Raw genomic sequence first — 57,671 nt, forward strand, 5'->3', positions numbered from 1 at the left:
TTCCGCGAGATACCGTGGAAGGTCCACTCCGCCGGCGATGGCGGCACAGCTCCCAAGGGTATATCCAACAGGCGGGCGGCAGATTCCTCCGAGATAGTCATCCGGTGCATTCATCAGAATGTCTATATCTGTTATATTAGTGCGCTAGATCACAAAAAGCCTTAAAGGAAGATACCACACGATGATTAACCGTTTCACCCTTACCGCCATTGCGGCTGCTTTTGCGCTGACGGGATGCGTAAAACACGTTACTTCTTCAAATGAACCCGTGGCCGCAGATTTTACCAATGGCCCGACGCTGGTCACCGTGACGCATGTTCCTGCTCCCACCGCAGATGGTGCGACCGTCTTTGTTACCGTTGACGGCAACGATGCGGGCGCCCTGGCCACTGGCGAAAGCGTAGCGCTTCATGTGCCCGCAGGCTCGCATCAGATTGGGGGTTATGCCCGGTCGCTGATCGGCCGCGTCACCATTCCGCCGGTCAACGTCACCACAACCGCCGATACGCCAAAGCATATTGCTTATACGGTGACGAAAAGCAAACCGACCTTTGCGGAATTGAGCGCCGGCCCGAACCCACAGCCGCAGGAACCACAGGCCGCGCCGCAGGGATAAAGATTGACGACGAAAACCCGCTGGACCCTCGCGGCTTATTACCATTCACCCTGTATCCCAGCTTACTTCATCGGCCGGCCAGTACGGATAAACACTGTCCATGGGGCAGGGTGTGCGGTAAGGAATGCAGCGCCATAACTCCTCCACGTAGTTATCTTCTAAAACTATCTTCTAAAACCGTATAATTCCTTTTAATTGTGGATTACGCCGTTTATCCCCCTCTTAAATCCATAATTTAGCGTTTTATATAGCTCATGCTGTATATCTCGTTAAATGTGTTATATTGTGTATTAAACCCTTTTATTTGGGATTGGACACAATATGATGGATTTAAGTCTTACCAAGCCAAGCGAAATTGTTAAACTGCTTTGTGACCGGGTGCGCAAGGAACGCCTGTTACAGCAGATGACTCAGGCTGAAGTTGCCGCCCGGGCTGGTATCGGTGTGAATACGGTGTCCAATCTTGAATCCGGACGGAACGTGGGATTCGAGAGCGTTGTCAGAGTGGCTATGGTACTTGGCAGGGCCAAGGAGCTTGAAGAGCTATTCAGACCGAAGGTAGACACCCTGGACGACATTCTTCGTTATGAACAAAGCGTCAAGCGCCAACGTGTAAAAAAGAAGGCCCATGATGCTTAATAAAGTCGATGTATATTACCAAGGTTGGGGAGAACGATGGAAGTGGGGGACATTGGTGTCCTCAACCGCGCTTACCGGCCGTCCGATAATCATATTTGAATACAGTGATGAAGCAATACGGAAAGGGATCGAATTGTCCTCATTCAATTTACCTTTGCGTGGCCCCAAGCTGCGAAAAGACTTTCCTGCGCATCAGTTAGGGCTGCCAGGGCCGGTTTATGATTCGCTTCCTGATGGGTGGGGCATGCTTCTGATGGATCGATTATTTAAGCGGCGGGGTCTCAATGCCGCACGAATTGGTCCACTGGAACGGCTGACCTATGTCGGAGCCAATGCGATGGGAGCGATGTCATTCCAGCCAGCGAAACCGGAAGCGTCGTCTCCGCCGGAAGAAGATATTCCTCTCTTCCAGTTAGCCTCGGAAGTCCAGGAGGTGCTCGGCGGTGATGGGGGAGAATTTTTGCAAAGACTGCTACAGATGGGCGGTTCTCCTCAGGGCGCCAGACCCAAAGCTCTGCTCTGTCGAGATCCAAAATCAGGCAAGTTCACGACAAAATCCGCTGCAGATTTCGAAAACTGGTTAATCAAGTTTCCGGCGCGACAAGAGCATCCGGAAGTGTGTGCGATCGAGGCTGTATATGCGCAATGCTTGCGAGAGTGCAATATCCAAACCCCAGACACCCAATATTTTAGCCTGCCTAACGGGCAGGCGGCATTTGCCACAAAACGTTTCGATCGACAAAAGCATATAAGGGTACCAATGCAAAGTCTCGCGGCTTTTACCGGCGCTAATTACCAATCGGCCGGGGCACTCGATTACACCAATTTTTTGCGCGCGACGCAGATGTGTACCAACGACGTGCGTGAGAAGTCACTGGCATTTGAGCGGATCGTCTTTAACATTGTGTTCAACAACCGCGACGATCATCCCAAAAATTTTTCATACCTTATGTCGCCCGCAGGCCAATGGAAATTGGCACCAGCTTACGACGTTACTTACTGTGAAGGCCCTGGTGGCTATCATCAAATGGATGTGATGGGAGAGGCGCTGGAAATCAGACGAGAGCACATTGTGTCTCTTGGAGAAGAAGAGGCGGAACTTACAGTTCAACAAATCGACTCTCTCATTGAGAGAACCTGCGATGCAGCCGCCGGCTTTTCATTAAAGGCGGAGAGCATGTTCCAAAAGCAGATCACCGGCGAAACACGGCGTACTATTCAGGGAAGAATCAATAGCAACATCAAACTTCTTTTGGCCCGTTGAATATGGAGTTTGGGATGAGCAGGATACCCAATGAGGTAACCTTATAGTCAATTTAACATAATATACATTATACGCACCTAGATGAAGATACGTGGAATCTGATGTTTTGGCCTATGATAGTCCATGTATCTGTAAAACCCTCCATCCATTGGCATCCGGTCCACCTTATGGATTTTTACCATCAAACCAAACCGACGCTAACATATCTACAATGTTCTGCGGATAAACAACGTCATTTGTTGTTGCTAGTTCTTCGGCATTCCACCAGTGGTGCTCGCTGATAACGTTCTTTTCATTACTGCTCCAATTCTCTTTACCGATCTCATGATTAGTCACTCGCACTACGTAAAATTTTTCCTGTGCTTCCACCATCTCGCCGTTCGGCAATTTCATCTCGAAATTTCTCCGTGCTACGCACTGGCCAGCTTTACTGCGTATAATTCCTGTTTCTTCCCGCAGTTCCCTGATGGCCGCTTGTTCGAATGATTCACCTCGCTCGACACCGCCGCCTGGTGTTGCCCAGTACGATTTGCCCGCCAGCGCGTCCGAGCGATGCGTAAACTTAAACAGCAAAACGTGTCTTGCAAGATCGATAACCAAAAGTCTGGCTGCTGGGCGCGATTTCATACTATCTCCTGCTTGGATGATATAGGGTTGCGCATAATGGCGCTTATGCGCACCTGTATGATGCCATATCTCCGCGCTGTTGTGATCGCGCTACGTGAAATCTGACAAATCCTGGCTACTGGGCCCGTGCAGATTGGGTTTAACAACGCCTTCATCTTTACAATTGTCGGCGCGCTGCCAGGGTTATGCGAGCAACTTATCCAGTTCGCGCCGATTGTACAAAGAGTTCCCTGGGAAGGCTTCACGGACGTTGGCGTTCTTTGGGTATAAAGCGATAATATTTTCTGCAGTGTGATGGTCGATATTGCAATTTCCCACGATAATACGGTAAGTTTTAGCAGTAACATGAGTTTTTTACTGAGACGCGGCCCACTTTCCTTTACAATGGTAGTCCTTTCCATTTTCAGGCCGACATTTATGCTCATTCCCAAGCTGACGCAGCAAGACATGACGGAAAGCGAACAACGCCAACTCAAGACGCTTCTCGACCAGGCAAGAAAAGCGCAAGGACGTCCTCTCACCAACTCTGAAAATAACCACATCAAAGATGATTACATAGCCAAACTGATGGAAGAACGCGAAATCATCGCTAAACAGGTAAGAACCCAAAAGAGACAGAAGAAACTTAAACCTGATATTTCAGCGACTTATGAATGGTCTGCTCATATGCATTCCCGCGGTAAACGCTAAATAAAGGTTAATCAATCAGAGCGAGGATTACCCCGCTCCTGATTGGATCGTTACTCGTCCTGCAAACCGCGGTTGACCAACATGGGTTCAATGCTGGGGTCTTTCCCGCGCCAGTCACGATACAATTGCTCCAGGTCCTGGCTGTTCCCCTTTGATAGGATCATATCCCGAAAGCGTTGGCCGTTTTCAGCGGTTAACCCGCCCTGCTCCCTGAACGCCTCATATGCATCATCGGCCAGCATTTCCGTCCATAGATAGGCGTAATAGCCGGCTGCGTAACCGCCGCCCCAAATATGCTGAAAATAACTGGAACGATAACGCGGGGGAACGACTGCCAAATCCACCTTATCTCGCGCCAGCGCCGCGGCCTCGAACTCGGCCACCGGCTGTTCTGGTTGTCCCGCGTCCAGCGTATGCCAGCGCATATCCAATAATGCCGCCGCCAGCAGTTCAGTCATGTCGTAGCCTTTATTAAACCGTGAGGCTTTCTCTATTTTACTGATGAGTTCCGGCGGCATGGGCTCGTCGGTTTTATAATGCCGGGCATAATTGGCGAATATGCGCGGTTCGTCCGCCCAATGTTCGTTGAATTGAGAGGGAAATTCCACAAAATCCCGCGGGGTCGCGGTACCCGACAGGCTCGGGTAGCGCTGGTTGGCGAACAAGCCATGCAGGGTATGGCCGAATTCATGGAATAACGTAATGACATCATCCCACGCTAGCAATGCCGGCTGCCCTGCCGCGGGCTTGGCGAAATTAGCGACATTATAAATGATCGGCCTGATGCCAAGCAGCGTGGATTGTTCGACGAAGTTGCCCATCCATGCGCCGCCGCCTTTATTATCCCGCTGGAAAAAATCGGCATAAAATAATGCCAGGGAAATTCCGTTTTGATCGAATATTTCATATACGCTGACATCGGGATGATAAACCGGGATATCGGATCGTGGCGTAAAGGTAATGCCATATAACAGCCCGGCCGCGTAAAAAACCCCCTGTTCCAAAACCCGGTTCAGGGCAAAATAGGGCCGGACTTGCGCATCGTTAAGGTCGTATTTTATTTTCCGTACCCGATCCGCATAAAACTGCCAATCCCACGCCGCCAGGGTAAATCCACCCGGTTGCTGGTCTATCAGGGCCTGGATCTCGGCGGCCTCCCGCTGGGCGCGGGCGGTGGCGGCAGGGACGATATTGGTCATAAACGCCAGCGCCGCCGCGGGCGCTTTTGCCATCTGGTTTTGCAGCGCCCAGGTGGCATAATCGGCAAATCCCAGCAAACCGGCCTGTTCGGCGCGAATTTTGGCCAGACGTGCGATGATCCCGCGGGTATCGTTGGCATCCGCCCGCTCCGCCCGTCCGATTGCTGCGTTAAACAGCGCCTGCCGGGTTGCGCGCTGCGTCAGTGATTGTAACTGCGGTTGTTGGGTGGTGTTTTGCAATACCAATAGCCACCCTTCCCGCAGCTCGCGATCCGCGGCCGCCTGACGGGCCGCGGTTATTTCCGGTTCGGATAATCCAGCCAGCTGTGCCGGATCGGTTATCAGCAGCGCCCCTTGCCGGGTGGCCTCAAGCAATAAGCGGGAAAAACGCGTGCTTAACGTGGCCGCCTCCTGATTGAGCAGGGAAAGCCGCCGCTTTTCTTCATCGGATAGTTTCGCGCCGGCCAGCACAAACTCCTGGTAAGTCACTTCAATCAGGCGCCTTGATTCAGCATCAAGCGCCGCGGACATGCGCCGATCGTAGACCTGCTGCAAGCGGGCAAACAGGGTACCGTTAAGTTTAATGGCATCATTCATCTGCGCCAGCTTCGGCGATTGCTGTTCATCTATCCGTTGCAGCGTATCGCTGGTATTGGCCGACGTCATGGCGCCAAATACGCTCATGACCCGCTTTAACAGTACGCCGGATTTCTCCAGCGCGAGATAGGTATTTTCAAAGGTGGGCGCATCATTTCGCCTGGCGATGGCATCAACTTCCGCCAGATATGCCCGTACACCGCGTTCAATTGCCGGCGCGTAGTCGCTTTCTTGGATCGCGTCGAAAGGCGGCGCCTGGAACGGCAGCGGACTGGCATGATAAAATGGATTTTGATGCGTGCTCATAAGCCGACTCCTGTCCGTAAACGAAGCTGCGTAAATATTGATGCTAGCACGCGTTGAGGTAAAACTCAGCTTTTGCCGGCGCGGTATTTAGCGTTGTTCAGGATAGATGACGCTCATGGCGATGACGGAATAAACCCCAACACACCATAAGCATATTGGGGTTTTAGAGGGTTTATCGTTGATTAGAGCTGTTCCAGGGAGGCCATATCAATTACGAAGCGGTAGCGTACGTCGCTTTTAACCACCCGTTCGTAGGCGTCGTTAATCTGCCCGATATTAATCATCTCTATATCGGAGACAATATTATGCTGGCCGCAGAAATCCAACATCTCCTGGGTCTCTTTGATAGATCCGATACCTGAACCCGCCAGGCTGCGGCGTCCGCCGATCAGCGCCGCGGCATGCAAGGGAACCTTGTTTTCCGGAATACCGACCAATACCATGGAGCCGTCTATCTTCAACAAGGAAAGATAAGCGCCCCAATCGATTTCCGCACCGACGGTACAAATAATCAGATCGAAGTTATTTTTCAACTGCTCGAATGTGGCCGGGTCCCGGGTGGCGTAATAGTGTTCAGCCCCCAGGCGCAGCCCATCGTCTTTCTTGGATAAACTTTGGCTGAGTACGGTAATCTCGGCGCCCATGGCGCGGCCCAGCTTGACGCCCATATGGCCAAGGCCGCCCAGGCCGATGATGGCGACTTTTTTCCCCGGACCCGCCTGCCAATGACGCAGGGGTGAATAAAGGGTGATGCCGGCACACAGCAAGGGGGCAGCGGCATCGAGGGGCAAGTTGTCGGGAATCGATAACACGTAGCCCTCTTTTACGACGATGTGGTCGGAGTACCCGCCCATGGTCGGGGTTTTTCCGTCACGTTCGGTGCTGTTATAGGTCAATACCAGGCCGTCGAGGTACTGTTCCAAATCAACATCGCGTTCGGCGCAATGTGCGCAGGAATCGACAAAACAACCTACGCCGACCCGATCGCCAATGTTGAATTTAGTGACGCCGTCGCCCTTGGCGGTCACTTCACCGACGATTTCATGTCCCGGCACCATGGGATAGATTGCGCCGCCCCACTCGTCCCTGGCCTGATGGATATCGGAATGGCAAACGCCGCAGTAGGCTATTTTTATGACGACATCGTCATGATTGGGGGCGCGGCGTTCAAATGAGTATGGCGTTAATGGGGCTTTCGCGCTTAGCGCGGCGTAACCTTTGGCTTTAGACATACGACAAGCTCCGGATTAAATTTTTAATGTAAAAACAGGATATTTTCGGCCCTGTTTTCTGGATAAGGCTTTCCACTATGACCGTAAATCATGATTAAACGGTAGACAATTTTTGTCTGATTATTGCCTAATTCTGCAATCGAGATCTCATTTCTAATCTGTTCAATCATTAATCCCACTCGCATCTTGTCCGATAATTAGCGGTTCGGTGTCAAGAAACCTTTTATGCTTAGGATTATAACCCTTTATCGTTACTAAAATAACTAATATCTAAAGGTGTTTTAATTACTTTGTTGTTTAAGGTTTAGTATTTTATTTTGAATGAGTCGAGGTGTTCAATTAATAATAATCAGCTGAATACTACAATGCCGACTAAACAAGCCAGGGGTTTAAGCTGTTTTTTATTTTTGACTGGCTAGAATACCCAACGCTAATGCATCCTGTGACTAATGGATGATTAAACAATGCACGATTTTTATTTATAATCAAAATTGAGTAAACGTAGATAACCATGAAAAAATTAAGTAAAACATTTGCCGGTGTTATTACTCTGGTTGGAGGAATAGCGCAGGCTTATGCGGGTGATACCGCGGAAATCAGGGATGCCAAGCACAAGCCTGACACATTCCAGCCCTCCGCGAGTGCTGTTGCTTCGTCCTCCGCCAGTCGTTATTCAGACCCTGTACGCACGCCCTACCTCAATAAAAAAACAGCTAAAACCGATTGGAATTGGCAATCAGCCGACCCCACGCGCAGCGATCGTTTCGTTCATGAAATACCCTGTGAAACAGAGGGGACATCGCGTGAATTTGATTTAAAAACATTCTTCAAAGATACTAAAAATAAAGACGTCAGGGTAATAATTAAATCCGGCCCCGGTGATTTAATTATAAAAAACGAGGCATCTAATAAGCGTGAACTGGATAGCATAATAATTGAAGAAGGATATGCGAAACTGGATAAATCGGCCAGGCTGCATGCGAAAAAATTTATTATTCACCAAGGCGCCGCCATTGGGGGTTCGGGGGTAATTAACGCTAACGTCGATAATGCAGGCCAGATATATGTTGGGGAAAGCGCCGATTATACCTCTATTAGCCAATCCGGCGGCGTGGAAGCCTTGGCGCTATTGGATAGCAAGACGAACAAGACCCGGCATGTATTGAGTATTAATGGCGATTTTAAGGGTCATGAGCATTCCGCTGTTTATTTAAATACGAAAGTAAATGATGATAAATCAAAAACCGATACATTAATCATCAATGGAAAAACGCAGGGGACCAGTGCGCTTATCGTTAACAATATTAAGGGTAAGGGCGGCCTGACCAAGCATGGCATCCCCTTGGTCCAGGTCAAAAACATCGATCAATCCGATATCGATTTTTTTAAATTCGACAGCAAATTTGATTTAGCCGATTATGACTATTCTTTACAGCAGCAAAAGAATGAGTGGTTATTGGTAAGCCAGCATCAAAATCAAAGCCCGGTGCCGGGTGAATGGCAGCGGCCCGTTGTCGCGGCGCTAGCGCAGGCAACTCCTCCTGAACTACCCGGGGGAGAACCGCTTGCCGCGGCAAATGATGCCCCTGAGAGCACCGCTCTTATCGCCAAACCCGAGCACTTTTCTCCCTCGATGCAAAAAAACGCAGAACAGCGCAGCGATGTTGCATCAGAGAAGTTAGACGCCGATTATTTCGCGAGCGGCGAAAGTTTCCCGTCCTCGATAGGGGCGGATGGTCGCGAATTAGACAGTCTCGTGTTAGATAGTCTTGCATCAAATAGTCTTGCATCAGATAGTCCCCGATTATCACCCGCGATATCAGGGCCGCATTCCGCAAAATGCTTCCCCGCGTTAACCTTAGTTGACGGCGAGGATGATTCAGATCTGGATAATCATGCAGGCGAGCCCCGGGCTGCCAGCACGCCGATAGATATTATCCAGGATCCTTTTTTCAGCAAATTGCATAATGAAACCAACGAGGTTATTGCAGAAATCAATTCATTGGATATGAATGATGCTGCGCAGGCCGACGCGGCGCAATCTGCGCAGCAGCCAGCGGCGGATAGTGAAGTCAACGCGGCGATCGGGAATCTGCCGCCGGCAAAACCCCCTCGCGTTATGGCGAGGGACAGCAAGAATATCAATGCCGTGCAGACGCCGGAGATACCTGGTGCCCGTTCGCGGCTAGCTGATGCCGCCGCCGTATTTGCCGAACCCAGCGCCCCCGCTGAGACGGAATTCGATGGGAATGGTGAGCACCTGGCCTCTGCGGCTATTATCCAGCCCTACAGCGTGCTGGGTGATGATAAAGATAATAACCTAGACTTGGAAGCAATCCCCCTCCCATTGCCCCCCTCTGCTGAAACCGAACCGGATAATCTAGTGCAAGGGCTGGAGCTATTGGTCGCGGACGCGGCTCCTGTCCTCATCAATACCGATCAGTCAGAGCTGATACAGGAACCTGAGCCGCAGCCGGAACCGCAGCCGGAACCACAGCCGGAACCGCAGCCGGAACCACAGCCCGAACCGCAGCCGGAACCACAGCCCGAACCGCAGCCCGAACCGCAGCCCGAGCCGCAGCCGGAACCACAGCCGGAACCACAGCCGGAACCACAGCCCGAGCCGCAGCCGGAACCACAGCCCGAACCGCAGCCCGAGCCGCAGCCGGAACCACAGCCGGAACCGCAGCCCGAGCCGCAGCCGGAACCACAGCCGGAACCACAGCCCGAACCGCAGCCCGAGCCGCAGCCGGAACCACAGCCCGAGCCGCAGCCCGAGCCGGAGCCCGAGCCGGAACCTGAGCCGCAACCTGAGACGGAACCACAGCCAGAGCCAGAGCCCGAGCCAGAGCCGCAGCCGGAACCTGCTTTATTCTCTGCCGATGCCGCAAAGCCGGCGCCCGGCATTGAAATGCGTCCTGAAACGGGGGTGTATATCGCCAATCTGGCCACGGCCAATACCCTGTTTGCTACCCGCATGCGCGATCGTATCGGCGAACCGGTCTTCCCTTCGTCGCTCTCCGGCACCTATGACGAAACGTATCCGTCCATGTGGCTACGCGTCGTTGGCGGCCACAATAAAGCGCGCGTGGGTGATGGCCGCATCGCCACCCGCACCAACACTCAGTTGGTACAGGGCGGCGGCGAGATTATCGGCTGGAGCAGCAATGGCACCGATGGCCTGCATTTTGGCGTCATGTTCGGCACCGGGAAAAGCCAGAGCCAAAGCCGGATCGGTGCTTCGGGGCTGGAAGCCAAAGGGGGGATCGACGGTTATTCGACCGGTATTTATGGTACCTGGCACAGTAATGACAGCAAGCACGAAGGGCTCTATCTTGACGGATCGCTGAGTTATAACTGGTTCGGCAACCGGGTCGCCGCCAAACGCCACGGCAAAAGAACCGACGTATCGCGGACGCATACGTATCGTTCCGAAGGGTTCGTGGGGTCCCTGGAAAGCGGCTATACCTGGAAACTGTATACTGGCGCAGGCGCCAATGCCTATCTACAACCTCAAGTACAGCTAACCTGGCAGGGAGTGCACGATCACAACCGAACGGCGCAAGATGGCGGAAAATTGGGGATGATGGGCGACAATAATCTCCAAACACGTCTCGGTGCCCGGCTGTTTCTGCAGGGTTGCGCCAGCATTGACCAAGGCAAACAGCGGATGTTCCAGCCTTATATGGAAACGAACTGGATTCATAATACCCAAGTCTACGGGGTTCGTATGGATAATATGCAGTTCAGCCAGGACGGCACCCGTAATATCGGTGAAATCAAAATCGGTCATGAGGGGCAGTTGAATGAACATCTGTCCCTGTGGGGTAATGTCGGGCAGCAAGTCGGCGGCAGCGGCTTCCATCAAACCATCGGCACCTTGGGCGTGAAGGTCAACTTCTAATCCTGTAAGGCCAGAACGGCAATTTATAAGCAGATTGCTGACAAATATGCGCATAAGCTCGAAGTGGGCATGATGCGTAAGAAGAGTAAAGCGTAGCGCGCCAGGGATGGCGCGCCCGAGCCTACAGGGAGGTATTTACGGCGTCTTTACGATCTTGCCCATCATGCCCGCCAATATGGCTTTGTCATCAAGCTCAAGGGCCGGCTTAGCCGGCCCTTTTTTCCACCGCCGCCGGTAAATAATCCACCCCGCGCGCCGTTTCAATTCCTTGCTCCGCGCTATGGTAAACGCTGATGATTTCCCCCGCTATCGCCACGGCGATTTCCACCGGCAGTTTGCCTTTTACCATTTCCAGGCCAATGGGGCAGCGTAACCGTGCCAACGCATCGGCACCCAGCCCCCTTTCCGTCAGCCGATAATTAAAACGCCGCCGTTTGGTTTGTGACCCGATCAGCCCGCAATAACGGTAATCCCCCCGTTTTAATATTCGTTCTATCAGCGCAAAATCGAGCTGATGGTCATGGGTCATCACGATAAAATAACTGTCGGTAGCCAGGGCATCCAAGGCGTCCATAGGATCATCCATAATCACGTTAACCCGTGGATCGATATGCTGCGGAAATTGATCGGCCCGGCCGTCCACCCAACTGATATCCACGGGTAAATGCGCCAGGATCTCAATAAGCGCCTTGCCGACGTGTCCGGCGCCGAACAAGGCAATATGCGGCTGCGCCAGATTTATCGGTTCAAATAGCACCGTAGTCATGCCCCCGCAGCACTGCCCTAACCGCGCGCCCAGCGAAAATCGCTCGGTGCGGCATTGGGCGCCGCGGTCGTCCAGCATCTCCCGGGCGACCCGCGTGCAGACCAACTCCAAGTGTCCGCCGCCGATGGTGCAAAATTGCCGATCGCGGGTCACCACCATTTTGGTGCCGCGGTCGCGCGGTGTGGAACCTTGCTCATCTATCACCGTCACTAATATTGACGGCGTGCGGGCGGCCTGTAATTGTGCGAGGGAACTAATCCAGTTATCGGTCATAAGCCGGCCTCACTAAATATGTATCACTTCACCGTAACGGAGCGATGCGCGCCGGTGGAATGGCACTGGTCATTTTTCGTGACAATGTCACAATTACCCGCATTCCACAGCAACATATCATCCACCGCCGCCAAGACCCGCTCCGGCGTTGCCGGCGCATCCAGTAACGGCTGATGCCGCTCATTCCCGACGCTGGCCACCGCGTCTTTGATGGCGCACCATACTGAAATCGCCAGCATAAACGGCGGCTCGCCCACCGCTTTGGAATGAAACACCGTTTGTTGCGGGTTAGCCCGGTTTTCCAGCAGGCGAACGTTAAATATCGGCGGCACATCGCCGATAGCGGGGATTTTATAACTGGCGGGCCCGTCGGTGAGCAGCCGCCCATCGGGGCCCCAAACCAGCTCTTCGCTGGTCAGCCACCCCATGCCCTGGATAAAACCGCCCTCCACCTGGCCGATATCAATCGCCGGATTCAGGGAATTACCGACGTCATGCAGGATATCGGTACGCACTACCCGGTATTCGCCGGTCAGGGTGTCCACCACCACCTCGGCGCAGGCCGCGCCATAGGCAAAATAGTAGAATGGCTGACCGGACGCCTGCCGGCGATCGTAATGGATGGTCGGCGTGGCGTAATAGCCCTGGCTTGCCAGCGAAACCTGCTGAAAATGGGCCAGTTCCGCGACTTCGGCCAATGTAAACAGCCGCCCGGCCACGCTGACTAAACCGTTGCGAAATACAATCTGTTCGGCGCCGGCGTCATAGACCCGGCATAGCATTGCCACCAAGCGTTCTTTAAGCGTCTCGGCGGCGTGCTGCGCGGCTTTGCCATTCAGATCGGCTCCGGACGAGGCGGCGGTTGGCGACGTATTGGGGATTTTGCCGGTATCGGTGGCGGTAATGCGGATATGGCTGGTATCGACGCCCAGAACCTGTGCCACCACTTGCAGCACTTTGGTATGCAATCCCTGCCCCATTTCCGTGCCGCCATGGTTGAGTTGCAGCGTACCGTCCGTATACATCAGCAGCATGGCCCCGGCCTGGTTAAGAAAGCTGGCGGTAAAGGAAATACCAAACTTCACCGGCGTCAGCGCCAGGCCGCGTTTCAGGATTGGACTGGCGGCGTTAAACGCGATAATTTCCCGGCGCCGCGCTTCATAGTGCGCGGATTGTTCCAGCCCGGCGGTAAGTTCATCCAGCAGGTTGTCTTCCACCGTTTGGTAGTAATGGGTGATATTGCGCTGGGTTTTACCGTAGTAATTGAGCTTACGCACCGCCAGCGCGTCGCGGCCCACCTCGCGCGCGATATGATCGATGATGTGCTCGATGGCCATCATGCCCTGGGGGCCGCCAAAGCCGCGAAACGCCGTATTCGAAGCGGTATTGGTCCGGCAGCGGTAGCCGGTAATCAACACATTGGCCAGGTAATAGGCGTTATCCGCGTGGAACATGGCGCGGTCGACGATGGAGGCGGAAAGATCCGCCGAATAGCCGCAGTCGGCCGCCAGATCCAGTTTCAGGGCGAGCATCAGTCCTTGCGCGTCAAAGCCCACGTCGTAGCGTACCAGGAAGGGATGGCGCTTACCGGTCATCAACATATCATCGCGGCGGTTAAGGCGCATTTTGGCCGGTTTACCGGTGAGCGCCGCGGCCAGGGCGCATAAACAGGCGGGGCCGGCGGCCTGAGTCTCCTTGCCGCCGAATCCCCCACCCATTCTGCGCATATCCACCGTAACGTCTTTCATGGCGATGCCCAGCACCGATGCCACCAGTTTTTGTACTTCGGTGGGGTGCTGGGTCGATGAGAAAACCATCATGGCGCCGTCCTCGCCGGGGATAACCGAGGCTACCTGGGATTCCAGGTAAAAATGCTCTTGCCCGCCGATGCGCAATTGCCCCTGAAGTCGACGCGGCGCATCCGCCAGGGTCCCGTCGGGATCGCCGCGCCGGTGGCAATGGGGGGCATCCACATAGTGCCGTTGTTCAAGCGCGTCTTCGATGGTTAATACCGCCGGCAACGGCTGATAGTCAATAATGGCCGCCGCCGCCGCCCTATGGGCGGTAAGCGGGTCCCTGGCCGCCACCACCAGGATGACCTGCCCGACAAATTCCACCGCCTCCCGCGCCAGCAGCGGGTCCCCGGCTACCAGCGGGCCGATATCCAGCTCGCCGGGCACATCCTCCCAGGTTATGACCCGCTCCACACCCGCGAACAAATAGCACGGCGAAACGTCGATATGGGTGATACGGGCATGGGCGTAATCGCTTAGCCGGGGCGCCAGATGTAATTGATTAGGCAACTCGGGGCGATCGTCAATATAAAGCGCCGCGCCGCTGACATGTTTAGCCGCGCTTTCATGGGGCAGCCGCTGGCCGACGGCGTCCGCCGTCCGGTCAAAACGCTGCTGGCGCTGCGCCTCCGATAGGGTTTTCGCATGTTCAGGCATAATGGCCGACCTCCAAACGTTCGCTCGGCAATGCGGACGCCAAATAAAAGCGGCGCAAAAGATTTTGGGCCACTCGCAGCCGGTAATGCGCGCTGGCGCGCAGATCGCTCAGAGGGCTGAAATCCGCCGCCAGCGCCAGGCAGGCATGCTCGAAAGCCTCTGCGCCCCAAGGCCGTCCGGTTAACGCCGCTTCGGCGCCCGCGGCCCGCAGGGGGATCGCCGCCATGCCGCCGTAAGCCAGGCGGGCGGATTGGATAATCCCCTGGCGCACCTCGCAATTAAACGCGCCAAATACCGCGGAGATATCGTCTTCGCGCCGTTTAGAGACTTTATAGGCGTGATAAATATGTGACGCTGTCACTCTTGGTATAATAATCTGCTCGATAAATTCACCCGGACGCAGCGCGGTGGCCCGGTAGGCATGGAAGAACAAATCCAGCGGCAACTCCCGCACTTCTTCGCCCTGCCGCAGCCGCAGGCGGGCGTCGAGCGCCAACAACATCGGCGCCCCGTCGCCTACCGGCGAGGCGTTGGCCAGATTGCCGCCCAGCGTGGCCTGATTGCGAATTTGACGCGAGGCAAAACGCGGCAATACGTCGGCGAATCCCGGCAGGTATTGCGCCAGGAAGGGTTCGCAGGCGCTTAGCGAGGCGCCCGCGCCTATCGTTAGCTGCCGTTCATCCGCCGCTAACGTCTTTAATTCGGGCAAATGGCTAATATCAATCAGTAAAGGCAGCGATTCCCGGCGCAGGGTGATAGCCAGCGCCAGATCGGTGCCGCCGGCCAACAGCCGTGCCGCGGGGTGTCGCCGGTAGGCGTCGCTGAGTTGTGTAAGGGTTCGGGGAATCAGGCAGGCGGGCCCCTTCCCGTCAAACTTGCCGGGGTCGGCGAATGGCGGCGGGTCCAGCCGCGCAAGCTGCGTCAACGTCTCGGTTTCCCGCGCCGCAAAGCAATCGCCGCTGCGATCCTGGCAACTCTGTCTAGCGGCGGCAACGATCGACCGGTAGCCGGTACAACGGCACAGATTGCCGCCGAGGGCTTGTGTTATCGCTTCGTCATTATTGCTAGCATCAGCGCGGGTATCCGCGGCGGATTTTTGCAGGGCGAACAGCGACATGATGATGCCCGGCGTGCAAAACCCGCACTGCGAGGCGTGGCAATCCACCATGGCCCGCTGTATGCCATGCAGCTGGCCCTGCTGCTGCAAGTCCTCAACGGTAAGCAGCTGCTTGCCGTGCAGGGCGCTGACCAAGGTGATGCAGGCGTTGACGCTGCGATATTGCAGCTTGCCCGCCGCGGCCTGGGCCAGCACCACGGTACAGGCGCCGCAGTCTCCCGAGGCGCAGCCTTCCTTGGTGCCGTGCCGGCCCCTGATACGGCGCAGATAGGTTAATAGCGTGGTATTGGGGTCCAGATCGGCCTCGGCGACCGGCGTCTGGTTAAGTAAAAATCGGATCATTCGGCCTCCCGGTTATTTTCGCGTGCGTAGGCGCGCTCGCCCTGAATCCAGGTTTGATAAATAGTGCGATCGTCGCCCAACATCATCAGGGCGAATAGCCGTTCATGAATATCTTTACTGTTTTGGTCGCGCAACTGCTGTAACGGAGTCGCCGCCGGGTCGAGCACCACGAAATCCGCTTCTTTGCCGGGCAGGAAATTACCCAGCACATCGTCAAGGCACAAGGCTTTCGCCGCCCCCAGGGTGGCATGGTAAAATGCTTCGTAGACCGACAGGCGGTAGCCCTGCAATTGGCCGACTTTATAAGCCTCCGCCAGGGTTTGCAGCAGATTAAAAGTGGTGCCGGCGCCCACGTCGGTTCCTATGCCGATGGGCACCTGCAACTGCCAGCTTTTGTGTAAATTAAACAATCCGCTGCCGAGAAAAAGGTTCGAAGTGGGACAAAACGCGATAGCTGAATGGGAATGCGCCACCTCCCGCCATTCGCTATCCTCCAGATGCAGGCCGTGGGCGAACATGCATTTGCGTCCCGTCAGTCCGTAATGGCGATACACATCAAAATATCCGGCGCGCTCGGGGAACAGTTGTTTAACCCAGGCCACCTCGTCTTTATTTTCACTCAGGTGGGTTTGTAAATAGATATCGGGAAACTCCCGGCGCAATCGCCCCGCCATGCCCAGCAACTCCGGGGAAGATGTCGGGGCGAAACGCGGCGTCAGGGCATAACGCAGCCGGCCTTTATTATGCCAGCGCTCAATCAGCGCCCGCGTCCCGGCTTCGCTCTCTTGCGCCGTTTCCAGCAATTCGTCCGGGGCGTTGCGATCCATCATTACTTTGCCGGCGATAATGCGCATTTTGCGCGCCAACGCCGCGGCGAACAGCGAATCGACGGACTGGGTGTGCACCGTCCCGTAAATCATTGCCGTGGTGGTGCCGTTGCGCAGCAATTGATCCAAAAAGAAATCCGACATGCGGGCGGCGCGATCGGGACAGTGGTATTGGCTTTCGGTAGGAAAAGTGTAGTGGTTTAACCATTCAAGCAATTGCGTACCGTAAGCGCCGATCATTTCGGTTTGCGGATAGTGCACGTGGCTATCGATAAATCCCGGCACGATGATTTTATCCGGCAAATGGATCGTGCGTACGCGCCGATCGAGGGAGGATTGCGCCTCTTGCCAAGGCCGCAGCGAGATAATTTTTCCCGCTTCGATAAGCAACACGCCGTCCGGGATAAAACGCGCGGTTTGCTCCAGCGCCGCCGGATCGTCAACGGCCGCGGTTAAATCAAAGAAACTGCCGCGAACGGCGGTAATAGTATGCATGGTGCTGGCCTTTTTCATTCAATCCCCGGCGCCGGGGAACGACGTTTCGCCCGGCGTCAAAACGCATATATAAGATATGGCAAGATATGTGCCATATTTCAAATCTCGCCGTTACGGGAAAAGTAGTTTAAAATCAATATATTAAACACCATTTTGATAAGTTTTCAGGCTACAGGGTTTTATTGGGCCCGCAGGCAAACGGTTGCTTATTTCAGCGGTTTATAGGCAACCGTTTGCGCACAGAATAAACCGGCATTAAATGGCGCTTTTTTTTATGACCAATCATTGCCGGCCTCAAAACAAGAGTGGCGGAAGACACAAAATGTTAACATTTCGCACGGGGCCGGTACCTTTGCACCGAAATGAGGCATTTTACGCTTAAAAACAGGCTGTTGATGAGGAGCACAATGGTCTATGCTCAAGCATTGTGGTTAACAGCCATCGCGTTGCCGTCCGGTTTGGGTTCGGCCGGCATGCACCTTTTATCTATCCATCCCGAGGAAAATATATATGGAATATCGTCAACTTGGCCGTTCAGGCCTGAAAGTATCGGTATTAAGTCTCGGCACCATGACCTTCGGCGGCAAAGGAAAATTCGCCAAAGTGGGCGATACCGGCGTGGCGGAAGCCCGGCGGCAGCTAGCGATTTGTATTGAGGCGGGAATTAACCTGTTTGATACCGCCGATGTGTATTCACAGGGGGTTTCGGAAGAGATTCTAGGCGAAGTGCTTAAAGATAAGCGCGACAGCGTTCTTATAGCTTCCAAAGCCCGTTTTCCCATGGGAAATGGGCCAAACGATCGCGGTTCCTCGCGCCATCATTTGATTCGCGCCTGCGAAGCGAGCCTGAAAAGGCTCAATACCGACCATATCGATTTATACCAATTACATGAATGGGATGGACAGACGCCGCTGGAAGAAACGCTTTATGCCCTGGAGCACCTGGTAACCAGCGGCAAGGTGCGCTATGTAGGCATCTCGAATTTCTCCGGCTGGCATATCATGAAGACGCTGGGCGTTTCGGAACGCCTGAACCTGATTCGTCCCGTCAGCCAGCAAATCCATTACTCCCTGCAAAGCCGGGAAGCGGAATATGAATTGCTGCCGATCACCCAGGATCAAGGGTTGGGAGTATTGGTATGGAGTCCTTTGGCCGGCGGATTATTGTCCGGTAAATACCGCCGCGATCGCCAACCCGAAGGCAGCACCCGCCATATTGAAGAATGGAACGAGCCGCCGATTTATAACCAGGATGCCTTATACGATATCATCGACGTGCTGGTGGCCATCGCCGAAGAACGCAATGTTTCCGCCGCCCAGGTTGCTCTGGCCTGGCTGATTAGCCGGCCGGCGGTAACGTCGGTGATTATCGGCGCCAGAACCGAGGAGCAGTTAAAAGACAATTTGCGTTCGGCGGATCTGGTGCTCAATGCCCAGGAAATTTCCCGCCTGTCGGATGTAAGCCGTCCGCCGCTGATTTATCCTTATTGGCATCAGGCGCAGACGGCAGCCGATCGCCTGTCGCCGGCGGATTTATCTTTGATTGCGCCCTATCTGCGAAAACCTTAGTCTATAAATAACATTGGACTTGACCATTCGACATCACGCCCTGATTATTTAAGTACATGATTATTTAAGAGTATAAGGAATCGCTAGATGATTATTTTTGTTACCGGCGCCACCGCGGGTTTTGGCGAAACGATAACCCGCAGATTTATCCGGGAAGGCCATAAGGTCATTGCCACCGGCCGCCGCCAGGAGCGGCTGGATGAACTCAAAGCCGAGCTGGGCGCTGCGCTATATCCCGTTAAACTCGATGTGCGCGACCGCGACGGTATCGCCGCCGCCGTGGCCGCCCTGCCCCCCGAATGGCGGGAAGTGGATGTGCTGGTTAACAATGCCGGTTTGGCGTTGGGCATGGAACCGGCGCAGAAAGCTAATCTCGATGACTGGGAAACCATGATCGATACCAACAACAAGGGGTTGGTTTATATGACCCGCGCCCTGTTGCCCGGCATGGTGGAGCGCAAGCGTGGACATGTGGTTAACCTGGGTTCCACCGCGGGTCGCTGGCCTTATGCCGGCGGCAATGTGTATGGGGCCACCAAGGCGTTTACCCGCCAATTCAGCCTTAATCTGCGCACCGATCTGGTCGGCACCAAGGTCCGCGTCACGGATATCGAACCCGGCCTGGTGGGCGGCACCGAATTTTCAGCGGTGCGCTTCAAAGGCGATGGCGATAAAGTGTCGAATACGTATAAAAATGCCGATCCGTTAATGCCCGAAGACATTGCCGAGGCAATTTATTGGGTCGCTACCCTGCCGGCCCATGTGAATATCAATGTGCTGGAAATGATGCCCGTCAATCAATCCTTTGCCGGATTAAGCGTCCATCGGGACGAGTAAATCTCGCCCCGGCCGGGAGGCCGGGGCCGTTTCGCCCTCCCATCCTTTTGTGCCGCCGCCGATACCGGTTTCAAGCTCTCGACCAGCCGGCAACCATTATCATCACCCCCACGAACACCACCGCCGCGCCCAGCCAGTCCAGGGATGATAATTTTACGCCGTCGATGAACCTTAGCCACAGCAAGGCGGTCAATATGTACATGCCGCCATAGGCGGCATAAACGCGGCCGCTGGCGGCGGGATGCAGCATCAGCAGGCTCACGAAAACCACCAGGCTGGCGGCGGCGGGGATCAGCAACAGAATGCTGCCCCCCCTTTTCGCCCAAAGATAAGGCAGGTAACATCCCAGGATTTCTGCGATAGCCGTGGCGAAAAACAGCAAGGCCGTTTTGAACATTCAGCGTCCGATCCTTAATCCATTGCAACAATTGCGGGTGGTTTTACGACATATGCCAATGTTATTATGCCGTTATAATATGAAGCAATTTTACCTGCGCCAGTAGCCCTCTACGCGTATTAACGTAAGCTAACAATAGTATCCATGTAAAAATGAAAAGGAAGAAGTTATGAACAACAACACCTACCCACGATTGCTTGGCGGGATGCTATCGGTCGTCCTGCTGGCTTTTTCCGCCGCTGGTTATGCCGCCGGCAATACGCAGCGATTGATCGTCGAATCAGGTGATTCCGCCCAGTCAAAAGAGGAGGCGCGCCAAAGCCAGGAGCAATGGAACGCCACCCATAACCTGCGTAATAAGGTCAACCAACGCGTTGAAAAGGATTTCGACAAGTACGATAAAACCGTCGATCTGCAGGAAAAATGCGCCAGCAGCGAAAATGTCAATGCGTATTGGGAAGCCAACACCTCGCGCTGCCTGGACCGCCGCACCGGCCGTTCATTAATGGCGCCATGACGCCCTCAGGCGGTTGATTTCCCCTTTTTGATAACGCTGCTATTCTTGTAGGGGATACTTCATACTCAAATAAGGATGGTAAGATGAAGACATTAAGCCTCAGGGTAAAGCACAACTTTATCAGGCTGGCCGCGACGCTGTTTTTGTTGGCGCCGCTGGCGGCACAGGCATCCTGCGACAGCGTCAAAGCGGACATCACCCAGAAAATCGTCGCCAACGGCGTGCCTGAGTCAAACTTCCGTCTGGATGTCGTCGCCAACGACCAGGCAGACCAGGCCGGTGGCCAAGTGGTCGGCCATTGTGAAAACGATACCCAGAAAATAGTTTATATCCGCACCGACGATGCGTCCGCCCCCAACGACGCGCCGAGTCCATAATCAATGACTCAGGGCGAGCGTCGGGATCGGCTCTCGCCCTCTTCCAGCGGTTTGTGATGGCGAGGGATACCCCAGGCCGAAAACAAAGCGCAAAAAGCCAGTCCGGCTGACAGGACAAATACCCAGTGCAGCGATAACCCCACCTGCTGAACGATAATGGGCAAATCAATATCGCTTATTCCGGCGCCCGGCCCTTCCTGGCGCGCAATCAGCAACTGCATCGGATCGCCGATCGTCGGTAAGCGCAACCGCAAATTAAAATTTAATGTCGCGCCTAACAAGGCCGTCCCCAACGCCGAGCCCAGCATACGGGTAAACATGGTGGAAGCGGTGGCTATCCCCCGCATGCTGAAATCCGCTTCGTTTTGCACCGACACCAAAAATGTCGTGCTGCTCATGCCCATGCCGACCCCAATGATAAACGCGGCGACGCGGGCGAACCACAGGCTGCTATGGGGCGTAAGCAGCAGTAATAATCCGCTACCCGCCATCAGGAACAGCGCGCCGGTCACCGCGGTAAAGCGATACGAGGTGCGGTGCATAATGCGTCCGCTCAGCACGCTGGCCAGCGGCCAGCCGAGGGACATGACCGCGAGCGTCCAACCGGCGGCCAAGGCCCCGCCGCCCATTACCGCCTGGATATAGGCGGGCAAGAAAGCGGAAATGCCCATCATCGCCGCGCCGATGGCCAGACCGCCGATATTGCCGGCGACGATGGTGCGGCTGCGCCACAGCGCCGGCGGAAAAAGCGGCGAAGCGGTGGTGATTTGCTGCCGGACAAACAGAAAACCGCTCAGCAGCGATAAGATCAGCAAGGGGATCGACCAAAGGCCGAATTGCCCGGACTGGAGGATGGTCAGTAACAACGCGCCGATGGACACCGATAAATAGCTGATGCCCAGGCTATCGAGCGCCCGGGACGGCTGGTCGTTATCGCCGTTGGGCAAATAGCGGCCAAGTAACAGCAGCGAAACCATGCCCAGCGGGAGATTGACCCAAAACACCCCGGCCCAGCGGTAATGTTCAACGATAAACGCGCCCAGCAGCGGCCCGATAATGGCGGAGACCGCCCAAACGCTGGCGAGATATCCCTGGGCCCTGGCCCGGAGGTGCGGCGGATAAATATCCGCCACGATAGTGGTGGTCAAGGGGGTAATCGCCCCTGCGCCCAAACCTTGCAAGGCCCGGAATATGATCAGCCAGACCATGGTATGGGCAAAGCCGCACAGCGCCGACCCCGCCAGAAACAGGCCAATTCCGAAAAAAAATACCGGTTTACGCCCATAAAGATCGGCCAATCGGCCATAAATGGGCACGGTGATCGCCTGCATCAGCAAATACACCGCGAAGACCCAGCCTAAAGAGGCAAAGCCGCCCAGATCGGTAACGATGGTCGGCATGGCGGTGGCCACGATGGTGACTTCGACGGCGGCCATAAACATGGCCAGCATGCAGGCGGTTAAAATCCAGCCCCGGTGCGCGGGAATTCCGCGATCCTGAACGGAGGTGATCATGGGTGCCTATGATTCCAGTGTGCCAGAACCAGAGTATATCCAGCTTGCGGTTGGCAAGGTACCCTATTTTTCAGCAGCGCGGGCGTGAAGATCGTATGGAACGCCAAGGCAAAAAATCGCGACACTCACTCGGCGTATACGGGGGCGATTAAGCGGTAAGCTTTTCTTTTAACTCAAATACCCTGCCTAAATCAATATAACCGGAAAGATCGCGCTGTTCGGGCCGTGGCAAATAAGGCAATTCACCCAACTGCGGGGCCTTAATTTTATTGCGTAATACATCCATTATTTCAGCATAATGCGCCAGACCGGGATTGATGCGGTTGGCGACCCAACCTATTAACGGCAGTCCGTCATTAATAATGGCCTCGGCGGTTAATAATGCATGATTGATACAGCCCAGCTTAATGCCGACCACCAAAATTACCGGCAGCTGTTCCTGTACCACCCAATCAGAATAGGGGCGATAATCGCTCATGATGGTGCGCCAGCCGCCACTGCCTTCCACCACTATCGTATCGGCCAGTTCGCTTAAATGACGCAGTCCCTCGGTCATCAGGCCGTAATTAATTTCATCGCCGGAATAGGCGCTTATTTCCTCTTCCCGCAGGGTAATCGGATTAATTGCGCCATAAGGCAGTTGCAGCGTGGAGGATGCGCCCAGGATCAGGGCGTCTTTATTGCGCAGCCCCTCCGCCGTTTCCTCGCTGCCGCGGGCAATAGGCTTATAACCTACCGCGCTTAGGTTATTCTTGGCCAAGTTTTGCAGCAAGGCGCGGGAGACAATTGTTTTGCCGACGGCAGTATCCGTACCGGCAACAAAAATTCGTTTTAACATGACTACTCCAGCCTGGCGTTAATCCATTGGACATGTTTGGATAAGGTAAAGGGTTAACCTAAAATGTACCCGATACGGCGCCGGCGCAGCTTGCGTTAGCGCAATATTTCCTCGTTAAGCCTTATCCCTGTACCAATTTCAATAACAGCGAGCCATCGTAGAGCGCATCTTTAATCAATGCCGCGGCCGGCATAGTGCCCTGGTTTTTATAACGCGTGGCCTGAACGGTAATATCTTTGCTGTAATCTGGCAAAGATTGTTGCCTGATATTGGCGAGGATGACCGGAAAAAGAATATCCGAGGCGAGATTCAAAGGCGAGCCCACCAGGATTTTTTCAGGATTAAACAGGTTGACCATAATGGCCAATATTCGTCCCACGCTATTGCCGATGCCGACAATAATGTCGCGGGCCAGCGTATCGCCGGACATGGCCGCCTCGCAAAGGGTTTCAACGCTGACCGGCGAGCCGTTCATGGAAGAATTCATATTCAGCGCCAGGCGCTGGCGGGTAAGCTCAAGAATGCTTTCAATGCCGGCCACCGTCTCCAGGCAGCCGCGGTTGCCGCAATAACAGCGTTTGCCATAGGGTTCCACCTGGGTGTGGCCGATCTCCACCAGGCTGCGGCTGCTGCCGTGCAGCAAGGTGCCGCCGGTAATCACGCCGGCGCCGACATTATGATCGATGACGATCTGGATGACGTCGTTGCAATCCCGCGCCGCGCCATAAAGCGCTTCGGCCATGGTCCAGGCGCAGATATCATGCTGCAAATAGGCGGGTACCCCGATATGTTCGGTGAGCGCCGGCCCAAGGGCCATGTTATCGACGTTATACCACGGCATGCGATGCACCGTGCCCGCCGCGGCATCAATAATACCCGGCAGGGTTACCGCAACGGCGGTCAGCCGTTCCAACTGCTGTTGATGGCGGATAAAAAAGTGATCGATAATCCGCAGCAGCCGAACCAATAAAGACTCCGGCGCCTGGGCCGGCAGCGGCAAGGTATCCTCGACGATCAATTTACTGCTGAGCTCACGCAGCGCCAAGGTTATGGTGCCGTGGCCAATACGCACCGCCAGGAAATGCCAGGCTTGGGTATCTACCACCAGTCCGATGGCCGGCCTGCCGCGCAGGCCGTTTTCCTGATATTCGGTTTCGGTTACCAGATGGGCTTCGACCAATTCACGGACTATCTTCGTGATGCTGGCGGGCGCGAGCCGGGCCAGCTTGGACAAGGCGATACGCGAAATAGGGCCAAACGTATCAATCAGGCGATAGACCACTCCCGCATTAGTCTGTTTGATCTGATCGATATGCCCAGGTTGACCATGGCCAATCACTCACCTTGCTCCTGATATTTTCACGCTATAAAATAATATATTGGGGCTATGTTGTGACTTTTCATTTTAGCCGTCAAATATTTGATTAGTTATGTGATTTACCGCACACAATACCCCGGTCAGGGCCGTCATTGTCCCTGACACAGCCGCGTGATCCACACTTCCTGCGCAAATCATAACACTATTGCCTCAGCATTAAATTGATCAGCATCTGTGCGGAGGCGGAAAGCTCGCGCTGCCGATGGGTAACCAGCCAGACTTCGGTCTTGGCCTCGGGTTCGTCCAATGCGAGATAACGCACGCTATCAATTTTGATGCGGGAAAAAGAAGCCGGCAGTAAAGACACGCCCAAGCCGGCGGAAACCAGGCCGATAATGGTCATGGCCTCGCCCACTTCCTGGGTGATATAGGGCGTAATGGCAAATTGTTTGAGCAGCAGCAGCGTTTCATCGTACAAGGCGGTGCCCACCTGGCGATCAAAAAAGACAAACGGCTCGCTGGCTAACTGCCGAATACTGATTTTGCCGTTTAACGCGCCGGCCAGGGGATGATCCTGGTGCACCACCGCCACCAGGGCTTCGCGCAACAAGAGCCGGTAAGTCAGCGCGTCCGGCAAGGGCGTATTGCGCATAACCCCCATGTCGAATTTGCCGTTAAGCAACGGTTCGATTTGTTGCTTGGTGTTCGTCTCGACCATTTGGATATGCACGGCGGGATGTTGCTGGCGAAAAGCCAGCAAGCTTGCCGAAATACGCTGGTTAAACGGCGTCGAGGAGGTAAATCCAATCGTGATCTCCCCTAATTCGCCGCGGTGGATTCTGGCGGCCCGCTCCGCGGCCTGGTTGACCTGTTCGACGATCAGCCAGGCTTCTTGCAGGAATTGCCTACCCGCCGGGGTCAGTCGGACATTGCGGTTATTGCGGTCCAGCAGGCGTGCGCCGACTTGCTGTTCAAGTATCTGGATTTGCTGGCTTAACGGCGGCTGGGAAATATGCAGCTGTTCGGCGGCGCGGCCGAAATGCAGCGTTTCCGCGACGGCGATAAAATAACGCAGGTGGCGCAATTCGATATTCATATTTTAAACATATCAATTGAGATTATTAATATATTAGACAACAAACCCGCTTTTTCCTATTATTTTCAAAACGTTCTTCATCGATGCATTGTAGATTCGCCGACTTGTCTAAGGATTAATCGTGACCACCCTTTTGCGTACTACGGCGCCAGCGCCTGAGACGCCCGCATTGCCCGTCGCCGGCCATTCCCCGACGCCAAAATCCCCCTTTATCAAACGCGGCACCCCACAATTTATCCGGTTAACCCTGGCATTATTTTCCGCCGGACTTGCTACCTTCGCCCTGCTCTATTGCGTCCAGCCCATCTTGCCGGTGTTATCCCATGATTTCGGCGTATCGCCGGCCACCAGTAGTTTATCCTTGTCGCTGGCTACCGGCCTGATGGCGCTGGGGCTGCTGGTCACCGGCCCGCTATCGGACGCCATGGGCAGAAAACCGGTAATGGTCGTGGCATTGTTGCTGGCGGCGGTATTTACCATCATCAGCGCTTTTATGACCAGCTGGCAGGGTATTTTAGTGTTTCGCGCGCTGATAGGTTTAGCGCTGAGCGGCGTCGCCGCCGTGGCCATGACCTATCTGAGCGAAGAAATCCATCCGAGCGTAGTGGCGTTTTCCATGGGGCTCTATATCAGCGGGAACTCCATCGGCGGTATGAGCGGGCGGTTGATCAGCGGCGTACTGACCGATTTTTTTTCCTGGCGCATCGCCGTCGGCGCCATCGGGGTACTGGCGCTTGCCGCGGCGCTGATGTTCTGGCGTATCCTGCCCGCCTCCCGCCATTTCCGCCCCACGGCCCTCAAACCGCGCACCCTGGCGATTAATTTCCGGCTGCATTTCCGCGATGCGGGGTTGCCGCTGTTATTTATCGAAGGTTTTTTATTAATGGGGTCGTTTATCACGCTGTTTAACTATATTGGTTATCGTTTGCTCGCGGGTCCCTGGTTTCTCAGCCAGGCAACGGTGGGATTGCTGTCCCTGGTTTACCTGACCGGCACCTACAGTTCGCCGCGGGCCGGCAGCCTATCGGGACGTTATGGCCGCGGCCCGGTATTGCTGGTATCGATGCTGATCATGCTGTGTGGTTTAATGCTGACCTGGTTCGACTCGCTGGTGATGATTCTTTTCGGCATGATGCTGTTTACCGCCGGTTTTTTTGCCGGGCATTCCACCGCCAGCGCCTGGATCGGCCGCCGGGCGCGGCGCGCCAAAGGACAAGCGTCCTCTCTGTATCTGTTTTGTTATTACGTTGGCTCCAGCGTGTCGGGCACCCTCGGGGGATTTTTCTGGCATAGTTTCGCCTGGACCGGCGTGGTGGTGTTTATCGCTATCTTATTGGCGCTTGGAATAGCGGTAGCCCAGCGCTTGCGCAAACTTCCCGAACTGCGCGCCATCTGATTCCGTCTGGCCTCTTTCCCTCATGCATGCCGCGGTCCGGTTATTTACGGGCCGGACCTGCCCTTTTTCCGCGCTGGTAAGCGCAAGTGACGCAGTGGCTGGCATTAAGGATAATGTGCAGAATACATTGGATGTTGTAACTAAAGCGTGTTATTAATAATGCATCCTTCCCATACGAGCGCGCAGCTTATGACTTCACTCGATCTGGTTGACCGGCTCAACCACGGCTTTAACCAGTTGCAAAGCCAGCTTAAGACCTTGCAGGATCTGTTGGCCGGGTTTCGTTTACTGGCCGGACGGGTGTTTGAGCTGCCGGAGGTGGAAAAAGGCCGGGAGCATGATGCCATAGAAACCATCGAGGTTATTCAACATGCGGGCCAGGCGGCCCTGGATGTCGGTCTGGCCCACTTCGACCGCATGTTTATCTATCATCAAAAGCAAAATACCAGCGCCAAGATCGCCATACGGTTGCCGGGGGCGCTCTGTTTCGCCGTTGACCCGGGGCAGTACCACAGCGCCCTGTCGTTGATAACCACCGTTAATCAGCTTAAAGCCGACCTGTCCCATCTCATTACGGTTGAATCGCAACTACCGCCCGAACAGCGCTTTGAATTTGTGCATACGCACTTGCGTGGATTAAAAACCCTGAGCGCTTACCGTTCCCTGCAAGTAATCACCGATCCGTGGAGCGTCCGTTTTGGCTGGGCCAATAAACAGGTCATCAATAATCTGACCCGCCGGCAGGTGCTGGACATGCTGCAAAAAAGCCTAGCCGCCGGTCGGGCGGTACCCCCTTATGACAAAGCGCAGTGGGCGGAGCGCGTCAGGATGGAGATTGACCAGGTAAGCAAATTGCCTCCTGACGTAAAGCTCAAAATCAAACGGCCGGTGAAAGTACAGCCCATCGCCCGGGTGTGGTACCAGGACCAGCAAAAACAGGTGCAGTATGCCTGCCCTTCCCCGCTGATTGTCTTATGCCGGTGCGATAACGGCGCGTCCATGCCGCCAAGCGTACCGCAGTTGGGAGAATTGCTGAATTATAATCGGGCGGCGATCGGGCACAAATACAAACCGGCGGGACTGCCCGCGCATTTATTAATTGAGCGGCTGCATTTGTATGTAGCGACATAACCTAAAATGCCCGGCAGCCAGAGAGGCATACCGGGCGCGGAACGTAACCCTGGCGGTTACGCCTTTAACGTACCGACCATATCCTCGGGACGTACCCACTCGTCAAATTGCGCTTCGGTCAGGTACCCCAGTTTAAGCGCGGACGCTTTCAGGGTTAACCCTTCTTTATGGGCTTTTTTGGCGATTTCGGCCGATTTATCATAACCGATATGGGTATTAAGCGCGGTAACCAGCATCAACGATTCATTCAGCAATTGGTCGATGCGGTCGCGGTTAGGTTCGATACCCACCGCACAATGATGATTAAAGCTATCCATGCCATCAGCCAATAACCGAACCGATTGCAGGAAATTATGGATAATCATCGGACGATAGATATTAAGCTCGAAATTGCCGGACGCCCCGCCGATATTAATCGCCACATCGTTGCCCAATACTTGGCAGCACAGCATGGTCATGGCTTCGCATTGGGTCGGGTTGACCTTGCCCGGCATAATGGAGCTGCCCGGTTCGTTTTCCGGAATACTGATTTCGCCGATGCCGCAGCGCGGACCTGATGCCAGCCAGCGCACATCATTGGCGATTTTCATCAGCGACGCGGCCAGGCCCTTCAGGGACCCGTGTCCATGCACCAGCGCGTCGCAGGCGGCCAGGGCTTCAAATTTGTTGGGGGCGGTGACAAAAGGATGGCCGGTGAGTTCAGCCAGCGCTTTGGCCACGCGTACCGCATATTCCGGGTGGGTGTTGAGGCCGGTGCCTACCGCCGTACCGCCTAAAGCCAGCTCGCACAGATGCGGCACGCTTTGTTCGATATGGATCAAGCTGTGATCCAGCATGGCGACCCAGCCGGAAATTTCCTGGCCAAGCGTCAGCGGCGTGGCGTCTTGCAAATGGGTACGGCCAATTTTAACGATATCGCTGAACGCGGCGGATTTCTTGGCCAGTTGTTCGCGCAGACGCTTCAACTGCGGGATCAAATGTTCGCGCAGGGCAACCACCGCCGCCACGTGCATCGCGGTGGGGAAAACATCATTGGAGCTCTGGCTTTTATTGACATCATCATTGGGATGGACCAGCCGCGCATCGCCCCGCTGCCCGCCCAATAATTCGCTGGCGCGGTTGGCCAGCACTTCGTTCATATTCATATTGCTCTGGGTGCCCGACCCCGTCTGCCAAATCGCCAGCGGGAACTCGCCGGGATGCTGGCCGGCCAGCACTTCGTCCGCCGCCTTGATAATAGCATCGGCGCGATCGGCGGGCAGCAGGCCCAAATCTTTATTTACCTGCGCCGCGGCTCGCTTGGTTTGCGCCAGTGCATCAATCAATGCCGGCGGCATTTTTTCGCTGGAAATGCGGAAATGTTCGAGGGAACGCTGCGTTTGCGCACCCCATAAACGCTCTGCGGGGACTTCAACCGGACCCATGGAATCTTTTTCAACGCGTGTAGCTGTCATGATTTCCTCCTGGTATTCTTCCTAAAGATCAATCTCCTGCCCGGCAGCGGTTCCAAGCAGACGCGGGCATCGATAGTATGACGTTGATATAATGACGTTGATAGTATAGTGCCTGAGAAAAGCTTAACATTATGCGACCGGCTCGCGTTATTACAATTTGAATTGAACTCTGTAGGGGCAGTAAACCGATGAAAAAGATGATTAACTCCGTACAAAATTATGCCTGGGGCAGCACTGATACCCTGACCCGTTTGTACGGCATCCCCAACCCCGAGATGCGGCCAATGGCCGAACTATGGATGGGCGCTCATCCCAAAAGCAGCTCGCGCATCGCCGATGAGCAGGGTAAAGAAATATCCCTGCGGGAGTATATAGCGCAACGGCCGCAGGCCTGTCTGGGCGCAGCGGTCGCCGCGCGTTTCGGCGAACTGCCTTTTTTATTCAAAGTATTATGCGCGCAGGAACCGTTATCCATCCAGGTCCATCCCAGCAAATCCGCCGCGGAGCGGGGTTTTGCGCTGGAAAACAGCCGGGGGGTGGCGCTGGATGCCGCCAACCGCAATTACAAAGATCCCAACCACAAGCCGGAACTGGTGTTTGCCTTGACGCCGTTCCAGGCCATGAACGGGTTTCGCGAAATCAGCGCCATCGTGTCGCTACTGCAACCGGTCGCCGGCGCCCACCCGTCCATCGCCGCTTTTTTACAGCACCCCGATCCGCAGCATCTGGCGCAGCTGTTCGGCGATTTGCTGACTATGTCCGGCAAGGAAAAATCGCTGGCGATAGATGTACTGAAAACCACCCTCAGGCACCAGCACGGCGAGCCGTGGGACACCATCGGCATGATTGCCGGGGATTACCCGGACGACAGCGGCCTGTTTTCCCCCCTGCTATTGAATGTCATTACCCTGCAACCGGGTCAGGCCATGTTCCTGTATGCCCAGACGCCGCATGCCTATCTGCACGGCGTGGCGCTGGAGGTGATGGCCAACTCCGATAATGTCCTGCGCGCCGGGCTGACGCCAAAATATATCGACGTGCCCGAACTGCTGGCTAACGTGCAGTTTGTCGCCAAACCGGAGGCCGACTTGCTGACGCAGCCGGAACACCGCGACGGCGCGCTCGACTTTCCCATTCCGGTGGAAGACTTTGCCTTTTCGCTCCATAGCCTGTCCGCCAAGCCGCAGCCGCTGGCGCAGCAAAGCGCGGCCATCCTGTTTTGCGTGGAAGGCCAGGCGGTGCTGGAACAAGGAGGGGCATCGCTAACCCTTAAACCGGGTGAATCCGCCTTTATCACCGCGCAGGATTCGCCGGTGAATGTCAGCGGCACGGGTCAATTGGCCCGGGTGTACAACGATCTTTGATTGTCTATGGGCCAGTTCCGCCGCCAGTTGCTATGATTAGTAGCGGATGCCGGCGGCAGCCCGTATGAATACTGTTGTTTGGCCTGCGCCCCGGGGCGGTCAGGCGATTTGGAACAGGACATAATAATAAGGATGAACAGACTATGAAGAAAACTCTCGTAGCGGTCGGCGTTATCGTAGTGCTGGGCGCGGCATGGACCGGCGCCGCCTGGTACACCGGCAAACAGTTTGAGCAGCGCCTGCCTTCGGTGCTGGACGATGCCAATGCCCGGATCAAAGCCGCTTTTCCTGAAATCGGCGTTAAGTTAGTGGTCGAGGATTACCGGCGCCGCCTGTTCTCCAGCCGGGTAAATGTCGTTTTAGTTTCAGATGGTTCCACCGGCGATAATAAGCCGCTGAAGCCCGGTGACCGGCTGGTGATCAACGAAGCTATCGATCACGGCCCCTTCCCTTTCAGCCAATTGAAAAAAGGCGTGTTGATCCCCAGCATGGCGTCGGTGCGCAGCCAGTTGGACAATACGCCGCTGGTTAAACCGCTGCTGGATGCCAGCCAGGGCAAATCACCGGTGAACGCGGTAACCAGGGTGGGTTATAGCGGCGATACGGTATCGGTAATCGATGTGCTGGCGCTGGACTTTAAAAATGCGACTACCGTGCTGCGCACCAATGGCGGCACTTTTAATGCCGCCATCGACCATAATATGGATAAGGTCGCGCTCGACGGCACGATCGGCAGCCTGGTCATCGGCAGCGAAAACCAATGGCAGCAGCACGAACAGGTTACCCTGCAAGATTTCAGCCTCGACAGCAACACCCATAAAGGCAAGCTGGATTACAGCATCGGCGACAATACCATGAAGGTAAAAACGCTGACGTATAATATCGATGGCAAGGATATTCTCGCCACCGATAACCTGTCGCAAATCACCAGCGCCAATGAAGAAAATGATAAGCTCAACGTCCAGGTGGCCTACGCCCTGGATGCCCTGCATGTACAGGGACAAAATTTCGGTTCGGGCAAGCTGGTCTTGAAACTGTCCAATCTCGATCCCAAGGCTATAGCCCAGTTCGGCCAGGAGTATCAGGCCCAGGTGCAGCAGATTATGCAGCAAACCGGCCAGGCCGACCCCGCGGTGCAACAACAGCAAATCAGCCAGGCGCTGTTGCAGCATCTCCCTACCGCCCTTAAAGGCAGCCCTTATCTGACCATTGCGCCGCTCAGCTGGAAAAACGGCAAGGGCGAAAGCGCCTTTAACCTGTCCCTTAATCTTAATGATGTGTCCCAACAGCCCGCAGCGGCCAATACCACCGGTCTGCCGTGGCTGCAGTTCATCAATAAGATTGATGCCAAACTCACCGTTCCGCTGGATATGGCCACCGAACTGACCACCCAGTTAGGCAAGCTCCAGGGATACGGCGACGACGACGCGCAGAAGTTGGCTAAGCAGCAGGTACAGGGTGTGGCGGCCATGGGCCAGATGTTCAAATTGACCACCGTCAAGGACAATACCCTGACCAGCAGTTTTCAGTATGCCGACAACCAGGTTAATCTGAACGGCCAGAAAATGTCCCTGCAAAATTTTGTTGGTTTGTTCGGCATGTTCGGCCTGCCTGATAGCGACCCGCAGGCGGTGCCGGTTCCGCAGCCTTAACCCGCGATACTCTGAGTACCCCCCGGTTATTCGGCCGGGGTTCCTTCCATCGGCCCACCGGCTACCTCTATTACCCTGTTATCTATTCCCATTATGGGACATTCGTCCGTTCCGCGGCTTAAATGTCTGACCTGCCAGTGAGATTAAAACAAGTTATAATCAGGGCATAATCCGCTAATTGAGTGCGCTCCAATGATTGATAAACGCTTACCCCTGACGGATATCCACCGCCATCTTGACGGCAATATCCGCGCCCAAACCATTCTTGAACTGGGCCGTCAGTTCGGTATGGCTTTACCCGCCGATAACCTCGGCGATCTGATAAACCATGTGCAGGTCACCCAACCCCAGCCGGATCTGGTGAGCTTTTTGCAAAAGCTGGATTGGGGCGTGGCGGTGCTGGGCTCCCTTGATGCCTGCCGCCGGGTGGCCTATGAGAATGTACAGGACGCGGCCGCGGTGGGCCTGGATTATACCGAGCTGCGTTTCTCTCCGTACTATATGGCAATGAAGCATCAGCTCCCCTTGCAGGGCGTGGTGGAGGCGGTCATTGACGGGGTGCGCGCCGGCTGCGCTGAAACGGGCATCGAGGTGCGCCTGATAGGTATTTTGAGCCGCACTTTTGGTGAAAATGCCTGCCTGGATGAACTGGAGGCGATTCTTGCCCATCGCGATCGGATTACCGCGCTGGATCTGGCCGGTGATGAGCTGGGTTTCCCCGGCAGCCTGTTTTTAAGTCATTTTACCCGCGCCCGTGACGCCGGCCTGCGCATTACCGTACATGCAGGCGAAGCCGCCGGCGCGGAAAGCATCTGGCAGGCCATACATGAACTGGGGGCGGAGCGTATCGGCCATGGCGTCAACGCCATTGAAGATCCGCGCCTGATGGATTTCCTGGCCGACCACGGCATCGGCATCGAAAGCTGCCTGACGTCCAACCTGCAGACCAGTACCGTCCCCTCCCTCGCCCAGCATCCGCTGAAGCAATTTCTTGAACACGGTATTCTCGCCACCATCAACTCGGACGACCCGGCGGTCCAAGGCATAGATATCGATTACGAGTATCGGGTGGCCGCGCCGGCGGCGGGCCTGACCGATGCCCAGATGCTCAGCGCGCAAAAAAATGGCTTGGCTATCGCGTTTTTAAGTGAAAGCGAGAAACGAAGGATACTTGATAAGGTCGCAGGACGGGCCTGAACGGCTTGATTCCCCCCTTAAGCGGGTATTGGCAGCCAGAGATTGTCGGTAGCAGGTGACGATGGCCTGCTAGCCGAGGACGAAGTATGCGCTAACCGGTTCTGGAACACGCGCCCGTCGATGCTTACCCGCTCACCCACGGCGTAGAATCGGGGAAATGTCCAGGGAGGAACGACCCGCCAGTATTGAATCTGCGCCGGTATGGCAAATCCGCTGGGAGAAGTATGGGCGACCAGGCACTGGCTAATTGACCCGCTGAAAGTCACCAGCGCGCCAACCGGATAAAAAACATTATTCCTCCAGGGCCTGATGATCCAGCGGTCCAATAGCTGGTCGACGCGATCCAGGCTGGCGACGGTGTTAGGCCGAAAGCCAATGCCCTCGCCCGCGGCCTGCCGGTATCCGGAAAAAATCATAATATCGTGCATTTGACGGCAATTGAAAATAGTCTGGTATTTGTTTTTGGCATAGGATTGGACTACCGCCAGCACTGCGGCGACCAACGGGGTCGCACTGGATGTTCCGCCGTAGCGACTGGTGTAATATCGATTGGGGAAATTCCAGTTCTGTAAATCGCCATAGGCCAGCGTGGTGACCTGTTCACCCCATGAATTTAACAAATTATAAATATTATAGAGAGGGGATAAGCGGATATCGTGTTTTTTAGCATTTCATTTTCTAGTATTCAGCCAGCCCTTAAGTACAACCAGGCCTTGATGTGCTCATCAAGGCCTGGTGTTCCAGCCGATAGCCGGTGGCCGCCGGGCCGACTCACCCGGCGCGGGACTTATCCGGCACGGCATCGCCGGCAAGGGCCGCCTGTTTACGCGCATAGCGCGCCGCCAGTACGGCGCAGATCATTAATTGCACCTGATGGAAAATCATCAATGGCAATACCATGGTCCCCACCGCCGCCGCCGGGAATAGCACGTTGGCCATGGGAATACCGTTGGCCAGGCTTTTTTTCGAGCCGCAGAACACTATGGTGATTTCGTCGGCGGTATTAAAGCCAAGCCAGCGCGCCGTCCAGGTATTCATCGCCAGCACGATGGCCAGCAGGACCAGCGAAAACACCAGGATCGAAACCAGCGACCAGCCGGTAATCTGGTGCCAGATGCCCCCTACCACCGCTTCGCTGAAGGCGGTGTACACCACCAGCAATATTGATGACCGGTCAGTGACATTCACCAGTTTTTTATGCCGGGCGACCCATTTGCCGATTAGCGGTCGCGATAAATGGCCCAGTACAAAGGGCAACATAAGCTGCAGGATAATGGACCCGATGGCATGCAGGATATTAGTCGAACCGCCCTCCTGGGTATGCATCAGCAACCCCACCAGCACCGGCGACAGAAACACCCCCAGGATGCTGGAGGCGGAGGCGCTGCAAATGGCGGCGGCGACGTTGCCGCCCGCCACCGAGGTAAACGCGATGGCGGACTGAACCGTCGCGGGCAAGGCGCACAGATAAAGAAAGCCCATGTAGACCGGCGATGACAGCAGCGAAGGCACGAACACCTTCATGGCGATGCCCAGCAGAGGGAATAATGCAAAGGTGCTGAGAAACACCACCAGATGCAGGCGCCAATGCCCCATGCCGCCGACAATGGCCTCGCGGGACAATTTGGCGCCGTGCATGAAAAACAGCAGCGCGATGGCCGCGGTGGTGAGATATTCAAAGAAAACTTTTATCACCCCCCGGCAAGGAAACAGCGATGCCAGAATAACCACCATCACCAGCACTAACAAAAACTTGTCTATCCGCAAACGTTGCAACCACGACATGTCACTACCCTTACCAACGTCAAGAACCCGGGCGCTACACAGAACGCCCGAAAACCCTTACCTTGTCATTAACCGTTCTTGACCGCCAACGTTTTTTTCTGCTCCGAGGAGGAAACGCCTAATTCTATCAGCTCCATCACCTGGATAGCGGAGGCCGCGGTCACCGGATTGGCGCCCTCGCCGCGGATCGCATCGCGGATGGCGGCATAATAGGCGGGATAGTTGCCGGGCTGGGTGCGCACCTGCTGTTGGCGCAATGCGCCGTCGTGCTGCGCCAGGGTCAGCACGCCGTCCAGACTATCGACGCCCCAGTCGGTTTGCGGCGGATGCTCGCCGTTTTTAAGCCGGCTCTCCTGCGGGTCGAGGCCGAATTTAACGTAGCTGCCCAGCGTACCGTGGATGGTGAAGCGCGGGGTTTGCGCCGCCGCCAGCATGCCGCCGTGCAGGACCACGCGCCGCTGCGGATAGATGAGCGTGGCGTGGAAATAGTCATCGGTAACCGCGCCATGGCGCAGTTGCGCCAAATCCACATTCACCGCCACCGGCATGCCGAACAGTTGCACCGCCTGATCGAGCAGATGCGGCGCCAGATCGTACCAGATGCCGCTGCCCGCCCCCGCCTGTTCGCGCCAGCGCTGGAGCACCTGCGGACGGAAACGGTCATATTGCGATGAGAAGTAGACCACGTCGCCCAAAATACCGTCGTTAATTAATTGTTTTACCGTCAAAAAATCACTGTCCCAGCGGCGATTATGAAATACCGACAGCAGCACGCCGCGGCTTTCCGCCAGCTGTTTAAGCTCATAGGCTTGTGACAGCGTCACGGTAAACGGTTTATCGACAATAACGTGTTTACCCGCCAGCAGCGCCTGCTTGGCCAAGGGAAAATGGGTTTCATTGGGCGTGGGGATAATAACCAATTCGACCGCCGGATCGTTAATCACCGCGGTGGGATCGTCGCTGACCTTGACCCCGGGCCAATCCGCATGCACTTTGCCCGCATCGCTGGAAGAAATGGCCGCCAGCGCCAGTCCGGGGGTGGAACTGACTAACGGCGCATGAAACGTTTTGCTGGCGAAGCCATAACCAATAAGTCCGACACCGATATTTTCTGCCATCGTGGTTCCCTCTGTGTTGGCTGATTTTTTTAATTAGCCTTTTTCACCCATCAATGGTGCCCCGCTACATGGGCACCGGGGGCAGCTTGTACCGGACTTACAGTATCAATAAACGCTTAACCCCCGATAGCTTTTTCGCTTTGCAACTGCCAATTATGAGCGGCCTGTATGCTGCGCCCGGGATAATTTATCTCGCTGCTGCGACGGCGGAAATCGCTGGGACTCACCCCGACGCGTTTACGGAAAACGCGGGAAAAATAAAGCTGGTCGTCATAACCCACCACCCGGCCGATGGTGGCAATGGATTCCTGCGTGGTCTGCAACAGCAGTTTGGCGCGAATCACCCGCTGATCTTCGCGCCAGCGCAGGATATTGATACCTACCTGCTCGCGGAATAAATGGGCCAGGCGGGACGGCGACAAGCAAACGTGGCGAGCCACCTCATCGATGCGCAGTTCGCCGGAAAGATTGCCCGTAATAAACTGGCAGGCTTCGATAATGCGCGGGTCCATGATTTTACTGGGGCTTTGCGGATCTTCCTCCATGGCGCGCAGCAGCATGCGCTCCAGCAGGTTCATCCCCAATTCTTCCGAGAAACGGCGGCCGGAGCGCTGGGTCTGCTCGATATTGGCCAACAGCCGGTCGAATTCGGTAAGCAGGGTATCGTTGCCCAGCGACAGGCGGCCGACATCATGGATTTTACTGTGCCACTCCAGCCAGTCGGCCCAATAAGCCCGCGGCCGGAAGTAGACCCAGCGGTGATACCAGCTGTCGCTGTCGGGAGAACGGCCGTAATAGTGGGCGGACTTGGGCGGGAACAGCAATAAATCGCCGGGATTGCAGACAAACGACCGGTCGCCTTCAAAAATTTTACCCTGGCCCTTGATGGTCAGATTGAGAATATAGCCTTTCATGCCGTCGGGACGATCGATAAAAAAGTCCAGCGGGCCGCCGGCGATAATCGGCGTCAAGCCGGCGACCAGATAAGCATTGAACATATAGCCCGGCAATAAGGGATTGGACTGCGTCTCGTGAGTCATTCGATGATACATCTCACCTCCGGACTGGGTTGTCATCTGTTTGAGAATATCCTATAGCGCGGACAAGAGCGTGCTGCGGTTGAGAAATTGTGAGCGGGCCGACCTGGTATCGGCCGGCCCGCGCGCCTTTACACCGTCCGTTTGGCCTTTTGTTTGTAGCGGTCGAAAATCACCGCCGCCAGCAAAATAACCCCGCGTACAACATACTGCGAGAATGGGGAAATATTCAGCAAATTCATCGCATTTTCAACGGTCCCCAGAATCAGCACCCCGGCCACCACGTAGGAAATTTTGCCCACGCCGCCCTTCATCGAGACACCGCCGAGCACGCAGGCCGAGATCACGATCAGTTCATAACCCAGCGAGGTCATCGGCTGTCCGCTGGTCATGCGCGAAGCCAGGATAATCCCCGCCACCGCCGAGACCAGGCCGGTCAGGATAAAAATGATGATTTTGGTACGCACCACCGGCACCCCCGCCAGGCGGGCGGCTTCTTCATTGCCCCCGATGGCCAGGGTGTTGCGGCCGAAGGTGGTTCTGTTAAGCAAAAAACCAAAGATCAACATGCAGATCGCCATAATCCAGATGGGTGCCGGCAGGCCGAGCCAGTTGGCGTATCCCAGCACGAAAAACCGCTCATCTTCGATCCCCACCGCTTTGCCGTCGGAGATAATATAGGCCAGCCCGCGCACGATCTGCATGGTGGCCAGGGTGGTGATCAAGGCGTTAATCTTGAGCTTGGCGATAACAAAACCGTTGACCAGCCCGCACAGCGCGCCGAGCAGCAATCCGGCCGCCACGCCGAGCCACAGGCTTTCGGTCATGTTAATCACCACGGCGGTGGTTACGCCTGCGCAGGCGATAACCGATGCGACCGACAAATCGAAATCGCCCGACGCCAGGCAAAACAACATGCCGCAGGCAACGATGCCGGACATGGAAATGGCCAGGCCCAGGCCTTTCATATTAATAAAGCTGGCGAAATTGGGCACGAAAACCGAGCAGGCGATAAACAGCACGACAAACACCACCAGCATGCCGAAATTATCCCATACGCGGGCCAGACTTAGGTTTTTTTTCTCTTTTGGAGAGGGGGTGGTAACCGTCGACATAATAAACTCCTTCACTCTCAGGCAACCGCGTCAGCGGGGCTGGTTTCGGTTGTATGTAACATAGCCAGGCTTAACGCTTTTTGTTCAGTGGCATCCGCATGGGTCAGTTCGCCGGAAATCGTCCCTTCCCGCATCACCACAATCCTGTCCGCCAGCCCCAGCACTTCGGGTAAATCGCTTGAGGCGAACAGGACGGCGATACCGCGTTTGGCCAATTCATAAATAACGTGATAAATCTCGTGCTTGGCGCCCACATCGATACCGCGCGTCGGTTCGTCGAGCATAATCACTTTCATATCTTCCGACAGCCAGCGGCCCAGAATGGCTTTTTGCTGATTGCCGCCGGAGAGGTTCATGATTAATTGTTCGGCGGAAGGGGTTTTAATATTCAGCGATCGGATATGTTCCTGCGCATTCTCTTTTTCCCACCGGTCGTTAATCAGAAATCCGGCCTTGATGGTCTTGCGCCGGGCGCTGATATTGATATTTTCACGCACCGAATGCACCGGAATCAGGCCGTCGGCCTTGCGATCCTCCGGGCACAGCAGCAAACCGGCGCGAATGGCGTCGATGGGCGAGCGGATATTAAGCGGCTGGCCGTCGAGCAGCAGTTGTCCGCCGGTAATCAGGGTGCCGCCGAACAGGCCTTTCATCAGTTCGCTGCGTCCGGCGCCCACCAGGCCGAACAATCCGACAATTTCACCGGCGTGCACCGACAGCGTGATGGGCGTCTTGACGCCGACGGCTTTGATATTATCCAGTTGCAGCCGGACCGCGCCATGTTCACGCGGCTGGTAACCGTAAATATCGCCGAGATTGCGCCCCACCATCGCCTGCACCAGGCTGGTGTGATCAACGGCGGTCATATCATCAAAGGTGCGTACATATTTACCGTCTTTAAACACCGTGATGGCGTCGCCCAGCATGAAGATTTCTTCCATGCGGTGGGAAACGTATAAAATCACCCGGCCTTCGGCGCGCAATTCGCGGATCACCCTGAAGAGTTGTTCGATTTCACGGGCCGACAGCGAACTGGTCGGCTCGTCGAATGCAATAATTTTGGCGTTGCGGGTTAGCGCCTTGGCAATTTCCACCATCTGCCATTGGGCGATGGACAGGTATTTCAGCGGGGTATCCGGCGAAATATCCAATCCCAGATGCTCAAGCTGGAGTTTGGTTTCATAATTCAATATGGCGCGGTTAACCATGCCGTATTTATTCGGCAACTGGCCGAGGTAGATATTTTCCGCCACGGTCATTTCCGGCACCAGATGCAGTTCCTGGTAAATAATCGCCACCCCGGCATTGAGCGCGTCGGCGGTGGAGGCGAAATGAACCGGCTGCCCTTTAATAAAAATTTCGCCCTGGCTCGGCGTATAGCTGCCGCTGAGGATTTTCAGCAGCGTTGACTTTCCGGCGCCGTTCTCGCCCATCAGGGCGTGGATCTGCCCCTGGCGGCAATCGAAACTGATATCATCCAGCGCTTTGACGCCGGGGAAGATTTTACCGATGCCGCGGAACGACAGATAAGGTGTCTGAGTTGTCATGAACACATCCTCGCGTTAACCGATACGAACGGTACGCCGGCATTCCCGCTACGGTAATCATCAGGGGTTTTGGCTGACACGTGCATATCCTCTTGATGAATGACTTCGTCATGGACAGGGACGGCGCAAGGCCGTCCCGGGAAACAAGCGGGTAAAGGCAATTACTTACCGCCCAGGCCTTTTTTCGCCAATTCTTCTTTGAAGTTATCGCGGGTAATGACCACGACGTCGGTGACTTCGGTGAATTTCGGTGGTTCGACACCTTTGGTCACCCAGTCATTAAGCATCTGGATGCTCTTGTAGCCGTGCACGTCCGGGCTTGGCAGCAATGAACCGTAGAAACCGGTCGCGTTGGCTTTGGACAACTCGCTTACCGCGTCCACGCCGTTGATACCGATGCCGATGACGTTGGGCGCCTTGAAGCCCTGGCCCTCGGTGGCGCGTACGCCGCCGAGCACGGTGTTGTCGTTCATACCGATAATCAGCCAGTTTTTAACGCCGGAGTGCTGCACCAGCAACGAGTTGGCGGCATCGAACGCCCCGGGGATATCGTTGGATTTGGTCGGCACTTTATAAATTTGTTTTTCCGGGAAGCCGGCGGCTTTCAGGGCATCCATCGACCCGGTGGTGCGGCGACGCGCGGTATCGAGTTCGTCGGCGGTGATGGCCATGACGCCGGTATCGGCGACATTCCAGCCGCGTTTATTCATTTCTTTCCATAATTCCTGGCCCTGGCGCTCGCCAATCTTGGTGGCGGCCATCATAACCAGGGGCACGCTGTCCATCGGTTTGCCTTTGGCGGTGACAAATTGGTCATCCACCGCGATGACTTTCATATCATAGCTGCGGGCCTTGGCAATAATGGCCGACCCCAATTTAGGATCAGGGGTACAAATGACAAAGCCTTTGGCGCCGCTGGCGGCCAGGCTGTCGATGGCGTTGAGGGTTTTTTCGCCATCGGGCGCGGCGATCTTGATAACGTCAAAACCCAGATCTTTACCGGCTTTGTCCGCAAAACGCCATTCTGTCTGAAACCAGGGTTCTTCCGGCTGTTTAACCAGGAAACCTAATTTCAAATTTTCCGCCATAGCCGATTGAGACATAACGGCGGCCAATCCAATCGCCGCCAGTGCCTTAGTGAATTTATGCATGTAACTCTCCGGTATTTTTTATCGCCGTGCTTCGAAATGCTGAAGCGTGTAAGCGTTATCAGTAGGGAAGTTGTGGCCACGCGGTACAGCTAAGCGGCGGAAATATCACCGTTCACCCCACCCGGCCCTTTAGACGGGAGTAGTTTTAGCGTTAAAGTGTTGCCAAAATGTAGAGCGTTATCACAGTTCTCAATTACAGCCGTTTTGTGCATAGATACAGCAAATTTCACCTCCCTGTAACTTTTTGATGACCATCACATTTCAGCCATGGGTGACAGAAATGTGCATACTTCCAGCTAACCTTTCCTCACTGCGCCGTCAAAACATCCTTATGGTTGTTCACATCATCCGTTTTCGGGTCAACAGGAGAGAACAGCATGAGTGAAGAGGCCATCAGCCTCGGGCTTGATTTCGGCAGCGACTCGGTACGCGCCCTGGCAGTGGATTGCCAAAGCGGCAAAGAGCTGGCGACCGAAGTGGTCTGGTACCCGCGATGGCGCGAGGGCCAGTATTGCAAACCCGCGCATAATCAATTTCGCCATCATCCGGCCGACTATCTGGAATCAATGGAACAGGCGATCCGCGCCGTGGTTGACGATTTATCACCGGCCCAGCGTCTGAAGATCGTCGGCATCGGCGTGGATACTACCGGTTCGACGCCGGCGCCCATCGATGCCGAAGGCCGCGTGCTGGCATTGCGCCCGGAATTCGCGGATAACCCGAACGCCATGTTTATTTTATGGAAGGATCACACCGCTATAGACGAAGCCGAGGCGATTAATCAACTGTGCCATAACGGCGATTTCCCTGATTACACCCGCTATATCGGCGGCGTGTACTCGTCCGAATGGTTCTGGGCCAAAATTTTACATATCACCCGCCAGGATGCCCTGGTGCGGCAAGAGGCGGTATCCTGGATAGAATTGTGCGACTGGGTGCCGGCAATCCTGTCCGGCGCCAGCCGCCCGCAGGAGATTAAACGCGGACGCTGCGCCGCGGGGCATAAATCCCTGTGGCACCCCGACTGGCACGGCGTACCGCCGAAAGCCTTCCTGGAAGCGCTCGATCCGGTGCTCACCGAACGGCTGCAATATCCCCTGTTTACCGCGACCTATACCGCGGAAGCGCCGGTCGGCCTCATCTGCGCCGAATGGGCGCAAAAATTGGGTTTGCCGACCACCGTAACCGTCGCCGGCGGTGCCTTTGACTGCCATGTGGGCACCGTCGGCGCCGGAGCCCAGCCTTATACGCTGGTTAAAGTCATCGGCACGTCCACCTGCGATATTTTGATTGCGGACGAACAGACCGTCGGCGATCGCTCCATCGCCGGTATCTGCGGCCAGGTCGACGGCAGCGTGGTGCCGGGCTTTATCGGCCTGGAAGCGGGACAATCCGCTTTCGGCGATATTTACGCCTGGTTCGGCCGTTTGCTCGGCTGGCCGCTGCGCCAGGCCGTGGAACAAAATCCGGCGCTCAAACCCGCGTTGGACGCGATCCAGGACCAAATGCTGTCCACCCTTACCGAAGCCTGGGCGCAGGAACCGTCCCTGGATCATCTGCCGGTGGTGCTGGATTGGTTTAACGGCCGCCGGACGCCTTATGCCAATCAGCGGCTGCAAGGGATGATCACCGGACTTAATCTGGGTACCGATGCCCCGGCGCTGTTCGGCGGGCTGATCGCCGCCACCGCCTTTGGCGCGCGCGCCATCATGGAGTGTTTCGAAACCCAGGGCATTCCGGTGGAAAATGTGCTGGTGATGGGGGGGATCGCCCGCAAATCGCCGGCGATCATGCAGGTGCTGGCCGACGTGATGAATCGCCCGTTGCAATTAGTGGCCTCCGATCAATGCTGCGCCCTGGGCGCAGCCATTTTTGGCGCGGTGGCCGCCGGCGTACATGCGGATATCGCGCAGGCGCAGCGGTCAATGGCCAGTCCGATCGAACGCACGCTGCAACCGGACCCTGCGCGGGTGGAACAATTCCAGCGGCTATATGAGCGCTATCAGAAATGGTGCGGCGTGGCTGAGCTTGCCTATACGCAAAAAACGGGCGCGCAATAAACGGGCGCGCAACTCGCTAGCAGCACTCATTCATCCATAACCAACCGGGCCGCATAGCTTACGCGGTCCGCAACCTCCCTTTGCCGGAGATGTCTAGGAGTCATGATGGAAAATTTTCAGCAACACGAAGTCTGGTTTGTTATCGGTAGCCAACATTTATACGGTCCGGAAACCCTGCGCCAGGTCACCGAACACGCCCAGACCGTGGTCAAAGGTCTGAATGATGAAGCCGGATTACCGGTTAAATTGGTATTAAAACCGCTGGTAAAATCCCCCGATGAGATTCTCGCGCTGTGCCGCGAAGCGAATTACAACACTCACTGTATCGGCCTGCTGACCTGGCTGCATACGTTTTCGCCGGCCAAGATGTGGATCGGCGGCCTGAGTATCCTTAATAAACCGCTGTTGCAATTCCATACGCAGTTCAATGCCCAAATTCCGTGGGAAACCATGGACATGGACTTTATGAACCTGAACCAAACCGCGCACGGCGGCCGCGAATTCGGCTTTATCGGCGCGCGCATGCATTTGAACCACCAGGTGGTGGTCGGCCATTGGCAGGATAAGCAGGCGCACCGGACCATTGCCAAATGGATGCGCGCCGCCGCCGCCAAGCAGGAGAGCCAGCAGCTGATCGTGGCCCGCTTCGGCGACAATATGCGTGAAGTGGCCGTAACCGAAGGTAATAAAGTCGGGGCGCAGATCCAGTTTGGCTATTCCGTGACCGCCTACGGCCTGGGGGATCTGGTCAGCGTGGTCGACGAGGTCTCTAAAGGGGATATCGATACGCTGATTGAAGAGTACGAAGCAACCTATATTCTTACCGACAAGATTAAACAAAACGGTGAAAAACGCGAAAACCTGCTGGATGCCGCGCGCATTGAGCTGGGGCTGAAACGTTTTCTTGAGCAGGCGGGCTGCAAGGCCTTTACCTCGAATTTCGAAAACCTGTATGGCTTAAAACAATTGCCGGGACTGGCGGTACAGCGCCTGATGCAGCAAGGCTACGGCTTCGCCGGCGAAGGCGACTGGAAGACCGCCGCCCTGCTGCGCATCTTGAAGGTCCAGGCCAGCGGGTTGCGCGGCGGTACCTCGTTTATGGAAGATTATACCTATAACTTCCAGCCGGATAATAACCTGGCGCTGGGCTCGCATATGCTTGAGGTCTGCCCGAGCATCGCCAAGGAAGAAAAACCGACGGTGGACGTCCAGTTCCTGGGCATCGGCGGCAAAGCCGATCCGGCGCGCCTGCTGTTCTCCACCCCGGCCGGCCCGGCGGTCAACGCTTCGGTTATCGATATGGGCGATCGTTTCCGCATGCTGGTCAACGTGGTGGACACCATCGAGCAGCCGCATCCGCTGCCCAAGCTGCCGGTAGCCCGCGCCATCTGGAAAGCGCAGCCCTCGCTGGAAGTGGCGGCTGAAGCCTGGATACTGGCCGGCGGCGCGCATCATACGGTGTTCAGCCAGGCCCTGGCTCTCGATGACATACGTTTGTATGCGGAAATGCATAACATCGAGCTGCTGGTCATCGACAACGACACGCGGATTCCCGAGTTCAAACAGGCGCTGCGCTGGAACGAACTGTATTACAAGCTTTGCGCTAAATAAGTCAGGTAACTCGGTGACGCCCGCTATGGCAGCATAGCGGGCCTTTTGGCATGACGTTTTTGCTATTTCTGCGGAAGAATCTATAGACACCGCGGCGGCGCTGAATATACTACCTTGCAAATATCCTCTTCCCTGAATGCCTAACCATGACTGCGCAAGATTATTTATTAAAATTTCGCCGGGTGAATACCCCGGAAAGCCTGGAAAAACTCTTTGACCATTTGAATTATTCCCTGGCTGACAGCGCCGACATCATCAATATGTACCGGGCTGCGGATCACCGCAGGGCGGAACTGGTTTCCGGCGGGCGTTTATTCAACCTGGGGCAAGTGCCGAAAGCGGTATGGCGGTACGTGGTTTGACTCATCCTGTCTTGACGCCGCCCCAGGCCGCCCAGCGCATCGGCGGCTGGCTTTGGCTGCCCGTCAGCTATTTGATTCTGGCGCTGATCGGCGCCACCCTGACGGGGGCGGTGTTTATGCTGGCCCTGGCCAACGGCTCAGCCGCCGGCGTCAACTGGGCCGCCTCCATGGCCACCGTCCTGGTGATGTGGGCGTTTACCTTTTGGACCCTGCGGTTATTGCTGCGGCGCTCCCGCCGTTTTCCCAAAGTTTTCATCATCTGGCTGCTGGCGGGCGTGCTGCTGGCCATCAAAACCTTTGCGTTTTCGCCCGTCACCGACGAACTGGCCCTGCGCATGTTGTTCTGGTCCCTTCTGTCCGCGGCTACCATGGTGCCGTACATTAAACGTTCGCGCCGGGTTAAAAATACGTTTATCCTGCCCTGATATTCTTACCGGTACGGCGCGGTCGACGATAACCCTACAGTTACTGTGTTGTCGAAACAGGCCCGATGCCGGATAATAGCCCGCTTCTTTTTAATTAGGTACGGCAATGAATGGTTACCTGTTACTGTTTATCAGCACGGTGCTGGTGAATAATTTCGTTCTGGTTAAATTCCTTGGACTTTGTCCCTTCATGGGCGTGTCCAAAAAACTGGAAACGGCAATGGGTATGGGCATGGCCACCACGTTTGTGATGACGCTGGCCTCCATTTGCGCCTGGCTGATCAATGATTTTATCTTGCTGCCGTTGGATCTGACCTATTTGCGCACCCTGTCGTTTATTTTCATTATCGCGGTGGTGGTGCAGTTCACCGAACTGGTGGTGCGTAAAACCAGCCCTTCGCTTTATCGCCTGCTGGGCATTTTTTTGCCGCTGATCACCACCAATTGCGCGGTGCTCGGCGTGGCGCTGCTTAACGTTAATCTCAATCATAATTTCCTGCAATCCGCGGTCTATGGTTTCAGCGCCGCCGCGGGTTTTTCGCTGGTTATGGTGCTGTTCGCCGCCATCCGCGAGCGTCTGGCGGTGGCCGACGTCCCCGCGCCCTTCAAGGGGTCCTCCATTGCGCTGGTCACCGCCGGTCTGATGTCGCTGGCCTTTATGGGCTTTACCGGGTTGGTGAAATTCTAATGATGTCGTTATGGTTAGCTATCGGAGCGCTTAGCGTATTGGCGTTGCTGTGCGGGGCGCTGCTGGGTTTCGCTTCCCGCCGGTTCAAAGTCGAAGGGGACCCCCTGGCCGGGCAAATCGACGGCCTGCTGCCGCAAAGCCAGTGCGCGCAATGCGGCTACCCGGGCTGCCGTCCCTATGCCGAAGCGGTGGCCGGCGGTGAAAAAATCAATAAATGCGCGCCGGGGGGCGAGCAAACGATGCTGAAAATCGCCGGGTTGTTGAATATCGATCCCCAGCCCCTGGAAGGCGACGACGCCGTAGCCCATCCGGTGGCCACGGTGGCCTGGATCGATGAAGGCAACTGTATCGGCTGCACCAAATGCATCCAGGCCTGTCCGGTGGACGCCATCATCGGCGCCACCCGGGCGGTGCATACGGTGGTCAGCGATTTATGCACCGGGTGCGATTTGTGCGTCGCGCCCTGCCCGACCAATTGCATCGAAATGAGGCCGGTGGCGGCCCGCGCCGACCGCTGGAAGTGGGACCTGGCCACCATTCCGGTACGGGTTATCCAGGTGGAACAGCATGTTTAATTTATTCTCCGCCCTGCGTAAAGACCGCATCTGGGGTTTTAACGGCGGCATTTATCCGCCGGAGATGAAAACCCGGTCAAGCACCGCGCCGCTGCGCCAGGCGCCGCTGGCTGCGACCTATATCATTCCGTTAAAACAGCATCTGGGGCCGGAAGGCGAACTGTGCGTCACCGTCGGCGACCGGGTGCTGCGCGGCCAGCCCCTGACCGAGGGCCGGGGCCGGACCCTGCCGGTCCATGCGCCGACCTCGGGCGTCATCACGGCCATTATGCCCCATACCACCGCCCATCCCTCCGCGCTGGCGGAGCTGAGCATTATCCTGCAACCCGACGGCGAAGATCGCTGGTATCCGCGCCGGCCGCTGGCCGACTATCGCCAGCATGACGCCGCCACCCTGCTGGAGCGGATTCACCAAAGCGGCATCGCCGGACTTGGCGGGGCGGGATTTCCCACCGCCGCCAAGCTTCAGGGCGGATGGGGCGCGGTCGATACCCTGATCGTTAACGCCGCCGAATGCGAACCTTATATCACCGCCGACGACCGGCTGATGCAGGAACATGCCCGGGAAATCGTGGCGGGTATCGATATCCTGGCGCATCTGTTGCGGCCCCGGCGGGTCATGATCGGCATCGAGGACAATAAACCCGCGGCCGCGGCCGCCCTGTCCGAGGCGCTTGATCCCGGCGCCGGTTATCAGTTGCGGGTCATTCCCACCAAATATCCGTCCGGGGGCGCCAAGCAGCTGACCCGGATTCTTACCGGACGCGAAGTGCCGTTTGGCCAGCACTCCGCCGCCATCGGCATCGTGATGCTTAACGTCGGCACCATTTTCGCCATCAAACGCGCGGTGATCGACGGTGAAGCCCTCACCGAACGGGTGGTGACACTGACCGGCGACGCGCTGGCGCATCCCGGCAATGTTTGGGCGCGCCTGGGCACGCCGGTCAGCCATTTGCTGCATTATGCGGGCTTTACCGCGGCGGCGGATCAACTGGTGATCATGGGCGGGCCGCTGATGGGCTTTACCCTGCCGGTACTGGACGTGCCGGTGGTTAAAATCAGCAATTGCCTCCTGGCCCCCTCCGCCGCCGAGATGGCCGCGCCCGAGCCGGAGCAGTCCTGCATCCGTTGCAGCCTATGCGCCGACGCCTGTCCCGCCGGACTGCTGCCCCAGCAATTATATTGGTTCAGCCGGGGGCGGGAGCACGATAAGGCGCGCCAGCATCATTTGGCGGACTGTATTGAATGCGGCGCCTGCGCCTATGTTTGTCCCAGCAATATTCCGCTGGTGCATTATTATCGCCAGGAGAAAGCGGAAATCCGCGCGCTGGATCTGGAGGCGGAGCGTGCCGTGCAGGCCAAGGCGCGGTTCGAGGCCAAACTGGCGCGGCGCGAACGGGATAAACTGGCCAGGGAGCTGCGCCACCAGCAGGCGGCGGTAAAACTTGACGACCTGGCCCAGGCGCCGGCGGCCGAAACGCACGCCGGCGGGACCGACCTGCGCAAAGCCGCCGTCGACGCGGCCATTGCCCGGGTTAAAGCCCGCAAGGCGCGGCCAGAACCGCCGAACGCCGCCGCGGCTAAAAGTGACAACGTAGCGGAACCGGCGCTGGCCGGTAATTCGCATGACCCGGCGCTATCCCCGTCCGCCGATTTGCTTACCCCGCCGGCAGCCGCCGCCGGGGCCGAAGATCCGCGCAAGGCCGCGGTTGCCGCCGCGATCGCCCGGGTGAAAGCCCGTAAAGCGGCGGCGGCCACGGCGCCGCAAGAGGAATAAATGGCTTTCAGAATCGCAAGTTCCCCGTTCACGCACAACCGGCAGAATACCGGGCAAATCATGCTGCAGGTCATCCTGGCGTGTCTGCCGGGTTTCATCGCCCTGAGCTATTTTTTTGGTTACGGCACGCTGGTGCAGATTGTGCTGGCGTGCGCGACCGCGCTGCTGGCGGAAGCGGTGCTGGTGTCGCTGCGCAAACAGCCGGTCGGGGAAAAACTCAAGGATAATTCCGCGCTGCTGACCGCCGTGCTGCTGGGGCTCAGCCTGCCGCCCATGGGGCCCTGGTGGATGATCGTGCTGGCCACGCTGTTCGCCATTATTATCGCCAAGCAGCTTTACGGCGGCCTGGGGCAAAACCCCTTCAATCCGGCGATGGTCGGCTATGTCGTGGTGCTGATTTCGTTTCCGGTACAAATGACCAGTTGGCTGCCGCAGGAGGTTATGCGGCTGCATGCCGCCTCGCCGCTGGACACCCTGGCGGTGATTTTTACCGGCCACACGCCGGGGGGGCTGGATTTGCAGCAACTGCGCGCGGGCATCGACGGCATAAGCCAGGCCACCCCGCTGGATAATTTCAAGACCGGCCTGCGCAGCGGCCATGACGCCCTGTCGCTGCTGCGGCAGCCGTTATACAATGGCCTGCTGGGCGGCCAGGGTTGGCAATGGGTCAATCTGGGTTTTCTCGCCGGCGGGCTGTACCTGCTAGCGCGAAAGATTATCAGTTGGCATATCCCGGCCAGCTTTCTGGCCGTGCTGGCCCTGTGCGCGACGCTGGGCTGGATAGGTGACCCGCAAACCAGCGCCCCGCCCCTGCTGCACCTGTTTTCCGGCGCCACCATGCTCGGGGCGTTTTTTATCGCCACCGACCCGGTTACCGCTTCGACTACCCCGAAAGGCCGGCTGGTTTTTGGCGCCCTGACCGGCCTGCTGGCCTGGCTTATCCGCACTTACGGGGGGTATCCCGAAGGGATGGCGTTTGCGGTGCTGCTGGCCAATATTTGCGTACCGCTGATAGATTACTATACCCAGCCCCGCGCCTATGGCCATGGCTAAGGAGAGCCTATGTTAACCACCATGCGTAAGCACGGCGTCACCCTGGCGGTTTTCGCCGCCCTCTCCACCGGGTTGACCGCGATTGTCCATGCGCTGACCGAACCGACGATTATCCGCCAGGCGGCATCGGAGCAGCGGCAATTGCTCGATCAGGTGATTCCGCCCGATCTGCATGATAATGATATGCTGGGCGAATGCTATTGGGTCGTGGATGCCGCGCTGGGCAATACCGACCCGCACCGCCTCTATCTGGCGCGCAAACAGGGCCAGCCGGTCGCCGCGGCCATCGAGTCCACCGCTCCCGATGGCTATTCGGGATCGATTCAGCTGTTGGTCGGCGCGGACTTCGCCGGCAACGTTTTAGGAACCCGGGTCACCGAGCATCATGAGACGCCGGGACTCGGGGATAAAATCGAACTGCGTATTTCCGATTGGATTACCCATTTCGCCGGCAGGAAAGTCGAATCGGCGGATGATAAACTCTGGGCGGTAAAAAAAGACGGCGGACAGTTCGATCAATTCACCGGCGCGACCATCACCCCGCGTGCCGTGGTGAACGGAGTCAAACGCACCGCCGGTTATTTAAAGCAGCTTCCCGACGATCTCGGGAAACTGCCAACATGCGGAGAGCAAGGTCATGAGTGAAGCCGGGCGACTAATCCGTCAGGGACTGTGGGGCAATAATTCCTCGCTGGTACAATTATTAGGTTTATGCCCCCTGCTGGCGGTGTCCAATACCGTCACCAACGCCCTTGGCCTGGGGCTGGCGACCACGCTGGTGCTGACCTGCACCAACGGCGCGATTTCCGCCCTGCGGCGCTGGGTGCCTGCGGAAATACGCATTCCCATTTATGTCATGATCATCGCCTCGGTGGTCTCGACGGTGCAAATGCTGATAAACGCCTATGCGTTTGGCCTTTACCAATCGCTGGGCATCTTTATCCCCCTGATTGTCACCAACTGTATTGTTATCGGCCGCGCGGAAGCCTACGCGTCGACCAATCCGGTCGGCCTGTCGGCCCTGGACGGCCTGGCCATGGGGCTGGGGTCCACCTGCGCCCTGCTGGTCCTGGGCGCCATGCGCGAATTGCTGGGCAACGGCACGCTGTTTGACGGCGCGGATCGCCTGCTGGGGGATTGGGCCAAGGCGCTGCGGATCGAAGTCTTCCAGCTCGATACTCCGTTTTTGCTGGCCATGCTGCCGCCCGGGGCCTTCATCGGGCTGGGATTTATGCTGGCGGGTAAATATCTGATCGACCAGCGGCTCAAGGCCAGGCGCCGCCAGGCGGCCGAAGCGCCGATGATGACCACGCAGGAGCGAACCTGACACCATGAATAAAACCACCCGACTGGCCATTTTGAGCCGTCTGCGCGCCAACGATCCTCATCCCACCACCGAACTGGTTTACCACACGCCGTTTGAACTATTGATTGCGGTGCTGCTGTCGGCGCAGGCCACCGATGTCAGCGTCAACAAAGCCACCGCCAAACTGTTTCCCGTGGCCAATACGCCGGCCGCCCTTCTGGCGTTGGGAGTGGACGGCATTAAAGACTATATAAAATCCATCGGCCTGTTTAATAGCAAGGCGGAAAATATCGTTAAAACCTGCCGGATGCTGCTGGATTTGCATCAGGGGCAGGTGCCGGAAGACCGCGCCGCGCTGGAAGCCTTGCCCGGCGTAGGCCGCAAGACCGCCAACGTCGTGCTCAATACCGCGTTTGGCTGGCCGACGATTGCGGTGGACACCCATATTTTCCGCGTCTGCAACCGGACGAACTTTGCTCCCGGCAAAAACGTCGAGGCGGTGGAGCAAAAATTATTGCAGGTGGTGCCGCCGGAATTTACCGTTAATTGCCATCACTGGCTGATTCTGCATGGCCGATATACCTGCATCGCCCGCAAGCCCCGCTGTGGCTCCTGCCTGATTGAAGATCTCTGTGAATACAAGGAAAAAGTCTATAGCTAACGGCAATAGGCTACTATTATGACAAGCTTGTTTGCGCGTAAATATTTTTTCCGGGCAAATAAGCTTGCCCCGCCAAAATAATGTTTCCCAGATAAAATAAAGTTTTCCTGATCAATAGTCCCCATTGAAATAACCCGATTATCCCGCTTGGCGGGCCATTAACACTGAGAATATGGGTGCTGAATATTATTCTCCGCAGCGGCGGTATACCGTGGCGATCCCGCCATTAATACCGTTTTTATCGGCGGTGAAAATGCAATAACGTTAATTGCTTGTAAATTTATCGTTTGTTATGTGATTTAAAAGTAAACATCCTGCTGAAAAATAAGCCTTTATTCGCCAAACCAGCTTAATCGCCAAACGGAGACTTTATCAAAAAGTGCAGTATCATGATAATGTAAAGATTAATTGTAACACGATATTTATATACCCTTGCCTATTGCCCCTAGATCCGGAAGATCCCCATAAGAAAATCTTATAACAATGCAAGCGGGATGTACGCAACAGCATCACCCTTGATTAAGAGGTCCATGTGTCTACGGCAAAGAATGATACTCCACCGGCTAAGGTTAGCGTTAACGCCTTCAAACAGCCAAAATCTTTCTATCTTATTTTTTCCATCGAACTTTGGGAACGGTTTGGTTATTACGGACTGCAGGTCATTTTGGCGGTTTATCTGGTCAAAATGCTGGGTATGTCCGAAGCCCAATCCATCACCCTGTTCGCTTCATTTAGCGCCTTGGTTTACGGCTTTGTCGCCATCGGCGGCTGGCTGGGCGATAAAGTGCTGGGCACCAAGCGCGTCATCGTCATCGGCGCGCTGGTCCTGGCGGTGGGATACACCATGGTGGCCTATTCCAGCCACGCCATCTCCTGGGTGTATATCGGTATGGCGACCATCGCGGTGGGCAGCGGCTTATTTAAAGCCAACCCGTCGTCATTGTTGTCCACCTGCTATCGCAAAGATGACCCCCGTCTCGACGGCGCCTTCACCATGTATTATATGGCGGTGAATATCGGTTCGTTTATTTCCACCCTGGCGACGCCCTGGCTGGCGGCGCATTACGGCTGGAGCGTCGCGTTTTCCCTGAGCGTGATCGGTATGCTGATCACCCTGGTGAATTTTTTCATGTGCCGCAATTGGGTAAGAGAATATGGTTCCAAGCCCGATTTCGCGCCGCTGAAATGGGGGCGTCTGCTGGCCGTGCTCGTAGGCATCGTGCTGCTGATTACCCTTTCAAGCTGGCTGTTGCATCACCAAACCGTGGCGCGCTGGGTATTGGCTTCGATTTCGGTGGGCATAATCATTATTTTCGCCAAAGAAACCCTGGCGCTGCAAGGCGCCGCCCGCCGCAGGATGCTGGTGGCCTTTTTGATGATGCTTGAAGCGGTGGTATTTTTCGTGTTGTACAGCCAAATGCCCACGTCGCTGAATTTTTTCGCCATCCACAATGTGGACCATACGCTGTTCGGCTGGTCATTCGAGCCGGAACAGTTCCAGGCGTTGAATCCGTTTTGGATCATGCTGGCCAGTCCGCTGCTGGCCGCGCTGTATAATGCCATGGGGGATCGCTTGCCGATGCCGTTCAAATTCGCCGCCGGCATGGTGCTGTGTTCCCTGGCCTTTTTTGTCCTGCCCATCGGCGCCCGTTTCGCCAATGAGGCAGGCATTGTGTCCATGAACTGGCTGATCCTCAGCTACGGCCTGCAAAGTATCGGCGAGCTGATGATTTCCGGCTTGGGCCTGGCGATGGTGGCGCAGCTGGTGCCCCAGCGCTTAATGGGCTTTATCATGGGGGCCTGGTTCCTGACCACTGCCGCCGCCGCGCTGATCGCCGGCTATGTGGCCAATCTGATGGCCGTGCCGGCCAATGTCAACGATGCCCATCTGTCGCTGGCGGTGTACGGCCAGGTGTTTATGCAAATCGGCATGGTCACCGCCGTAATCGCCGTCCTGATGCTGATTTTTGCGCCGAAGCTTAATCATATGTCGCGCGCGGACGACGCGCTGGCGCCGGAACGGCCGGCGCTGGGCGACACGCCGCTCGTGAGCGAATAACCGCTTCGCGGCCCGGCGCGTCTCCCAAGGGGCGCCGGGCCGCGCTATTTTATGTCTCTGTGCGCCCAGGCCTTCCTTGCCGCCGCGGTTAATCGTATCCTGTCACCATGAAAACATCTCACCGCAGCCGCCCGGTTAAGGAGCGCCCCATGAAACTTTTTTATAGGCCCGGCGCCAGTTCGCTTAGCGCCCATATCGCTTTGCGCGAGGCCGGCCTGGACTTTACCATTGAAAAGGTGGATTTGGTCAGCCACAGGACCGAGCATGGCGAAGACTATCTGGCGATCAATCCCAAGGGGCAGGTGCCGGCATTGCTGCTCGATGACGGCACCGTGCTTACCGAAGTCGTGGCCATTGTGCAATATTTGGCGGATCGGGTGCCGGATCGCCATCTGATTCCGCCGGCGGGCACGCTTTCACGCTACCAGGCGCTGGAATGGCTTAATTACGTGGCCAGCGAACTGCATAAAAGCTTAGGCCCGCTCTTTGAAACCCATACGCCGGACGACTATAAAGTCCAGCTGCGCCAGCAAATTGAAAAGAAACTGTTTTATCTGGATCGTGAACTGGCCGATCAGGATTTTCTGCTCGGCGCGCGTTTCACCGTGGCGGATGCTTATCTGTTTACCATGTTGACGTGGGTCAAGGCGCTGGCATTCGATTTATCGTCGGCCCCGGCGGTTGCCCACTACTTTTCCCGCGTCGGGGCGCGACCGGCGGTAGCCGCCGCGCTGGCGGCGGAAGGCCTATAAAAAAAGCGCCGGCAATCAATGCCGGCGCCGGGTTTGACGCGCTCTGCTTATTTAATTTCGCGCGCCGGAAAATGGTGCTGAGGCAGGGCGATAAGATCCTGCGCGGCGACCACCTGCAGTTCGTATTCGTCCATCTCTTTGGTCATTTTCATCACTTCATATACCGCCGCGGTGACGTGTTCCAGCGCCTTGACCGGCGTCAGCCCTTTCAGCAGATCCACCAACAGCAGTCCGCTGGTCAGATCCCCCACGCCCACCGGCTGGCGATCGCCAAAATCCACCAGCGGCCGGCTGGTATGCCAGGCCTGTTCCGGCGACACCAGCAGCATTTCGAAATTGTTCTTGTCATAACCGGCGTAGCTGAGATATTTAATCAATACCAGTTTCGGCCCCTGGCGGCACAGTTCGCGGGCGGTGGCGATGGCTTCATCCACCGTGGTCACCGTACGGCCGCTCAGTTGCTCAAGCTCCAGCAAATTGGGCGCGATGATATCGGCATTGGGCAGCCCGCGCTTGCAATGGAATTCCGCCACGCCCGGCGCCACGATACAGCCTTTTTCCGGATGCCCCATCACCGGATCGAGGAAATACCAGGCATTGGGATTGGCTTCTTTCACCTGACGGACGATCTCCAGTATATGCTCGCCCTGCTCCGGTGCCCCGATGTAGCCGCTCAACACCGCATCGCAGTTTTTCAGTTGATCGACGGCGGCGATACCTTTAACGATCTCCGTTAAATGGGCGGCGGGCATGACGCAGCCGGTCCAGTGGCCGTACTGCGTATGGTTGGAAAACTGCACGGTATTGAGCGGCCAGACGTTGACCCCCATGCGCCGCATGGGGAACACCGCCGCGCTGTTGCCCGCATGGCCAAACACCACATGGGATTGAATAGACAGAATATTCTTCATCAGTATTGCCTTAAAGCCCTTGGCCTGGCGGCCGCATCGATACGATAGCAGAAGGCCCGCGGCCTTCTGTGACATTAAACCATTACTGCCAGCGGATCAGGCAATAATTTTTCTTGCCGCGGCGCAGCAAAGTATAGCGTTCGAACAGGCGGTCGGCGGCGCTAAAGACATAGTCCGCAGAGGATTGCTTCTCGCCGTTCACCGTGATGGCATTGGAGCCAATCATCGTCCTGGCCTGGCCCCGCGAGGGAACCAGTTCCGCATCGACCAGCGCCTGCTGCAAATCAGCGCCGTCGCTCAGGGCGACGGTAGGCATGCCATCCTGCGCCAGCTGGGCCAGATCGTCGGCGGTCAGATCCCGCAGCGCGCCGGAGAACAGGCTCTGGGTAATGCGCACCGCCGCCGCCAACCCCGCCTCCCCGTGCACCAGCCGGGTGACGTTTTGCGCCAGTACGTACTGCGCGCGCGGCGCGCTGCCGCTATTGCGATCTTCTTCTTCCAGCGCATCGATCTCTTCAATGGGCATAAAAGTAAAGAATTTCAGGAAACGATAAACATCGGCGTCGGCGGTATTAATCCAGAATTGATAAAACTTGTAAGGGCTGGTCTTGGCCGGGTCCAGCCATACCGCGCCGCCTTCGGTTTTACCGAATTTAGTCCCGTCCGCCTTGGTGATCAGCGGTACCGTGAGGCCATAAACCTGTTTTTGATGCATACGCCGGGTCAAATCGATGCCGGAGGTGATATTGCCCCACTGGTCCGAGCCGCCGATTTGCAACTCAACGCCATATTGCTGGTTGAGCGAGGCGAAGTCATAGCCTTGCAACAGATTATAAGAAAACTCGGTAAAAGAAATGCCGCTGTCGTCGCGGTTAAGCCGCTGTTTAACCGCTTCTTTGTTAATCATTTGGTTAACGGAGAAATGCTTGCCGATATCGCGCAGGAAGGTCAGCACGTTCATATTGCCGAACCAGTCATAATTATTGGCGGCGATGGCGCTGTTGTCGCCACAATCGAAATCGAGGAACGGCGATACCTGGCGGCGGATTTTGTCCACCCATTCCCGCACCGTTTCGGCGGTATTTAATTTACGTTCGGTGGCTTTGAAACTGGGATCGCCGATAAGGCCGGTGGCGCCGCCGACCAACGCCACCGGACGGTGCCCGGCCAATTGGAAACGTTTCAAGCACAACAGCGGCACCAAATGTCCCAAGTGCAAGCTGTCGGCGGTGGGGTCGAAACCGCAATAAAGCGCCAGCGGCCCTTGGGACAAGCGCTCGGTCAGCGCGGCCACATCCGTCACCTGGGCAATGAGGCCCCGCTCTTGCAATTGTTGTATCAGGTTGCTGCTTGCCATCAAAAACTCCATTATCGCTATTTATATTGGTGATCGAACACCCTAAAATAAAACGCCCGCCACCGGACGCTGTAAAAGATTGCGCGAAACGCGTCGATTCAAGGCGCCAGCCGGTCGACGGACCAACCGTTTGCCTGGCGCTGGTAGATGAACCGGTCATGCAGCCGGTGCTCGCCGCCCTGCCAGAACTCCATTGTATCAATAATCACGCGATACCCACCCCAAAAACTGGGTAAAGGCACTTCGCCTTGGCTGAATTTTTGTTTTAGCTCCAGAAATTTACTCTCCAGCAGCCCGCGCGTGGAAATCCGGCTGGATTG

General features: G+C 56.1%; 50 protein-coding genes (1 of these 50 only partly in view). 27 read left to right on the forward strand and 23 right to left on the reverse strand.

Annotated elements, in window-relative coordinates; translation table 11 throughout:
- The first annotated feature begins 181 nt into the window (after nucleotides 1-181).
- The 3 genes from ACL2XP_RS12945 to ACL2XP_RS12955 all read left to right on the forward strand — a co-directional run bounded on the left by ACL2XP_RS12945 (nucleotide 182) and on the right by ACL2XP_RS12955 (nucleotide 2,519).
- Nucleotides 182-616, forward strand: coding sequence for a hypothetical protein (locus ACL2XP_RS12945; protein ID WP_413738902.1), 435 nt, complete (start codon nucleotides 182-184; stop codon nucleotides 614-616).
- A 324-nt stretch (nucleotides 617-940) separates the two neighbouring features.
- Entirely contained in the window at nucleotides 941-1,255 is a 315-nt protein-coding gene (locus ACL2XP_RS12950; RefSeq protein ID WP_413739146.1) for a helix-turn-helix domain-containing protein, read from the forward strand.
- Nucleotides 1,248-2,519 (forward strand): type II toxin-antitoxin system HipA family toxin, encoded by a 1,272-nt coding sequence (locus ACL2XP_RS12955; protein WP_413739147.1) that lies wholly within the window; start codon nucleotides 1,248-1,250, stop codon nucleotides 2,517-2,519. The genes ACL2XP_RS12950 and ACL2XP_RS12955 overlap by 8 nt, the downstream gene beginning before the upstream one ends.
- 165 nt (nucleotides 2,520-2,684) lie before the next feature.
- On the opposite strand, the gene ACL2XP_RS12960 is transcribed toward ACL2XP_RS12955, so the two are convergent.
- Nucleotides 2,685-3,146, reverse strand: a complete 462-nt coding sequence (locus ACL2XP_RS12960) for an NUDIX hydrolase (protein WP_413738903.1) — start codon at nucleotides 3,144-3,146, stop codon at nucleotides 2,685-2,687.
- 417 nt (nucleotides 3,147-3,563) lie between these two features.
- On the opposite strand from ACL2XP_RS12960, the gene ACL2XP_RS12965 reads away from it, so the two are divergent.
- Nucleotides 3,564-3,836, forward strand: coding sequence for a DUF3811 domain-containing protein (locus ACL2XP_RS12965; RefSeq protein WP_413739148.1), 273 nt, complete (start codon nucleotides 3,564-3,566; stop codon nucleotides 3,834-3,836).
- A 50-nt stretch (nucleotides 3,837-3,886) separates the two neighbouring features.
- On the opposite strand, the gene dcp is transcribed toward ACL2XP_RS12965, so the two are convergent.
- Entirely contained in the window at nucleotides 3,887-5,938 is a 2,052-nt protein-coding gene (dcp, locus tag ACL2XP_RS12970; protein WP_413738904.1) for a peptidyl-dipeptidase Dcp, read from the reverse strand.
- A gap of 182 nt (nucleotides 5,939-6,120) precedes the next feature.
- Nucleotides 6,121-7,170 (reverse strand): NAD(P)-dependent alcohol dehydrogenase, encoded by a 1,050-nt coding sequence (locus tag ACL2XP_RS12975; RefSeq protein ID WP_413738905.1) that lies wholly within the window; start codon nucleotides 7,168-7,170, stop codon nucleotides 6,121-6,123.
- 511 nt (nucleotides 7,171-7,681) lie between these two features.
- Here ACL2XP_RS12975 and ACL2XP_RS12980 point away from each other — a divergent pair.
- The gene (locus ACL2XP_RS12980) at nucleotides 7,682-11,074 is read left to right on the forward strand and encodes an autotransporter outer membrane beta-barrel domain-containing protein (RefSeq protein WP_413738906.1); all 3,393 of its coding nucleotides are present in this window, start codon (nucleotides 7,682-7,684) and stop codon (nucleotides 11,072-11,074) included.
- A 205-nt stretch (nucleotides 11,075-11,279) separates the two neighbouring features.
- Here ACL2XP_RS12980 and xdhC read toward each other — a convergent pair whose 3' ends face one another.
- The 4 genes from xdhC to guaD are packed head-to-tail and all read right to left on the reverse strand — an operon-like array spanning nucleotide 11,280 to nucleotide 17,362.
- Entirely contained in the window at nucleotides 11,280-12,113 is an 834-nt protein-coding gene (xdhC, locus tag ACL2XP_RS12985; protein WP_413738907.1) for a xanthine dehydrogenase accessory protein XdhC, read from the reverse strand.
- A 23-nt stretch (nucleotides 12,114-12,136) separates the two neighbouring features.
- Nucleotides 12,137-14,563 (reverse strand): xanthine dehydrogenase molybdopterin binding subunit, encoded by a 2,427-nt coding sequence (gene xdhB / locus ACL2XP_RS12990; protein ID WP_413738908.1) that lies wholly within the window; start codon nucleotides 14,561-14,563, stop codon nucleotides 12,137-12,139.
- A complete protein-coding gene (xdhA, locus tag ACL2XP_RS12995) occupies nucleotides 14,556-16,022 on the reverse strand; it encodes a xanthine dehydrogenase small subunit (protein ID WP_413738909.1) in 1,467 nt (488 codons plus the stop codon). The genes xdhB and xdhA overlap by 8 nt, the downstream gene beginning before the upstream one ends.
- The gene (gene guaD, locus ACL2XP_RS13000) at nucleotides 16,019-17,362 is read right to left on the reverse strand and encodes a guanine deaminase (RefSeq protein WP_413738910.1); all 1,344 of its coding nucleotides are present in this window, start codon (nucleotides 17,360-17,362) and stop codon (nucleotides 16,019-16,021) included. The genes xdhA and guaD overlap by 4 nt, the downstream gene beginning before the upstream one ends.
- A gap of 492 nt (nucleotides 17,363-17,854) precedes the next feature.
- Here guaD and ACL2XP_RS13005 point away from each other — a divergent pair, with 492 nt between their 5' ends.
- Together ACL2XP_RS13005 and ydfG are read left to right on the forward strand one after the other, a co-directional pair.
- A complete protein-coding gene (locus ACL2XP_RS13005) occupies nucleotides 17,855-18,913 on the forward strand; it encodes an aldo/keto reductase (RefSeq protein WP_413738911.1) in 1,059 nt (352 codons plus the stop codon).
- Nucleotides 18,914-19,000: 87 nt separating this feature from the next.
- Nucleotides 19,001-19,750 (forward strand): bifunctional NADP-dependent 3-hydroxy acid dehydrogenase/3-hydroxypropionate dehydrogenase YdfG, encoded by a 750-nt coding sequence (gene ydfG / locus ACL2XP_RS13010; protein ID WP_413738912.1) that lies wholly within the window; start codon nucleotides 19,001-19,003, stop codon nucleotides 19,748-19,750.
- 70 nt (nucleotides 19,751-19,820) lie between these two features.
- On the opposite strand, the gene ACL2XP_RS13015 is transcribed toward ydfG, so the two are convergent.
- On the reverse strand, nucleotides 19,821-20,147 hold the full coding sequence (locus tag ACL2XP_RS13015) for a YnfA family protein (RefSeq protein ID WP_413738913.1): 327 nt from the start codon (nucleotides 20,145-20,147) through the stop codon (nucleotides 19,821-19,823).
- Nucleotides 20,148-20,352: 205 nt separating this feature from the next.
- On the opposite strand from ACL2XP_RS13015, the gene ACL2XP_RS13020 reads away from it, so the two are divergent.
- Both ACL2XP_RS13020 and ACL2XP_RS13025 read left to right on the forward strand, forming a co-directional pair.
- The gene (locus tag ACL2XP_RS13020; protein ID WP_413739149.1) at nucleotides 20,353-20,664 is read left to right on the forward strand and encodes a DUF1283 family protein; all 312 of its coding nucleotides are present in this window, start codon (nucleotides 20,353-20,355) and stop codon (nucleotides 20,662-20,664) included.
- 83 nt (nucleotides 20,665-20,747) lie between these two features.
- Nucleotides 20,748-21,041 carry a DUF1161 domain-containing protein gene (locus ACL2XP_RS13025; protein ID WP_413738914.1) on the forward strand — a complete coding sequence of 98 codons (294 nt, stop codon included), beginning with the start codon at nucleotides 20,748-20,750 and terminating at the stop codon, nucleotides 21,039-21,041.
- Between the two features lie 8 nt (nucleotides 21,042-21,049).
- On the opposite strand, the gene ACL2XP_RS13030 is transcribed toward ACL2XP_RS13025, so the two are convergent.
- The 4 genes from ACL2XP_RS13030 to ACL2XP_RS13045 form a co-directional block, all read right to left on the reverse strand.
- The gene (locus ACL2XP_RS13030; protein ID WP_413738915.1) at nucleotides 21,050-22,555 is read right to left on the reverse strand and encodes an MDR family MFS transporter; all 1,506 of its coding nucleotides are present in this window, start codon (nucleotides 22,553-22,555) and stop codon (nucleotides 21,050-21,052) included.
- A 148-nt stretch (nucleotides 22,556-22,703) separates the two neighbouring features.
- Nucleotides 22,704-23,393: a dethiobiotin synthase gene (bioD, locus tag ACL2XP_RS13035; RefSeq protein ID WP_413738916.1), complete on the reverse strand. Its 690-nt coding sequence runs from the start codon at nucleotides 23,391-23,393 to the stop codon at nucleotides 22,704-22,706.
- A gap of 121 nt (nucleotides 23,394-23,514) precedes the next feature.
- The gene (locus ACL2XP_RS13040) at nucleotides 23,515-24,732 is read right to left on the reverse strand and encodes an ROK family protein (RefSeq protein ID WP_413738917.1); all 1,218 of its coding nucleotides are present in this window, start codon (nucleotides 24,730-24,732) and stop codon (nucleotides 23,515-23,517) included.
- A gap of 181 nt (nucleotides 24,733-24,913) precedes the next feature.
- The gene (locus ACL2XP_RS13045; protein ID WP_413738918.1) at nucleotides 24,914-25,807 is read right to left on the reverse strand and encodes a LysR family transcriptional regulator; all 894 of its coding nucleotides are present in this window, start codon (nucleotides 25,805-25,807) and stop codon (nucleotides 24,914-24,916) included.
- 121 nt (nucleotides 25,808-25,928) lie between these two features.
- Here ACL2XP_RS13045 and ACL2XP_RS13050 point away from each other — a divergent pair, with 121 nt between their 5' ends.
- Both ACL2XP_RS13050 and tus read left to right on the forward strand, forming a co-directional pair.
- Entirely contained in the window at nucleotides 25,929-27,203 is a 1,275-nt protein-coding gene (locus tag ACL2XP_RS13050) for an MFS transporter (protein WP_413738919.1), read from the forward strand.
- A gap of 189 nt (nucleotides 27,204-27,392) precedes the next feature.
- Nucleotides 27,393-28,334, forward strand: coding sequence for a DNA replication terminus site-binding protein (gene tus, locus ACL2XP_RS13055; RefSeq protein WP_413738920.1), 942 nt, complete (start codon nucleotides 27,393-27,395; stop codon nucleotides 28,332-28,334).
- Between the two features lie 56 nt (nucleotides 28,335-28,390).
- Here the strand turns inward: tus and fumC are convergent, their stop codons facing one another.
- Entirely contained in the window at nucleotides 28,391-29,788 is a 1,398-nt protein-coding gene (gene fumC, locus ACL2XP_RS13060; RefSeq protein ID WP_413738921.1) for a class II fumarate hydratase, read from the reverse strand.
- A gap of 188 nt (nucleotides 29,789-29,976) precedes the next feature.
- Here fumC and manA point away from each other — a divergent pair, with 188 nt between their 5' ends.
- The 3 genes from manA (at nucleotide 29,977) to add (ending at nucleotide 34,001) form a co-directional block, all read left to right on the forward strand.
- Complete coding sequence (manA, locus tag ACL2XP_RS13065; protein WP_413738922.1) at nucleotides 29,977-31,152, forward strand: mannose-6-phosphate isomerase; 1,176 nt, start codon at nucleotides 29,977-29,979, stop codon at nucleotides 31,150-31,152.
- 143 nt (nucleotides 31,153-31,295) lie between these two features.
- Entirely contained in the window at nucleotides 31,296-32,804 is a 1,509-nt protein-coding gene (locus ACL2XP_RS13070; protein WP_413738923.1) for a YdgA family protein, read from the forward strand.
- Between the two features lie 192 nt (nucleotides 32,805-32,996).
- Nucleotides 32,997-34,001 carry an adenosine deaminase gene (add, locus tag ACL2XP_RS13075; RefSeq protein WP_413738924.1) on the forward strand — a complete coding sequence of 335 codons (1,005 nt, stop codon included), beginning with the start codon at nucleotides 32,997-32,999 and terminating at the stop codon, nucleotides 33,999-34,001.
- Between the two features lie 17 nt (nucleotides 34,002-34,018).
- On the opposite strand, the gene ACL2XP_RS13080 is transcribed toward add, so the two are convergent.
- The 7 genes from ACL2XP_RS13080 to ACL2XP_RS13110 all read right to left on the reverse strand — a co-directional run bounded on the left by ACL2XP_RS13080 (nucleotide 34,019) and on the right by ACL2XP_RS13110 (nucleotide 41,754).
- The gene (locus ACL2XP_RS13080) at nucleotides 34,019-34,621 is read right to left on the reverse strand and encodes a S8 family serine peptidase (protein ID WP_413738925.1); all 603 of its coding nucleotides are present in this window, start codon (nucleotides 34,619-34,621) and stop codon (nucleotides 34,019-34,021) included.
- Nucleotides 34,622-34,772: 151 nt separating this feature from the next.
- Nucleotides 34,773-35,786, reverse strand: a complete 1,014-nt coding sequence (locus ACL2XP_RS13085; RefSeq protein ID WP_413738926.1) for a bile acid:sodium symporter family protein — start codon at nucleotides 35,784-35,786, stop codon at nucleotides 34,773-34,775.
- 68 nt (nucleotides 35,787-35,854) lie between these two features.
- Complete coding sequence (locus tag ACL2XP_RS13090; protein ID WP_413738927.1) at nucleotides 35,855-36,904, reverse strand: oxidoreductase; 1,050 nt, start codon at nucleotides 36,902-36,904, stop codon at nucleotides 35,855-35,857.
- 116 nt (nucleotides 36,905-37,020) lie between these two features.
- Complete coding sequence (gene araC, locus ACL2XP_RS13095) at nucleotides 37,021-37,956, reverse strand: arabinose operon transcriptional regulator AraC (RefSeq protein WP_413738928.1); 936 nt, start codon at nucleotides 37,954-37,956, stop codon at nucleotides 37,021-37,023.
- Nucleotides 37,957-38,072: 116 nt separating this feature from the next.
- On the reverse strand, nucleotides 38,073-39,056 hold the full coding sequence (araH, locus tag ACL2XP_RS13100; protein ID WP_413738929.1) for an L-arabinose ABC transporter permease AraH: 984 nt from the start codon (nucleotides 39,054-39,056) through the stop codon (nucleotides 38,073-38,075).
- A 17-nt stretch (nucleotides 39,057-39,073) separates the two neighbouring features.
- Nucleotides 39,074-40,603, reverse strand: a complete 1,530-nt coding sequence (araG, locus tag ACL2XP_RS13105) for an L-arabinose ABC transporter ATP-binding protein AraG (RefSeq protein WP_413738930.1) — start codon at nucleotides 40,601-40,603, stop codon at nucleotides 39,074-39,076.
- 161 nt (nucleotides 40,604-40,764) lie between these two features.
- Entirely contained in the window at nucleotides 40,765-41,754 is a 990-nt protein-coding gene (locus tag ACL2XP_RS13110; RefSeq protein ID WP_413738931.1) for an arabinose ABC transporter substrate-binding protein, read from the reverse strand.
- Between the two features lie 377 nt (nucleotides 41,755-42,131).
- Between ACL2XP_RS13110 and ACL2XP_RS13115 the strand changes: the two genes are divergently transcribed.
- From ACL2XP_RS13115 to gstA, 13 genes are all read left to right on the forward strand, one after another.
- Nucleotides 42,132-43,814 carry a ribulokinase gene (locus ACL2XP_RS13115; RefSeq protein ID WP_413738932.1) on the forward strand — a complete coding sequence of 561 codons (1,683 nt, stop codon included), beginning with the start codon at nucleotides 42,132-42,134 and terminating at the stop codon, nucleotides 43,812-43,814.
- 105 nt (nucleotides 43,815-43,919) lie between these two features.
- Entirely contained in the window at nucleotides 43,920-45,425 is a 1,506-nt protein-coding gene (gene araA, locus ACL2XP_RS13120) for an L-arabinose isomerase (RefSeq protein ID WP_413739150.1), read from the forward strand.
- Between the two features lie 146 nt (nucleotides 45,426-45,571).
- Nucleotides 45,572-45,787, forward strand: a complete 216-nt coding sequence (gene ydgT, locus ACL2XP_RS13125) for a transcription modulator YdgT (RefSeq protein ID WP_413738933.1) — start codon at nucleotides 45,572-45,574, stop codon at nucleotides 45,785-45,787.
- Between the two features lie 11 nt (nucleotides 45,788-45,798).
- Nucleotides 45,799-46,212 (forward strand): DUF2569 domain-containing protein, encoded by a 414-nt coding sequence (locus tag ACL2XP_RS13130; protein ID WP_413739151.1) that lies wholly within the window; start codon nucleotides 45,799-45,801, stop codon nucleotides 46,210-46,212.
- A 106-nt stretch (nucleotides 46,213-46,318) separates the two neighbouring features.
- The gene (gene rsxA, locus ACL2XP_RS13135; protein ID WP_413738934.1) at nucleotides 46,319-46,900 is read left to right on the forward strand and encodes an electron transport complex subunit RsxA; all 582 of its coding nucleotides are present in this window, start codon (nucleotides 46,319-46,321) and stop codon (nucleotides 46,898-46,900) included.
- Entirely contained in the window at nucleotides 46,900-47,475 is a 576-nt protein-coding gene (gene rsxB / locus ACL2XP_RS13140) for an electron transport complex subunit RsxB (RefSeq protein WP_413738935.1), read from the forward strand. The genes rsxA and rsxB overlap by 1 nt, the downstream gene beginning before the upstream one ends.
- Entirely contained in the window at nucleotides 47,468-49,252 is a 1,785-nt protein-coding gene (gene rsxC / locus ACL2XP_RS13145; RefSeq protein ID WP_413738936.1) for an electron transport complex subunit RsxC, read from the forward strand. The genes rsxB and rsxC overlap by 8 nt, the downstream gene beginning before the upstream one ends.
- Nucleotides 49,253-50,305 carry an electron transport complex subunit RsxD gene (gene rsxD / locus ACL2XP_RS13150; RefSeq protein ID WP_413738937.1) on the forward strand — a complete coding sequence of 351 codons (1,053 nt, stop codon included), beginning with the start codon at nucleotides 49,253-49,255 and terminating at the stop codon, nucleotides 50,303-50,305. It abuts the gene before it with no gap.
- A gap of 9 nt (nucleotides 50,306-50,314) precedes the next feature.
- Entirely contained in the window at nucleotides 50,315-50,950 is a 636-nt protein-coding gene (gene rsxG / locus ACL2XP_RS13155) for an electron transport complex subunit RsxG (RefSeq protein WP_413738938.1), read from the forward strand.
- Nucleotides 50,943-51,632, forward strand: coding sequence for an electron transport complex subunit E (locus ACL2XP_RS13160; RefSeq protein ID WP_413738939.1), 690 nt, complete (start codon nucleotides 50,943-50,945; stop codon nucleotides 51,630-51,632). Before rsxG ends, ACL2XP_RS13160 begins: the two co-directional genes overlap by 8 nt.
- 4 nt (nucleotides 51,633-51,636) lie before the next feature.
- Nucleotides 51,637-52,272 carry an endonuclease III gene (gene nth, locus ACL2XP_RS13165; RefSeq protein WP_413738940.1) on the forward strand — a complete coding sequence of 212 codons (636 nt, stop codon included), beginning with the start codon at nucleotides 51,637-51,639 and terminating at the stop codon, nucleotides 52,270-52,272.
- Nucleotides 52,273-52,804: 532 nt separating this feature from the next.
- Nucleotides 52,805-54,331, forward strand: a complete 1,527-nt coding sequence (dtpA, locus tag ACL2XP_RS13170; RefSeq protein WP_413738941.1) for a dipeptide/tripeptide permease DtpA — start codon at nucleotides 52,805-52,807, stop codon at nucleotides 54,329-54,331.
- 149 nt (nucleotides 54,332-54,480) lie between these two features.
- Nucleotides 54,481-55,083: a glutathione transferase GstA gene (gene gstA / locus ACL2XP_RS13175; RefSeq protein WP_413738942.1), complete on the forward strand. Its 603-nt coding sequence runs from the start codon at nucleotides 54,481-54,483 to the stop codon at nucleotides 55,081-55,083.
- Between the two features lie 47 nt (nucleotides 55,084-55,130).
- Here gstA and pdxY read toward each other — a convergent pair whose 3' ends face one another.
- The 3 genes from pdxY to pdxH form a co-directional block, all read right to left on the reverse strand.
- Nucleotides 55,131-55,994, reverse strand: coding sequence for a pyridoxal kinase PdxY (gene pdxY / locus ACL2XP_RS13180; protein WP_413738943.1), 864 nt, complete (start codon nucleotides 55,992-55,994; stop codon nucleotides 55,131-55,133).
- Between the two features lie 82 nt (nucleotides 55,995-56,076).
- Nucleotides 56,077-57,351, reverse strand: coding sequence for a tyrosine--tRNA ligase (gene tyrS, locus ACL2XP_RS13185; RefSeq protein ID WP_413738944.1), 1,275 nt, complete (start codon nucleotides 57,349-57,351; stop codon nucleotides 56,077-56,079).
- A gap of 98 nt (nucleotides 57,352-57,449) precedes the next feature.
- Nucleotides 57,450-57,671, reverse strand: partial view of a pyridoxamine 5'-phosphate oxidase gene (pdxH, locus tag ACL2XP_RS13190; protein WP_413738945.1) — the 3' portion only. It continues 429 nt past the right edge of the window; the window shows 222 of its 651 coding nt (coding positions 430-651); its start codon lies beyond the right edge, outside the window; the stop codon is at nucleotides 57,450-57,452.

The organism is Sodalis sp. RH21, assembly GCF_047324175.1.
GTDB lineage: Bacteria > Pseudomonadota > Gammaproteobacteria > Enterobacterales > Enterobacteriaceae > Acerihabitans.

Bases quoted from the DNA above. Each gene is read 5' to 3' on its own strand.
- guaD (WP_413738910.1), bottom strand. From the start codon at position 17,362: ATGAAAAAGGCCAGCACCATGCATACTATTACCGCCGTTCGCGGCAGT.
- ACL2XP_RS12950 (WP_413739146.1), top strand. From the start codon at position 941: ATGGATTTAAGTCTTACCAAGCCAAGCGAAATTGTTAAACTGCTTTGT.
- fumC (WP_413738921.1), bottom strand. From the start codon at position 29,788: ATGACAGCTACACGCGTTGAAAAAGATTCCATGGGTCCGGTTGAAGTC.
- ACL2XP_RS12980 (WP_413738906.1), top strand. From the start codon at position 7,682: ATGAAAAAATTAAGTAAAACATTTGCCGGTGTTATTACTCTGGTTGGA.
- gstA (WP_413738942.1), top strand. From the start codon at position 54,481: ATGAAACTTTTTTATAGGCCCGGCGCCAGTTCGCTTAGCGCCCATATC.
- pdxY (WP_413738943.1), bottom strand. From the start codon at position 55,994: ATGAAGAATATTCTGTCTATTCAATCCCATGTGGTGTTTGGCCATGCG.
- xdhA (WP_413738909.1), bottom strand. From the start codon at position 16,022: ATGATCCGATTTTTACTTAACCAGACGCCGGTCGCCGAGGCCGATCTG.
- ACL2XP_RS12945 (WP_413738902.1), top strand. From the start codon at position 182: ATGATTAACCGTTTCACCCTTACCGCCATTGCGGCTGCTTTTGCGCTG.
- xdhB (WP_413738908.1), bottom strand. From the start codon at position 14,563: ATGCCTGAACATGCGAAAACCCTATCGGAGGCGCAGCGCCAGCAGCGT.
- rsxC (WP_413738936.1), top strand. From the start codon at position 47,468: ATGTTTAATTTATTCTCCGCCCTGCGTAAAGACCGCATCTGGGGTTTT.
- araH (WP_413738929.1), bottom strand. From the start codon at position 39,056: ATGTCGACGGTTACCACCCCCTCTCCAAAAGAGAAAAAAAACCTAAGT.
- araC (WP_413738928.1), bottom strand. From the start codon at position 37,956: ATGTATCATCGAATGACTCACGAGACGCAGTCCAATCCCTTATTGCCG.
- ydgT (WP_413738933.1), top strand. From the start codon at position 45,572: ATGACTGCGCAAGATTATTTATTAAAATTTCGCCGGGTGAATACCCCG.
- ACL2XP_RS13085 (WP_413738926.1), bottom strand. From the start codon at position 35,786: ATGTCGTGGTTGCAACGTTTGCGGATAGACAAGTTTTTGTTAGTGCTG.
- ACL2XP_RS13090 (WP_413738927.1), bottom strand. From the start codon at position 36,904: ATGGCAGAAAATATCGGTGTCGGACTTATTGGTTATGGCTTCGCCAGC.
- rsxB (WP_413738935.1), top strand. From the start codon at position 46,900: ATGATGTCGTTATGGTTAGCTATCGGAGCGCTTAGCGTATTGGCGTTG.
- add (WP_413738924.1), top strand. From the start codon at position 32,997: ATGATTGATAAACGCTTACCCCTGACGGATATCCACCGCCATCTTGAC.
- tus (WP_413738920.1), top strand. From the start codon at position 27,393: ATGACTTCACTCGATCTGGTTGACCGGCTCAACCACGGCTTTAACCAG.
- ACL2XP_RS12960 (WP_413738903.1), bottom strand. From the start codon at position 3,146: ATGAAATCGCGCCCAGCAGCCAGACTTTTGGTTATCGATCTTGCAAGA.
- tyrS (WP_413738944.1), bottom strand. From the start codon at position 57,351: ATGGCAAGCAGCAACCTGATACAACAATTGCAAGAGCGGGGCCTCATT.
- rsxG (WP_413738938.1), top strand. From the start codon at position 50,315: ATGTTAACCACCATGCGTAAGCACGGCGTCACCCTGGCGGTTTTCGCC.
- manA (WP_413738922.1), top strand. From the start codon at position 29,977: ATGAAAAAGATGATTAACTCCGTACAAAATTATGCCTGGGGCAGCACT.
- bioD (WP_413738916.1), bottom strand. From the start codon at position 23,393: ATGTTAAAACGAATTTTTGTTGCCGGTACGGATACTGCCGTCGGCAAA.
- ACL2XP_RS13030 (WP_413738915.1), bottom strand. From the start codon at position 22,555: ATGATCACCTCCGTTCAGGATCGCGGAATTCCCGCGCACCGGGGCTGG.
- ydfG (WP_413738912.1), top strand. From the start codon at position 19,001: ATGATTATTTTTGTTACCGGCGCCACCGCGGGTTTTGGCGAAACGATA.
- rsxD (WP_413738937.1), top strand. From the start codon at position 49,253: ATGGCTTTCAGAATCGCAAGTTCCCCGTTCACGCACAACCGGCAGAAT.
- xdhC (WP_413738907.1), bottom strand. From the start codon at position 12,113: ATGACCGATAACTGGATTAGTTCCCTCGCACAATTACAGGCCGCCCGC.
- ACL2XP_RS13015 (WP_413738913.1), bottom strand. From the start codon at position 20,147: ATGTTCAAAACGGCCTTGCTGTTTTTCGCCACGGCTATCGCAGAAATC.
- ACL2XP_RS13045 (WP_413738918.1), bottom strand. From the start codon at position 25,807: ATGAATATCGAATTGCGCCACCTGCGTTATTTTATCGCCGTCGCGGAA.
- dcp (WP_413738904.1), bottom strand. From the start codon at position 5,938: ATGAGCACGCATCAAAATCCATTTTATCATGCCAGTCCGCTGCCGTTC.
- ACL2XP_RS13115 (WP_413738932.1), top strand. From the start codon at position 42,132: ATGAGTGAAGAGGCCATCAGCCTCGGGCTTGATTTCGGCAGCGACTCG.
- araA (WP_413739150.1), top strand. From the start codon at position 43,920: ATGGAAAATTTTCAGCAACACGAAGTCTGGTTTGTTATCGGTAGCCAA.
- ACL2XP_RS12955 (WP_413739147.1), top strand. From the start codon at position 1,248: ATGCTTAATAAAGTCGATGTATATTACCAAGGTTGGGGAGAACGATGG.
- ACL2XP_RS13160 (WP_413738939.1), top strand. From the start codon at position 50,943: ATGAGTGAAGCCGGGCGACTAATCCGTCAGGGACTGTGGGGCAATAAT.
- ACL2XP_RS12965 (WP_413739148.1), top strand. From the start codon at position 3,564: ATGCTCATTCCCAAGCTGACGCAGCAAGACATGACGGAAAGCGAACAA.
- ACL2XP_RS13020 (WP_413739149.1), top strand. From the start codon at position 20,353: ATGCTATCGGTCGTCCTGCTGGCTTTTTCCGCCGCTGGTTATGCCGCC.
- ACL2XP_RS13070 (WP_413738923.1), top strand. From the start codon at position 31,296: ATGAAGAAAACTCTCGTAGCGGTCGGCGTTATCGTAGTGCTGGGCGCG.
- nth (WP_413738940.1), top strand. From the start codon at position 51,637: ATGAATAAAACCACCCGACTGGCCATTTTGAGCCGTCTGCGCGCCAAC.
- rsxA (WP_413738934.1), top strand. From the start codon at position 46,319: ATGAATGGTTACCTGTTACTGTTTATCAGCACGGTGCTGGTGAATAAT.
- ACL2XP_RS13025 (WP_413738914.1), top strand. From the start codon at position 20,748: ATGAAGACATTAAGCCTCAGGGTAAAGCACAACTTTATCAGGCTGGCC.
- ACL2XP_RS12975 (WP_413738905.1), bottom strand. From the start codon at position 7,170: ATGTCTAAAGCCAAAGGTTACGCCGCGCTAAGCGCGAAAGCCCCATTA.
- araG (WP_413738930.1), bottom strand. From the start codon at position 40,603: ATGACAACTCAGACACCTTATCTGTCGTTCCGCGGCATCGGTAAAATC.
- ACL2XP_RS13110 (WP_413738931.1), bottom strand. From the start codon at position 41,754: ATGCATAAATTCACTAAGGCACTGGCGGCGATTGGATTGGCCGCCGTT.
- ACL2XP_RS13005 (WP_413738911.1), top strand. From the start codon at position 17,855: ATGGAATATCGTCAACTTGGCCGTTCAGGCCTGAAAGTATCGGTATTA.